At 63.8% G+C, this 56,408-nt stretch carries 51 protein-coding genes and 1 pseudogene; 13 read left to right on the forward strand and 39 right to left on the reverse strand.

Features of this window, described 5'->3' with window-relative positions; translation table 11 throughout:
* Window positions 1–1,316, reverse strand: a 1,316-nt coding sequence (locus NKH41_RS15220) for an MFS transporter (RefSeq protein ID WP_352933030.1), incomplete at its 3' end; no start/stop codon positions are given.
* Window positions 1,317–1,484: 168 nt separating this feature from the next.
* Here NKH41_RS15220 and NKH41_RS15225 point away from each other — a divergent pair.
* On the forward strand, window positions 1,485–2,111 hold the full coding sequence (locus tag NKH41_RS15225) for a TMEM175 family protein (RefSeq protein WP_352769840.1): 627 nt from the start codon (window positions 1,485–1,487) through the stop codon (window positions 2,109–2,111).
* Window positions 2,112–2,132: 21 nt separating this feature from the next.
* On the opposite strand, the gene NKH41_RS15230 is transcribed toward NKH41_RS15225, so the two are convergent.
* From NKH41_RS15230 to NKH41_RS15275, 10 genes are all read right to left on the reverse strand, one after another.
* Window positions 2,133–3,614, reverse strand: coding sequence for a L,D-transpeptidase family protein (locus tag NKH41_RS15230; protein ID WP_352769843.1), 1,482 nt, complete (start codon window positions 3,612–3,614; stop codon window positions 2,133–2,135).
* 238 nt (window positions 3,615–3,852) lie between these two features.
* Window positions 3,853–4,218, reverse strand: coding sequence for an MmcQ/YjbR family DNA-binding protein (locus tag NKH41_RS15235; protein ID WP_352769846.1), 366 nt, complete (start codon window positions 4,216–4,218; stop codon window positions 3,853–3,855).
* Between the two features lie 146 nt (window positions 4,219–4,364).
* Entirely contained in the window at window positions 4,365–6,971 is a 2,607-nt protein-coding gene (gene clpB / locus NKH41_RS15240; RefSeq protein ID WP_352769848.1) for an ATP-dependent chaperone ClpB, read from the reverse strand.
* Window positions 6,972–7,209: 238 nt separating this feature from the next.
* The gene (locus NKH41_RS15245; protein WP_352769851.1) at window positions 7,210–8,199 is read right to left on the reverse strand and encodes a DUF4167 domain-containing protein; all 990 of its coding nucleotides are present in this window, start codon (window positions 8,197–8,199) and stop codon (window positions 7,210–7,212) included.
* A gap of 340 nt (window positions 8,200–8,539) precedes the next feature.
* A complete protein-coding gene (prmC, locus tag NKH41_RS15250) occupies window positions 8,540–9,409 on the reverse strand; it encodes a peptide chain release factor N(5)-glutamine methyltransferase (protein WP_352471313.1) in 870 nt (289 codons plus the stop codon).
* Window positions 9,402–10,481: a peptide chain release factor 1 gene (gene prfA, locus NKH41_RS15255; RefSeq protein ID WP_352491802.1), complete on the reverse strand. Its 1,080-nt coding sequence runs from the start codon at window positions 10,479–10,481 to the stop codon at window positions 9,402–9,404. The genes prmC and prfA overlap by 8 nt, the downstream gene beginning before the upstream one ends.
* Before the next feature lie 8 nt (window positions 10,482–10,489).
* Entirely contained in the window at window positions 10,490–12,760 is a 2,271-nt protein-coding gene (gene ptsP, locus NKH41_RS15260; RefSeq protein ID WP_352471315.1) for a phosphoenolpyruvate--protein phosphotransferase, read from the reverse strand.
* Between the two features lie 182 nt (window positions 12,761–12,942).
* Entirely contained in the window at window positions 12,943–14,196 is a 1,254-nt protein-coding gene (locus NKH41_RS15265; RefSeq protein WP_352471486.1) for an aspartate kinase, read from the reverse strand.
* A 163-nt stretch (window positions 14,197–14,359) separates the two neighbouring features.
* Entirely contained in the window at window positions 14,360–16,591 is a 2,232-nt protein-coding gene (locus NKH41_RS15270) for a sensor domain-containing diguanylate cyclase (RefSeq protein WP_352769854.1), read from the reverse strand.
* 122 nt (window positions 16,592–16,713) lie between these two features.
* Window positions 16,714–17,283, reverse strand: coding sequence for a putative glycolipid-binding domain-containing protein (locus tag NKH41_RS15275; protein ID WP_352542483.1), 570 nt, complete (start codon window positions 17,281–17,283; stop codon window positions 16,714–16,716).
* Between the two features lie 214 nt (window positions 17,284–17,497).
* Here NKH41_RS15275 and ubiG point away from each other — a divergent pair, with 214 nt between their 5' ends.
* Window positions 17,498–18,247 carry a bifunctional 2-polyprenyl-6-hydroxyphenol methylase/3-demethylubiquinol 3-O-methyltransferase UbiG gene (gene ubiG / locus NKH41_RS15280; protein ID WP_254816707.1) on the forward strand — a complete coding sequence of 250 codons (750 nt, stop codon included), beginning with the start codon at window positions 17,498–17,500 and terminating at the stop codon, window positions 18,245–18,247.
* Window positions 18,248–18,266: 19 nt separating this feature from the next.
* Here ubiG and NKH41_RS15285 read toward each other — a convergent pair whose 3' ends face one another.
* Complete coding sequence (locus NKH41_RS15285; RefSeq protein WP_352471318.1) at window positions 18,267–19,157, reverse strand: DMT family transporter; 891 nt, start codon at window positions 19,155–19,157, stop codon at window positions 18,267–18,269.
* Window positions 19,158–19,258: 101 nt separating this feature from the next.
* On the opposite strand from NKH41_RS15285, the gene NKH41_RS15290 reads away from it, so the two are divergent.
* Both NKH41_RS15290 and NKH41_RS15295 read left to right on the forward strand, forming a co-directional pair.
* Window positions 19,259–19,744, forward strand: coding sequence for a MarR family winged helix-turn-helix transcriptional regulator (locus NKH41_RS15290; RefSeq protein ID WP_352471319.1), 486 nt, complete (start codon window positions 19,259–19,261; stop codon window positions 19,742–19,744).
* Between the two features lie 68 nt (window positions 19,745–19,812).
* Window positions 19,813–21,306, forward strand: a complete 1,494-nt coding sequence (locus tag NKH41_RS15295) for an FAD-dependent monooxygenase (RefSeq protein ID WP_352471320.1) — start codon at window positions 19,813–19,815, stop codon at window positions 21,304–21,306.
* Window positions 21,307–21,360: 54 nt separating this feature from the next.
* Here the strand turns inward: NKH41_RS15295 and NKH41_RS15300 are convergent, their stop codons facing one another.
* Together NKH41_RS15300 and NKH41_RS15305 are read right to left on the reverse strand one after the other, a co-directional pair.
* The gene (locus NKH41_RS15300) at window positions 21,361–22,014 is read right to left on the reverse strand and encodes a Vgb family protein (protein ID WP_352471321.1); all 654 of its coding nucleotides are present in this window, start codon (window positions 22,012–22,014) and stop codon (window positions 21,361–21,363) included.
* 9 nt (window positions 22,015–22,023) lie between these two features.
* Entirely contained in the window at window positions 22,024–23,244 is a 1,221-nt protein-coding gene (locus tag NKH41_RS15305; protein ID WP_352769858.1) for a helix-turn-helix domain-containing protein, read from the reverse strand.
* Window positions 23,245–23,396: 152 nt separating this feature from the next.
* Here NKH41_RS15305 and NKH41_RS15310 point away from each other — a divergent pair, with 152 nt between their 5' ends.
* Window positions 23,397–24,197, forward strand: coding sequence for an SDR family NAD(P)-dependent oxidoreductase (locus NKH41_RS15310; protein ID WP_352471323.1), 801 nt, complete (start codon window positions 23,397–23,399; stop codon window positions 24,195–24,197).
* 77 nt (window positions 24,198–24,274) lie between these two features.
* Here the strand turns inward: NKH41_RS15310 and NKH41_RS15315 are convergent, their stop codons facing one another.
* The 5 genes from NKH41_RS15315 to NKH41_RS15335 are packed head-to-tail and all read right to left on the reverse strand — an operon-like array spanning window position 24,275 to window position 27,376.
* Complete coding sequence (locus NKH41_RS15315) at window positions 24,275–24,970, reverse strand: hypothetical protein (RefSeq protein WP_352471324.1); 696 nt, start codon at window positions 24,968–24,970, stop codon at window positions 24,275–24,277.
* 8 nt (window positions 24,971–24,978) lie between these two features.
* Window positions 24,979–25,404, reverse strand: coding sequence for a DUF1178 family protein (locus NKH41_RS15320; RefSeq protein ID WP_352471325.1), 426 nt, complete (start codon window positions 25,402–25,404; stop codon window positions 24,979–24,981).
* Window positions 25,401–26,267 carry a carbon-nitrogen hydrolase family protein gene (locus NKH41_RS15325; RefSeq protein WP_352769863.1) on the reverse strand — a complete coding sequence of 289 codons (867 nt, stop codon included), beginning with the start codon at window positions 26,265–26,267 and terminating at the stop codon, window positions 25,401–25,403. The genes NKH41_RS15320 and NKH41_RS15325 overlap by 4 nt, the downstream gene beginning before the upstream one ends.
* Before the next feature lie 10 nt (window positions 26,268–26,277).
* The gene (grxC, locus tag NKH41_RS15330) at window positions 26,278–26,547 is read right to left on the reverse strand and encodes a glutaredoxin 3 (RefSeq protein ID WP_352743855.1); all 270 of its coding nucleotides are present in this window, start codon (window positions 26,545–26,547) and stop codon (window positions 26,278–26,280) included.
* Between the two features lie 28 nt (window positions 26,548–26,575).
* On the reverse strand, window positions 26,576–27,376 hold the full coding sequence (locus NKH41_RS15335) for a ComF family protein (RefSeq protein WP_352570523.1): 801 nt from the start codon (window positions 27,374–27,376) through the stop codon (window positions 26,576–26,578).
* A 54-nt stretch (window positions 27,377–27,430) separates the two neighbouring features.
* Here NKH41_RS15335 and NKH41_RS15340 point away from each other — a divergent pair, with 54 nt between their 5' ends.
* Window positions 27,431–28,303, forward strand: coding sequence for a methyltransferase domain-containing protein (locus NKH41_RS15340; protein ID WP_352769866.1), 873 nt, complete (start codon window positions 27,431–27,433; stop codon window positions 28,301–28,303).
* A gap of 50 nt (window positions 28,304–28,353) precedes the next feature.
* Here the strand turns inward: NKH41_RS15340 and NKH41_RS15345 are convergent, their stop codons facing one another.
* The 5 genes from NKH41_RS15345 to argJ form a co-directional block, all read right to left on the reverse strand.
* Window positions 28,354–28,533 carry a Flp family type IVb pilin gene (locus NKH41_RS15345; RefSeq protein ID WP_023677981.1) on the reverse strand — a complete coding sequence of 60 codons (180 nt, stop codon included), beginning with the start codon at window positions 28,531–28,533 and terminating at the stop codon, window positions 28,354–28,356.
* Between the two features lie 126 nt (window positions 28,534–28,659).
* A complete protein-coding gene (locus NKH41_RS15350) occupies window positions 28,660–28,965 on the reverse strand; it encodes a hypothetical protein (protein ID WP_023677980.1) in 306 nt (101 codons plus the stop codon).
* A gap of 127 nt (window positions 28,966–29,092) precedes the next feature.
* A complete protein-coding gene (locus tag NKH41_RS15355; protein ID WP_023677979.1) occupies window positions 29,093–29,515 on the reverse strand; it encodes a (deoxy)nucleoside triphosphate pyrophosphohydrolase in 423 nt (140 codons plus the stop codon).
* The gene (locus NKH41_RS15360; RefSeq protein WP_352570524.1) at window positions 29,512–30,291 is read right to left on the reverse strand and encodes a GNAT family N-acetyltransferase; all 780 of its coding nucleotides are present in this window, start codon (window positions 30,289–30,291) and stop codon (window positions 29,512–29,514) included. Before NKH41_RS15360 ends, NKH41_RS15355 begins: the two co-directional genes overlap by 4 nt.
* Window positions 30,291–31,532, reverse strand: a complete 1,242-nt coding sequence (argJ, locus tag NKH41_RS15365; RefSeq protein WP_352471333.1) for a bifunctional glutamate N-acetyltransferase/amino-acid acetyltransferase ArgJ — start codon at window positions 31,530–31,532, stop codon at window positions 30,291–30,293. Before argJ ends, NKH41_RS15360 begins: the two co-directional genes overlap by 1 nt.
* Before the next feature lie 179 nt (window positions 31,533–31,711).
* Here argJ and NKH41_RS15370 point away from each other — a divergent pair, with 179 nt between their 5' ends.
* Window positions 31,712–32,938 carry a caspase family protein gene (locus NKH41_RS15370; protein ID WP_352769870.1) on the forward strand — a complete coding sequence of 409 codons (1,227 nt, stop codon included), beginning with the start codon at window positions 31,712–31,714 and terminating at the stop codon, window positions 32,936–32,938.
* Window positions 32,939–32,941: 3 nt separating this feature from the next.
* On the opposite strand, the gene NKH41_RS15375 is transcribed toward NKH41_RS15370, so the two are convergent.
* A complete protein-coding gene (locus NKH41_RS15375; protein WP_352769874.1) occupies window positions 32,942–33,178 on the reverse strand; it encodes a putative antibiotic biosynthesis monooxygenase in 237 nt (78 codons plus the stop codon).
* 109 nt (window positions 33,179–33,287) lie between these two features.
* Between NKH41_RS15375 and NKH41_RS15380 the strand changes: the two genes are divergently transcribed.
* Window positions 33,288–33,944 carry a TetR/AcrR family transcriptional regulator gene (locus NKH41_RS15380; protein ID WP_352933064.1) on the forward strand — a complete coding sequence of 219 codons (657 nt, stop codon included), beginning with the start codon at window positions 33,288–33,290 and terminating at the stop codon, window positions 33,942–33,944.
* Between the two features lie 43 nt (window positions 33,945–33,987).
* On the opposite strand, the gene NKH41_RS15385 is transcribed toward NKH41_RS15380, so the two are convergent.
* On the reverse strand, window positions 33,988–34,905 hold the full coding sequence (locus tag NKH41_RS15385) for a peptidylprolyl isomerase (protein WP_352456658.1): 918 nt from the start codon (window positions 34,903–34,905) through the stop codon (window positions 33,988–33,990).
* A 252-nt stretch (window positions 34,906–35,157) separates the two neighbouring features.
* On the opposite strand from NKH41_RS15385, the gene secA reads away from it, so the two are divergent.
* Window positions 35,158–37,890: a preprotein translocase subunit SecA gene (secA, locus tag NKH41_RS15390; RefSeq protein ID WP_352617241.1), complete on the forward strand. Its 2,733-nt coding sequence runs from the start codon at window positions 35,158–35,160 to the stop codon at window positions 37,888–37,890.
* Window positions 37,891–38,038: 148 nt separating this feature from the next.
* On the opposite strand, the gene NKH41_RS15395 is transcribed toward secA, so the two are convergent.
* Complete coding sequence (locus NKH41_RS15395; protein WP_352777470.1) at window positions 38,039–40,633, reverse strand: helix-turn-helix transcriptional regulator; 2,595 nt, start codon at window positions 40,631–40,633, stop codon at window positions 38,039–38,041.
* Window positions 40,634–40,886: 253 nt separating this feature from the next.
* Here NKH41_RS15395 and NKH41_RS15400 point away from each other — a divergent pair, with 253 nt between their 5' ends.
* Window positions 40,887–41,060, forward strand: a complete 174-nt coding sequence (locus NKH41_RS15400; protein ID WP_352770046.1) for a DUF4242 domain-containing protein — start codon at window positions 40,887–40,889, stop codon at window positions 41,058–41,060.
* Between the two features lie 55 nt (window positions 41,061–41,115).
* On the opposite strand, the pseudogene NKH41_RS15405 reads toward NKH41_RS15400, so the two are convergent.
* Window positions 41,116–42,543, reverse strand: a pseudogene (locus tag NKH41_RS15405) (N-6 DNA methylase); the annotation flags it as partial.
* Window positions 42,544–42,768: 225 nt separating this feature from the next.
* On the opposite strand from NKH41_RS15405, the gene NKH41_RS15410 reads away from it, so the two are divergent.
* The 3 genes from NKH41_RS15410 to NKH41_RS15420 all read left to right on the forward strand — a co-directional run bounded on the left by NKH41_RS15410 (window position 42,769) and on the right by NKH41_RS15420 (window position 46,269).
* On the forward strand, window positions 42,769–44,169 hold the full coding sequence (locus NKH41_RS15410) for a lipopolysaccharide biosynthesis protein (protein WP_352769882.1): 1,401 nt from the start codon (window positions 42,769–42,771) through the stop codon (window positions 44,167–44,169).
* Window positions 44,169–45,449 (forward strand): GNAT family N-acetyltransferase, encoded by a 1,281-nt coding sequence (locus NKH41_RS15415; protein WP_352769884.1) that lies wholly within the window; start codon window positions 44,169–44,171, stop codon window positions 45,447–45,449. The genes NKH41_RS15410 and NKH41_RS15415 overlap by 1 nt, the downstream gene beginning before the upstream one ends.
* A 211-nt stretch (window positions 45,450–45,660) precedes the next feature.
* Complete coding sequence (locus NKH41_RS15420) at window positions 45,661–46,269, forward strand: hypothetical protein (RefSeq protein ID WP_352769887.1); 609 nt, start codon at window positions 45,661–45,663, stop codon at window positions 46,267–46,269.
* Between the two features lie 267 nt (window positions 46,270–46,536).
* Here the strand turns inward: NKH41_RS15420 and ssuD are convergent, their stop codons facing one another.
* From ssuD to NKH41_RS15475, 11 genes are all read right to left on the reverse strand, one after another.
* Entirely contained in the window at window positions 46,537–47,685 is a 1,149-nt protein-coding gene (ssuD, locus tag NKH41_RS15425; protein WP_352769890.1) for an FMNH2-dependent alkanesulfonate monooxygenase, read from the reverse strand.
* 42 nt (window positions 47,686–47,727) lie between these two features.
* Window positions 47,728–48,576, reverse strand: a complete 849-nt coding sequence (locus NKH41_RS15430; protein ID WP_352777465.1) for an ABC transporter permease subunit — start codon at window positions 48,574–48,576, stop codon at window positions 47,728–47,730.
* Window positions 48,573–49,367, reverse strand: coding sequence for a taurine ABC transporter ATP-binding protein (locus NKH41_RS15435; protein WP_352471351.1), 795 nt, complete (start codon window positions 49,365–49,367; stop codon window positions 48,573–48,575). The genes NKH41_RS15430 and NKH41_RS15435 overlap by 4 nt, the downstream gene beginning before the upstream one ends.
* 69 nt (window positions 49,368–49,436) lie before the next feature.
* Window positions 49,437–50,444, reverse strand: a complete 1,008-nt coding sequence (gene tauA, locus NKH41_RS15440; RefSeq protein ID WP_352769895.1) for a taurine ABC transporter substrate-binding protein — start codon at window positions 50,442–50,444, stop codon at window positions 49,437–49,439.
* Between the two features lie 258 nt (window positions 50,445–50,702).
* Window positions 50,703–50,996 (reverse strand): NAD(P)H-dependent oxidoreductase, encoded by a 294-nt coding sequence (locus NKH41_RS15445; protein WP_352770049.1) that lies wholly within the window; start codon window positions 50,994–50,996, stop codon window positions 50,703–50,705.
* Window positions 50,948–51,292, reverse strand: coding sequence for an NADPH-dependent FMN reductase (locus tag NKH41_RS15450; RefSeq protein WP_352769897.1), 345 nt, complete (start codon window positions 51,290–51,292; stop codon window positions 50,948–50,950). Before NKH41_RS15450 ends, NKH41_RS15445 begins: the two co-directional genes overlap by 49 nt.
* Before the next feature lie 73 nt (window positions 51,293–51,365).
* On the reverse strand, window positions 51,366–52,421 hold the full coding sequence (locus tag NKH41_RS15455; protein WP_352623097.1) for an aldo/keto reductase: 1,056 nt from the start codon (window positions 52,419–52,421) through the stop codon (window positions 51,366–51,368).
* A 19-nt stretch (window positions 52,422–52,440) separates the two neighbouring features.
* Complete coding sequence (locus NKH41_RS15460; protein WP_352502692.1) at window positions 52,441–53,388, reverse strand: ABC transporter ATP-binding protein; 948 nt, start codon at window positions 53,386–53,388, stop codon at window positions 52,441–52,443.
* Window positions 53,366–54,364, reverse strand: coding sequence for an ABC transporter ATP-binding protein (locus NKH41_RS15465; protein WP_352769900.1), 999 nt, complete (start codon window positions 54,362–54,364; stop codon window positions 53,366–53,368). Before NKH41_RS15465 ends, NKH41_RS15460 begins: the two co-directional genes overlap by 23 nt.
* A gap of 2 nt (window positions 54,365–54,366) precedes the next feature.
* Window positions 54,367–55,365, reverse strand: coding sequence for an ABC transporter permease (locus tag NKH41_RS15470; RefSeq protein ID WP_352769903.1), 999 nt, complete (start codon window positions 55,363–55,365; stop codon window positions 54,367–54,369).
* Window positions 55,365–56,351, reverse strand: a complete 987-nt coding sequence (locus tag NKH41_RS15475; RefSeq protein WP_352769907.1) for an ABC transporter permease — start codon at window positions 56,349–56,351, stop codon at window positions 55,365–55,367. The genes NKH41_RS15470 and NKH41_RS15475 overlap by 1 nt, the downstream gene beginning before the upstream one ends.
* Window positions 56,352–56,408: the final 57 nt, after the last annotated feature.

The raw sequence follows: 56,408 nt of genomic DNA on the forward strand, positions 1-56,408 counted from the left end.
CCCCCCCCCCCCCCCCCCGCGCCCGCCGGCCGCCGGTGGGTGGCGCGGGGGCGCGGCCCCCGCGCCCCCCCCCCCAACGGCCTCCCCCCCCCGGCGATCCGCCGGGCCCTCGACAGCGGCGATACCACCAGCGCCATGCCGAGCCCCATCAATGCCATCAGCGGGAATACCCCGATCCAGAAATTGTGGATGCCCCAATAGGCCAGCAAGGCAAGTCCGGCAAAGGCAAGAGCCACAACCAGACTGCCGCTGGCGATCGGAAAGCGAGGCCCGATGCGGTCGGACCACTGGCCGACCGGTCCGGACAACACTGCGATCAATGCCGAAAGCGGCAAGAAGATGAAACCGACCTCGGCCGCGCTCAGCCCCCATCCGGCGATCATGAGCATCGGCAGATAGAACAGATTGGCCGACAGCGCAAAATAAAGGAAGAAGGTCGCCACATTGGCGCCCGCGAACGCGCCGATCCGAAACAACGATAGATCGATCATCGGCTCGCGCCGCCGGCGCTCGAAGACGATGAACACGACGAGCAAAACCGCACCGGCGGCAATACTCGGGCCGGACATCAGCCCCTCCCCGTCGCCACTGATCGAGGTCAGACCGTAAGCGAGAGCTCCGAACGCCAATATGGCGAGTGCAGCGCCGCCGAGATCGAGGCTGCGCTTTTCCACCGGCGCGTCGGCAGGGACCTTGGCCAGCAAAAGATAGACCGAGATAAGGCCGAGCGGCAGATTGATGGCGAAGATCGCCCGCCAGATGCCGTCGCCGAACGCCGACAGCACGAAGCCGCCCAGCACCGGGCCGAGCGCCGTCGTCAGTGCTGATGCTGCGGCCCAGATGCCGATCGCCCGGCCGCGTTCCTTTTTCGGATAGGCTTTGGCGATAATGGCCAGGCTGCCCGGCACCATGATGGCCGCTCCGACACCCTGGATAGCCCGAAACGCAATAAGCACCGCCGGGTTAGGCGCCAGCGCGCAGGCAAGCGAGGCGGCAATGAACAGGACGATGCCGGCGACGAAGGAGTGGCGCAGGCCGAAGCGATCGCCGGCGGCGCCGCCGACGAGAATGAGGGCTGAGAGTGTCAATGCGTAGGCATTGGAAATCCATTGTGCCTCGGCGAGGCTGGCGCCGAGGTCGACGCGGATCGCCGGCGTCGCAATGGCCAGGACCGACCCGTCGATGAAGCCGAGCGCAGAAGCCAGGATCGCGGCGATCAGCACGAACCGCCGCTGCGCCTGCGGACAGAACGTATCGGCGGGAAGTGAGCCGGTCAGGGGAACGGCGCCGGTACCGACTTTGGTTGGCGTGTGCATGCCGCCTTACCTAGATCGCCGGCGCGCCGGCGACAACCGGCCAGCAGACTGTTCTCGTTGAAACCAGGTCCAACCTGGCCACACAGGCAGGATCACGCCGCTCAGGGTGCAAACGGCAAGTGCCGTGCTAAGCTTCTCGCAGCGCTACAGACAAGGGGGAAATACCGTATGAAACGGCCGCTCGAACCCTCGGCGGAAGGACGCGGGCGCGTCGTCGGCATCACCGACGGCGTGTTCGCCATCGCGCTCACCCTGATCGTCCTCGAGATCAGGGTGCCGGCGCATGAAACGGTGCATTCCGAACGCGAGTTGATCACAGCGATCACAGCACTGGCGCCGCGCTTCCTGACCTATGCGCTCAGCTTCCTGACGCTGACCATCTTCTGGTTCGGCCAGCAGGCGCAACACGGGCTGATTGCAAAATCCGACCGGCGGCTTGCCACGCTGAACCTCTGCTTCCTCGGCTTCATCGCCTTGCCGTTCTCGACCGACCTTCTCGCCGACTTCCTCGAATTCAGGACTGCGGTCGTCTACTGGTTCAATCTTTTGATGCTCGGACTGACGCTGCTCGCCAGTTGGCGCTACGCGGACAAAAACGGATTTCTGGCCGAAGGTGTCGACGCGGAGACTACCCGAACGGTCTATCTGCGCATCGTCAAGGCACAGATCCTGTGGGCCGTCGGCGCTGCACTCTGCCTCATCAGCCCGTTGCTCAGCGTCGGCTTCATCCTGGTGGTGCAGCTGATCTATGCCGCAGCGCTGCGCGCGCCACTGCTGCGCAAGGTCATTGGGTGATTCGGGCGCAGGCGTTGCGCTTTAGTCGACGAACTCCACGATAACGCCGGGCGTCACGATCTTGGCAAGCTCGCGCGCGTCCCAATTGGTCAGCCGCACGCAGCCATGGCTTTCGGTCTTGCCGATCTTGGACGGATCCGGCGTGCCGTGGATGCCGTAGGTCGGCTTGTCCAGCGCAATCCAGACCGAGCCGACCGGGCCGTTCGGCCCCGGCGGGATGGTCAGGATCCTGTCGTTTTCGCCCTGCTTGAAATTGATGTTCGGGTTGTAGGTGTAGTTCGGGTCCAATGCGACACGCGACACCGCATGCGTGCCGGACGGCGACGGCGTGTCGGACGAGCCGATAGTCGCCGGATAGGCTGCGACCAGCTTGCCCGCCGCGTCATAGGCGCGGACCTGCTTATTGGACTTGTCGGCGATGATGCGCGCCACCGGCGTCGCCGCCAGCCTGCCGAAATTGGCGACCTTGATGATGGTGCCCGGACGATTGAAATTGGCGTCCGGATTGAGCTTGTTCAGATAGGTTTCATCCATATGGAAGCGCTCGGCCAGCGCTTCGGGTACCGACGTGTAGCCCATCCGATCGAGCTGGGCCTTTTGGCTGTAGTCCTCCGGTATCGAGGCGACATAGGGACCGGCCGCATCCTCGGGCGTGATCGTATATGAGGCGAAGGCATCGCCGCCGGATTGCGCCAGGGCCGCCTGGATGCCGATTGCGTCGGTCGATTTCAGATTGCTGCCGGTGATCTCATTATAGGCGGCGAGCGCCTTGTCGACATTCGAGCCGAAGCGTCCGTCGATGACGCCGGGCGATGCACCGGCACGGTCGAGCAGCACCTGCAGTGCCGCCACGTCCTCGCGGGCGCCGAGCGCAAGCGACGGGTCGACCGCCGTCTTGCCGCCAGTGCTTGGCGGCGGGGCTGTATCTGGCGGTAAGGCCGCCTGCTCGTTCGGCACCGTCGGCTCGACCGGCTCGATCGAGGCCTCGTTGAGCGGCTGGCGCTCGATGGTGCGCGGCCTCACCGGCTGCGCTGCCTCCGGATAATCGTTGCCGTAGCCGTCATCCCGTGGCGCTTCGGGGAAGGCTTCCACCGAATTGTCGCCATTAAGGTCGTAGTCGTCGGCCGGCGGCACGATGATCCTGCCCTCGTCTTCCAATTGCCTGCGGCGATAGCGCGCCATGTCCTGCGGGTCGTCGAGATAATAGCGGTCGTCCTCGACCGGTCCGAGATTGCGCAAGCGCTCGCGGCGCAAGGCGCGGCGGTCGAGCCTGGTCTGCGGCGGCTGGATGGCGATGACCTTGCCGGTCTCCGCATCGACGATGACGCGGTTTCCCCTGGCATCGTAGTAGATATCGAGATTGCCGTTCTGGGCGACAAGAATGCCGCCGCCATTGGCGGCACGAACCACCCGTGGCGCGGTATCCACTATTGGCGAGGCCATCGCATTCGACGCCAGCAGCCCGGCAGCAAGCGCTGAAAGGGTGAAGATGGTGCGCAACATGATGGCCAAATTCTCCGGTCCGTAATTGCCGCCGCCGGCATTGTCTCTTCAAAGCGCCGCGCGTCTTTTTCGACGCGCAAAGGACGCTCTAACGCTTTAAATCTCCGCATCGTGCTTTGCGAAAATCAAAACTCGATTTCGGGCCGATGTGGTAGGCGAACCCCTTCGCCAGCAAATCAGTTGCCAACGATAAGGTTCCAATATGAACCGGGCATGAAGATGGCGGATTTCTGACCGATTAACCGGCAGCGAGTCCCAATTCCTTGCGCGCCTGCTTCGTCAGCTTCAGCACGACAAGACGGTGGCTTTCGCGCAGGTAATCCTTCAGCGCGCCATCATCCATGCTTTCGCCGGTCTGGCGCTGGATCCATTTCATGCCGCGTGAGGCAAGATAGGGCGCCGGCCGAAGGCCCGGCTGCTCCCTCAGCACGTCATAGGCGATGTCGGAGCATTTGAAGGTAACGAACGGCTCCTTGCCCTCACTCCAGCCGCCGATCGCGAAGACCTTGCCGCCGACCTTCCAAACATGGGCGCCGCCCCACTGCACGACATGGGTCGTCGAAGGCAGCGAGGCGCAGAAACTGTTGTAGTCGTCCAACGTCATCTGAGCCCCGCCAAGTGTTAGACAATGAACCGAAGGCCGGCGTAGCAAAAAGCGGATGCCGGTTTTTCGGAAAGGATCATGGTCGAGATTGAAGATAGGAATTCCATCCCGATTCGATCGGGATGGAACAGGCTCTTGGCTTGAGCTCAGGCGGCTGCCTCGGTTGCCACGACCGCGGGCTTCGAGCGGAAGTTCAAGCGGTCGGAGCCGGCGGTGACCTTGACGGTTGAGCCGTCGAGGATCTCGCCAAGCAGGATCTTTTCCGCCAGGGGGTCCTGCAATTCCTTCTGCATCACCCGCTTCAGCGGCCGCGCGCCATAGGCCGGGTCGTAACCCTTGGCCGCCAGCCAGTCGATCGCCTCCTGATCGAGCGAAAGCGATATCTTGCGGTCGACAAGCAGGTTTTCCAGCCGCTTGAGCTGGATTTTGACGATCTGGCCCATATCCTGGCGGCGCAGCCGGTGGAACAGGATCACCTCGTCGATGCGGTTGAGGAATTCCGGCCGGAACGAAGCCCTGACGACATTCATCACCTCGTCGCGCACGACGTCGACATCCTGGTCCTCGCCGAGATTGACCAGATATTCGCCGCCGAGATTGGACGTCATGATAATCAGCGTGTTGCGGAAGTCGACCGTGCGGCCCTGCCCGTCGGTCAGCCGGCCGTCGTCCAGCACCTGCAGCAGCACGTTGAAGACATCAGGATGTGCCTTCTCGATCTCGTCGAACAGCACGACCTGATAGGGCCGGCGCCGTATCGCTTCGGTCAGCGCGCCGCCTTCCTCGTAGCCGACATAGCCGGGAGGCGCGCCGATCAGCCGGGCGACCGAGTGCTTCTCCATGAACTCCGACATGTCGATGCGCACCATCGCGCTCTCGTCGTCGAACAGGAAGCTGGCCAGCGCCTTGGTCAATTCGGTCTTGCCGACGCCCGTCGGTCCGAGGAACATGAACGAGCCGAGCGGCCGGTTCGGGTCCTGCAGGCCGGCGCGCGCACGGCGCACGGCTTTCGACACTGCCTGCACCGCCTCGCCCTGGCCGACGACGCGCTTGCCGACCTCGTCTTCCATGCGCAACAGCTTGTCGCGCTCGCCTTCCAGCATCTTGTCGACCGGGATCCCCGTCCAGCGCGAGACGATATGGGCGACGTGATCGGGGCCGACCACTTCTTCGACCATGCCGGCCTTGCCATCCCTGGCTTCGGCCTGCTTCAGCTGCTTTTCGAGTTCCGGGATCTTGCCGTAAGCAAGTTCGCCGGCGCGCTGGAATTCACCTTGGCGCTGGGCGATGGCAAGTTCGTTGCGCGCCTCGTCGAGCTGTTTCTTGAGGTCGGCGGCAAGCCCGAGCTTCTGCTTCTCGGCCTGCCATTTCGAGGTCAGCTCGGTCGATTCCTCCTCGAGGTTCGAGAGTTCCTTCTCGAGCCGCGCGAGCCGGTCCTTCGAGGCATCGTCCTTCTCGACCTTCAGCGCCTCGCGCTCGATCTTGAGCTGCATGATGCGGCGGTCGATCTCGTCCAGCGCCTCGGGCTTCGAATCGACCTGCATGCGGAGCCGCGACGCGGCCTCGTCGACCAGGTCGATCGCCTTGTCCGGCAGGAAGCGGTCAGCGATGTAGCGGTTGGACAGGGTTGCGGCCGCGACCAGTGCCGAATCCGAGATGCGCACCTTGTGGTGCTGCTCGTATTTCTCTTTCAGGCCGCGCAGGATCGAGACAGTGTCTTCGACCGTCGGCTCATTGACGAAGACCGGCTGGAAGCGGCGGGCAAGGGCCGCATCCTTCTCGACATGCTTGCGGTATTCGTCGAGCGTGGTTGCGCCGACACAATGCAGTTCGCCGCGGGCGAGCGCCGGCTTCAGCAGATTCGACGCGTCCATGGCGCCATCCGCCTTGCCGGCACCGACAAGCGTGTGCATCTCGTCGATGAACAGAATGATGCCGCCGGCGGCAGACGTGACTTCGGAAAGCACCGCCTTCAGCCGCTCCTCGAACTCGCCGCGGTATTTGGCGCCGGCGATCAGCGACCCCATGTCGAGGGCCATCAGCTGCTTGTCCTTGAGCGATTCCGGCACATCGCCATTGACGATGCGCAGCGCCAGCCCTTCGGCGATCGCCGTCTTGCCGACGCCGGGTTCGCCGATCAGCACTGGGTTGTTCTTGGTGCGGCGCGACAGCACCTGGATGGTGCGGCGGATTTCGTCGTCGCGGCCAATGACCGGATCGAGCTTGCCCGCGCGGGCGTCCGCCGTCAGGTCGCGCGCGTATTTCTTCAGCGCGTCGTAGCCCTGCTCGGCGCTCGCCGAATCGGCAGTGCGACCTTTGCGTACGTCGTTGATGACCTGGTTCAGCGCCTGCGGCGTGACACCCGCCTTGGACAGGATGTCGGCGGTCTTGGCCGATTTTTCCATGGCCAGCGCCTGCAATAGCCGTTCGACGGTAACGAAGCTGTCACTGGCCTTCTTGGCCAGTTCCTCGGCGGTCGAAAACACCTTTGCCAGCGGCTGCGCAAGATAGAGCTGGCCATTGCCGCCCTCGACCTTGGGCATTGCCTCCAGTGCCGTTTCGACGCCGAGCTTGACGTCACGGACATTGCCGCCGGCGCGCTCGATCAGCGACGCAGCCAGGCCCTCGTCGTCATCGACAAGGACCTTGAGGATATGCTCGGGGGTGAATTGCTGGTGATTGCGGGAAAGCGCCATGGTTTGCGCGGACTGGATAAAGCCGCGCACGCGCTCGGAATATTTTTCAAGATTCATGCCTGTCTCCTTCCCTCACCGGCCCGCTTCGCGGCACCGGATCAGATTGCGGTGACGGACCCGCCCGTTCGAGCCGGATCCTGTTCACGCAAGATATGGGACGCAAACCACGGACCCTCAAGACGCCTCGACACTGGCGAACGCATAATATTCCGAGCGCGCAAAGCAAAAACGGCGGAGATTTCTCTCCGCCGCCTGGGGTAAAGGATGCGCTAAGATCGCCTGAACGTTTCTTCGATCAATTCTCGACGTCTGCGATCACAGCTTGACCGCCGGGGCCTTCAGCCGGCGCTGCATCGACATTGCCAGCGTCGGTATTGCCAGTCTCGGCATTGCTTGTCTCGGCATTGCTTGTCTCGGCACTGCTTGTCTCGGCACTGCCAGTCTCGGCACTGTCAGGGCCGGCGTTGTCGTTGCCGCCATTTGCCTGTTCGACATCGAGGCGCGGACGGCGCGGACGCCTGGGGCGGCGGGCCGGGCTGTTTTCGGCCGCGGCTTCGTTGAGCTCGGCCTGGGCGGCGAGACCCGCCGGCGAAAGGTTGTCGAATTGCGGTGCGGGCTCGCTCACAAAGACCGGCTCAGCGGCCGGCACGGGCTCCGCCTGCGCCGGCGTCTCGTCGCGCCGTGGCTGTTCGGCGCGCTGGCCACCCTGCTCGCCGCGCGCGCCATACTCGCTGCGCTGGCCGTTCTGGCCGTAACCGCCATTGGGGCGACGGTCGCGGTGGCGTCCGCCATTGTTGTCGCGGCCGTCACGGTTGTCGCGGCCGCCCCGATTGTCGCGGCTGTTTTCCTGGTTCAGAGCCAGCTCGGCCGGCGTGCCATCGATGACCGGCTGCGGGCCGGCACCGTGATTGGCCGCCGAACCCGACGTCTCGTTGGCATTGTTGTTGCCGGCATTGTCGAACTCGTCGCGATCCTCGTCGCCGTCATCGTCGAAATCATCGCGATTCTGCTGCGCGTTCTGGATCGGCATCTGCGCCTGAGCGGCTGCGATGATGCGGTTATAGTGCTCTGCATGCTGGAGATAGTTTTCCGCCATCACCCGGTCGCCGGAGCTTTGCGCGTCACGGGCAAGGGTTGCGTACTTCTCGGCAATCTGCTGAGCCGATCCGCGGATCTTCACGTCCGGGCCGTTGCTCTCGTAGTTGCGCGTCAGGGGATTAGGCCCCTTACGGTTGTTGTTGTTATTGTTGTTGCCGCCGCCGCCATTGTTGTTGCGACCGCGCATGCGCCTGTTTTGCTGTTGTGGCCTCATTAGACTCTCTTCACTTTGAAATTTTCGAAAAACTCTTCACGAACGGAGGCGCTCATGCGGCCAGCCGTTTCGTTCCTTCACCGGCGTTCGCCCGCATCAATTGCGTTGGCGCCACGTGCCATCCTGTTCCGGTTACTTCACTTGCCGGACGATTCCCGCACGAAGCTTGGGCGTCGTTTGCGCAAGAAGGCAGCTATTTCCAAGGAAAACCGAATCGCTAAGAGCACTGCCTGCTTCGTCTCATCCGGTTAAGGCGACCCTAGCCGCATTCCCCGGTATTGCCAAGCGCTTTTTTCGCACTGCATCACGGCCTTCACCGTTCGAACACAAGAACTCTGTCGTTTCCGCCGAGATCACGAAACACCCCGACCGAACGGTACCCGGCCGCGGAGAATATCTCCGTAACCTGTTGGTGCTGCGTATGGCCGATCTCGACCGCAATCCTGCCTTGGACTTCCAAATACGCTGCCGCTCCCGCGGCGATCTTCCTGTAGGGGCTCAGACCGTCCACACCGCCATCGAGGGCCTGGCGTGGATCGAAACCGCGGACCTCGTCCTGCAGATTTCCAATGTCGTCTGAGGGTATATAGGGAGGGTTTGCGACAATTACATGGTACCGGCCAGAAACTTTTTCAAACCAGTCGGATTTGAGCGGCGTGAACCGGCCGGCGAGCCCCAATTCCCCGGCATTACGCATGGCTGTGGCCAGCGCCTCCTGCGAAATGTCAACGCCGGTGGCGGTCGCGGCCGGAACGGCGCTGAGCAGCGCCAGCGCGATGGCACCGGTACCGGTCCCTAGATCGAGGATGCGGCAGCAGCCCTCGCGTGCCGCCACTGCCTTGACGAAGGGCAGTATAGCCTCGACCAGCGTTTCGGTATCCGGCCGCGGCTCCAGCGTTTGCGGCGAAAGCGAAAGGCGCAAGCCGTAGAATTCGCGGTAGCCAAGGATTCGGTGTACCGGCTCGCCGGCGATGCGCCGCCGCAAGGCGGCTTCGATTACCGCCGTCACGTCCGTATCGACAGCGCGCCCGGGATCGGCGATGGCCTGCGTGCGACTGGTGCCGGAAAAATGCTCGACGATCAGCCTGGCATCGAGCGCCGGATCCGCGATCCCGGCTGCGGTGAGCCGGTTTCGCGCTTCCCGCAGCAGCGGCGCCAGCGTGGCGGGCAGGCTGTCAGCCATCGATGCCGATATCGGCGAGCAGCTTCGACTGGTGATCGGCGATCAGCGCGTCGATGATCTCGTCGAGTTCGCCCATCATCACCCGGTCGAGCTTATAGAGCGTCAGGTTGATACGATGATCGGTGACGCGACCCTGCGGAAAATTATAGGTGCGGATGCGTTCCGAGCGGTCGCCCGAGCCGACCTGCGACTTGCGCGATTCGGAACGTTCCTCGTCCGCCTTGCTGCGCTCGAGGTCGTAGAGCCTGGCGCGTAGGATCTGCATGGCCTTCGCCCGGTTCTGGTGCTGCGACTTTTCCGCCTGCACCACCATGATGCCGGTCGGCAGATGGGTGATGCGCACGGCCGAATCGGTGGTGTTGACGTGCTGGCCGCCGGAACCCGAGGCGCGCATCGTGTCGATACGGATGTCTTCGGCCCTGATGTCGATGTCGACCTCTTCGGCTTCCGGCAGCACCGCGACCGTCGCCGCCGAGGTATGAATGCGTCCGCCCGCCTCGGTCGTCGGCACGCGCTGCACCCTGTGCACGCCGGATTCGAACTTCAGATGGGCAAAGACGCCCTTGCCCGAAACGGTGGCGATGATTTCCTTGTAGCCGCCGACCTCACCCTCGCTGGCCGACACCGTCTCGAAACGCCAGCCATGCGCCGCGGCATAGCGCTCGTACATGCGAAACAGGTCGCCGGCGAAAAGCGCCGCCTCGTCGCCGCCGGTGCCGGCGCGGATCTCGAGGATGGCGTTCTTGTCGTCGGCGGCATCCTTGGGCAACAGCAGGATTTGGATGTCCTTCTGCAGCGCCTCGATGTGATGCTTGACCCCTGGCAGGTCGGCCTCGGCCAAGGCCCGCATCTCGGCGTCGGTGCCCTTGTCGGCGAGCATCGCCTCCAGATCGCCCTGTTCGTGCTCGGCGGCGCGCAGCGCCCTGATCTTTGCCACCATCTCCTGGATGTCGGCATATTCGGAGGCCATCCTGACATAGGCGTCCGGCGCTGGCCCGGCCGACATCTGCGCTTCGAGCATGTCGAAACGCTTGACGACTTGATCCATACGGTCGCGGGGCAGGTTGATCATGGCAAAGTCTATAGCGGTATAGAGCGGTCGTCGGCAAAGGCTTGCAGCAGCGCCCGCATCGGCAGGCCATGCGCCGGCGCCATCAGATTATCGTCGAAGAACGCTTCCAGTTCGCTGAGCGGCAGTTCCGTCAGCATCGCCTTGACCGGGCCGATCGATGCCGGCGACATCGAGATCGAGCGATAGCCAAGGCCGATCAGCGCCATCGCCGAGATCGGCTTGCCGGCCAGTTCGCCGCACAAGGTCACCGGCGTCTGGTTGCGCGCCCCGGCGTCGGCAATTTGCTTCAAAACACGCAGGAACGGCGTCGACAGCGGGTCGAAGCGGTCGGACAATTGGGTATTGCCACGGTCCACCGCCATGACGAACTGGAACAGGTCGTTCGAGCCGACCGAGACGAAATCGACCGCCTTCATCAGTTCGTCGAGCTGGAACAGCAGCGACGGCACCTCCAGCATCGCCCCAAGCTTCAGGCTGGTCGGCAAATGATGGGCAAAGCGCGACAAATGCCGCACCTCGCGATCGATGATCTCGCGCGCCTGCGCGATCTCGCCGAGTTCCGTCACCATTGGCAGCATCAGCTTCAGTTCGCGCCCGCCGCACGCCTTGAGCAGCGCGCGGATCTGGGTGCGCAGCAATCCAGGCCGGTCGAGCGTCAGGCGGATAGCGCGCCAGCCGAGCGCCGGATTTTCCTCCTGGATCGAGCCCTTGAAATAGGGCAGCACCTTGTCGCCGCCGATATCGATGGTGCGGAACGTCACCGGCTTGTCGCGCGCCGCCTCGAGCACGTCACGATAGAGCCGCTCCTGGGCTTCGGCGCGCGGAAAGGTCGATGCGACCATGAATTGCAGCTCGGTGCGGAACAGGCCGATGCCGGCCGCACCCGCTTCGGCCAGTTGCGGCAGATCGACCGCCAGCCCGGCATTCATCAGAAGATCGACCTGGACCCCGTCCTTGGTCACCGACGGCTTCTTGCGCAGTTCGCGGTAGACCTCCTGCCGCCGCGCCCTGAAGCGCACTTTCTCGGCATAGGCCGCCTCGAGGTCGGGCTGCGGGCGCAGATGGATAGCGCCTTCCTCGCCGTCAACGATGATGGCATCGCCGTTTTCCGCCATGGAAACGGCGCCCTTCATCTGGCCGGCGACCGGTATGCCCATGGCCCGCGCCACAATGACGACATGGCTGGTCGCGGCGCCGTCCTCCAGCACCAGCCCGCGCAGCTTGTCCCTGGGATAATCGAGCAGCTCCGCAGCACCCATCGAGCGGGCGACGATGATGGCGTCCTTGGGCAGCGAGGCCGCGACGTCCTCCGGTCCGCGCCCCATCAGCTGCCGCAGCAGCCGATTGGCGAGATCGTCGAAATCGCTCATCCGTTCGCGCAGATACGGATCGGTCATGTGCAGCATGCGGGCACGCATGTCGCTCTGCACCTTTTCGACCGCCGCTTCGGCCGTCAGGCCGTTGCGGATCGCCTCCTCGAGCCGGCGCACCCAGCCGCGATCGTTGGCGAACATGCGATAGGCTTCGAGCACCTGGCGATGCTCGCCCTCGAAGGCGACGTCGCGGCGCTCCAGCATGTCGTCGATGGAGAGCCTGAGCGAGCCGAGCGACGCGTCGAGCCGCCTGACCTCTTCCTCGCTGTCCTCGTTGAAAAGATTGGTGACGACGATGCGCGGCTCGTGCAGCACCACATGGCCGAGACCGACGCCTTCGTTGAAGGACAGGCCGGTAAAGCTTACCGGGCGGCGCAGATCGAGCTCGAGGCCGGGCCTTGTCAGCCGCTCCAGATCGCCGGTGGCGATCATCTCGGCGATCACCATCGCCGTTGTTTCCAGCGCCTCGACCTCGTCGTCGCGATAATGGCGCATGGTCTTGTTCTGCACGACCAGGACGCCGAGTGTCCGCCCTGCCCGCAGCACCGGCACGCCGAGGAAGGAATTGTATATCTCTTCCCCTGTCTCCGGCAGGTAGGCGAAGGCAGGATGCTCCTGCGCATTGGAGAGGTTGAGCGGCCGCGCCGAGGCCGCGATCGTGCCGACCAGACCTTGGCCCAGCCTGAGCTGCGCCAGGTGGACGGCGTTCGGGTTCAGGCCTTCGGTGGCGTAGAGTTCGAGCACCGAATCGGCGCGCAGCACATAGAGCGAGCAGACCTCGGCAACCATGTTGGAGGCGATGTCGCGCACGATTCGGTCAAGCCGCTCCTGCGGCTCCAGCGGCTCTTGCATGAGCTCGCGGAGCCGTTTCAGCAAAACGCGCGGGCCACTGGCCGAATCACGCATCGCGGCTTCTTCCTCCAATAGCATTTCAACCGGTGCAGGTTGCCCTGCACAGCGGCACAAACGCAACAACTCAATTAGAGCGCCATCGTCCAATTGGACGCATAAAGACCGCTCCAAGATTTTCGATCCGCTGCATCCTGCCTTCCGAAAATCGATTCCGATTTTCGGGCCGTTGCAGTCCGCTACTGCTTATCCAGACCGTACACGGAATGCAAAGTGCGAACTGCTAGTTCCGTATAGGGACCGTCGATCAGGATCGAAATCTTGATTTCGGACGTCGTGATGGCGCGGATGTTAATCGCGCGGTCGGCAAGCGCCTTGAAGGCGGTAGCGGCGACGCCGGCATGGCTGCGCATGCCGATGCCGATGACCGAGACCTTCGACATGCCGGCTTCCGACTGCACCACGTCGTAGCCGATCGTCGCCTTCAGCCGCTCGAGCACGGCGAGCGCCTTGTCGACGTCGCCGGATGGCACGGTGAAGGTCATGTCAGTGAACTTGCCGTCCTCAGAGATATTCTGGACGATCATGTCGACATTGATGTTGGCCTCGGCCAGCGGCCCGAAAATGCCGGCGGCGACGCCCGGCCGATCGCCGACGCGGCGCAACGAAATCTGCGCCTCGTCCTTGGCGTAGGCAATTCCGGTGACGACCTGCTGTTCCACGATCTCTTCCTCGTCGCAAATAAGCGTTCCCGGCGGATTAAGCAAATCCCCCATTCCTGGTGCGTCGGGATCGTCGAAGGACGACCGCACGAAAGTACGCACCCTGTGCACCATGGCAAGCTCGACCGAGCGCACCTGCAGGACCTTGGCGCCGAGCGAGGCCATTTCGAGCATTTCCTCGAACGAAATCTTGGCCAGCCGCCGCGCCTTCGGCTCGATGCGCGGATCGGTCGTGTAGACCCCGTCGACATCGGTGTAGATATCGCAGCGGTCGGCCTTGACCGCTGCCGCGATGGCGACAGCGCTGGTATCGGAACCGCCGCGGCCGAGCGTTGCGATCCGGTTGTCCGGCCCGATGCCTTGGAAACCGGCGACCACCGCCACCTGGCCTTCGCCGAAGCGCTTGATCAGGAATCCGCCGTCGATATCGAGAATGCGCGCCGCGCCATGCGCGTTGTCGGTCTTGATCGGGATCTGCCAGCCTTGCCAGGAGCGGGCATGCACGCCGATATTCTGCAGCGCGATCGCCAGCAAGCCGGCAGTGACCTGCTCGCCGGACGCGACCACGGCGTCATATTCACGCGCATCGTGCATCGGCGAGGCCTCGCGCGTCCATTGCACGAGCTCGTTGGTCTTGCCGGACATCGCCGAGACCACGACGGCGACCTCATGGCCGGCGTCGACCTCGCGTTTGACATGACGCGCCACATTGCGGATGCGGGCGATGTCGGCGACGGAGGTTCCGCCGAATTTCATCACGATGCGCGCCATAGAAGCGAAATGCCTTTGACTGGATGCCGGACCGGAGGCCGAAAAGCGGAAAAATGCGCCAAGCTGTGGCCGGGCGCTCAATGCGCGGCCTCCTTAGCCAAATGATAGCGGTTTCGCAAGGCGGTGAGGATTCCGTCGCCTTGCCCCGTCCATCAACCAGATTTCAAGCCACGCTCTTGGTGAGTTTTGGCTTTTGCTGCTCGACACGGGCGAGACCCGCTCCGGCGATGACGCGGTCACGGCCCTCAGCCTTTGCCTGATACAAAGCGCGATCCGCGGCATTGACGATCTCCGCCCATGAGGCGCCGAGCTCCGGGAAGGCGGCGACCCCGAACGACGCGGTGATGGTGCCGAGCGTGCGGCCGCGATGCGTGACATGCAGCTGCTTGATCGCCTTTCGCAGAGCTTCGGCGCGATCGGCGCCATCGGCCAGTGACGTTCCGGGCATCATCAAGGCAAATTCCTCGCCGCCGTAGCGCGAAACCACGTCGCTTTCCCTGACATGGTCGACCAGCGTGGCGGCCACCTGCTTGAGGACGAGATCCCCAGCTTCATGGCCGAACGTATCGTTGAACTGCTTGAAATGATCGACGTCGAGCATGATCAACGTCAGCGGCTGCTCGGCACGTTCCAGGCGCCTGAGCTCGCGGCTGCTGGTCTCCTCAAGGTAGCGGCGATTGTAGAGCCCGGTGTTGGGATCCCGGATCGACTGCTGCCGCAACGTCTCGCGCAGGCGCAGATTGGCAAGCGCCAACGCCAGCGTATCGACGACGCCACGCAGTATCTGCTGCCGTTCGGCAAGCCACTCCGGCTTGTCAACGGCATTCGGCTCGCACAGATGCAGGATGCCAAGTGTCTCTCCCTGCGCTGCTAGAGGCATACAGACATAACCGCGGCCGCCATTTTCGGTGATGTGGTTGCAGCGCGGCGTCAGCATGCCTGGACCGGCGACGTGCTCCTGGCCGCGCCGCAGCGCCCAACAATCTTCCGGTCCGAACTGGCCGACGCTCGACCGGATGGTGCCCCAATGCGCCATCTCCTCCACCAGGTTGCGCGACGCACTGGTCAGATGAACGGTTCCGCTCAATCCGCCGAAGAAATCAGGCATGGCGGAGCCGACGACGGAAAATGCCTCGTGAAAAGTGACGCAGGCCTGAAGCAGTTCGCCGAGCTTGACCAGGCGGGTCGTGGCCTCCGATGTCTCTTTCAGTTCACGATTGAGCCTCGCCAGTTCTTCGGCACGATCGTGCACCGCCCGCTCGGCACTGCGCAGGTCGCTGATGTCGCTGAGCGTCAGCACGATGCCGCCATCGGCGCGGTTGAGCGGATTGCAGCTGACGACCACGGGCAAGGAGGTCCCATCCGGCTTTGCCAGCCTCACCTCATTCTGGTGGCGGCGGCCGGTGGTCATGGCCAGTTCGACCGGAGATGTTCCCGACGCGGGCTTGTCTCCCGACGGCCCCCTGATATCCAGGGCCGACTGCCAGTCCTGCCCCACGACCTTGTCGCTGCGCCGCCCGATGATCTCGGCTGCCGCCGGATTGACGGACACGACCTGACCCTTGCCGTCGATGACGGCGATGCCTTCGGCAACGGTCTGGACGATGTCTTCGATGTAGGCCTTCTGATCGACAAGTTGAGCGCGCGAGGCTTCGATTTCGGAGGCCATAGTGTCGAACCCTTGCGCCAACTGTCCGAACTCGTCATCGGAGGTGCGGCCGATACGGGCCCCGGCGTCGCCGCGCGCCAGCGATTCGATGCCGCGGTTGAGACCAGCAAGGCCTTTACTGAAGCCTCGCAACAACAGGAAGGCGGAGGCCGCCGCGATCAGCACGGCTGCCGCGGTACACAGGCCCACAAGCCACAGCATATCGTTCGTGCGCTGCTGCGCGGCACGCAGCAGCGGCGTATACTCGAACAGGACGGCGCCGACGATCTTGCCGGGTGCATACTCGATCGGCACCGCAACCAGGTCAATCGGATCGGCCACGTCGGCACTGGCCTCGACGAAGTTGCGCGGCACGCCGTCGTCAATCGTCCGGGCGATTTCATTGCCGGGATCGTAGTCGAACGTCGTGCCGATATTTTGCTCTTCTCCCGGAACGTCGGCGAAAATAACCTTGTTTTTGTCTACGATGACGAGATCGCGTTTCGAGCGGCCGTGCTGCAAAGTCACGAATTCGCGGAGCCCATCGGGTCTCTCGAATAATGAACGCGGCGCGTCCGACGCCCTGAAGGCAATAGTTTCGGCCAGCTGCCGTGCGACGCTTGTCGCCTCGGCCAGCGCCACGGATTTGGTCAGCGATATCTGCGAGACGATCGCAACGCCGCCGACCAGGCCGATCAAGGCCACGGCGCTGAACAATGTCGCGACTATCTGGGTTCTTATGCGCACCGGGCTGCCCCTACTCGGACAGCAATCTAAATGCCAAACACTGACCCAACGTTAAGAAACCGCCAATATCGTAAATTTGCCGTTAAGCCACACCGGCCAGCTGCACTCCCAACGCGGGCGGTTCAGCCCGTCCGCACGATGGCCTGCCACAGGCGCGGATAGTCGAGGACGAAACCGAGCGGCGAGACCTCCAGTGTCTCGTGGTAGCCGAACATCGGGGCGGCATAGGCGTAATGTGCAGCATCGACGCGCTGATAGGTTTGCTCGAGGCGAACGAGCCTGAGTTCGGGAAATGTCAGATAGGCTGCCGGCGCGGGCGTCGCCATACCGACATCGAGGGCAAAGCGGCGAAGCGCCAAAAGGTTTGTGGCGGGCGTGAAGCCGAGATCGACATCGATGAGACCGTCGACTTCCGCTTGATGCTCGCCGTTCAGCGTCCATTGGCGCTCGGTCAGCCGGTCGATCCTGTAATGCAGCTGTTGCGTGCCGAAAAAGCCGTCGGCGCGCGCCGATCGTGTATGCCAATCGGCGTCGCAGTCCGCCTCGTAGGCGATGCTGCACGGCTCGCCGTCCTGGACGAAAAGCGCGTGTCCCCTGAGGTTCCACCCGGAACTCGCTTCCGACAGAAGGCAAGCGTCGTGGCCTTCCTGGTCAAGCCGGCGCCAAAGAATGGAAGCAACCGCTCGCATCATTGCGCACTCCTCCGAACCCGATGTCTCTGCTTCGTCCGCCAAAGCCTAGGCGTTTCCTTCCGGCACACCATCAACTGACACGTGCTGACACAAATGCAGCCGGCAAAAGGCGGCGCCGGAAGGCATCGCGCGCATCGCACCGCCGGCGGTGAATTTCGCGCCTTGACATTCGCAGCCTCGCGCCCGACTTCCTAGCGTCCGAGGAGACCACGCCATGCCTGAGCCCCGACGATCGACGATCGATGCCGGAGAGGTGGAACGCTTTTCCGCCCTTGCCGCCGAATGGTGGAACCCGAACGGCAAGTTCCGCCCGTTGCACAAGTTCAACCCGATCCGGCTTGCCTATATCCGCGACCAGGTGGCGGCCCGCTTCGGCCGCGATCCGCGTGCGGCACGGCCGTTCGAAGGCCTGCGCTTCCTTGACATCGGCTGCGGCGGCGGGCTCTTGTGCGAGCCGATGGCGCGGCTTGGCGCCGAAGTGGTCGGCGCCGATGCCTCCGCCACCAACATCGAAGTGGCCAAGCTGCATGCGGCGGAAGTCGGCGTGAGCGTGGATTATCGCGCCACGACCGCGGAAGACCTTGCCGATGCCGGCGAAAAATTCGACGTCATCCTCAACATGGAAGTGGTCGAGCATGTCGCCGATGTCGATCTGTTCCTGGCCAAATGCGGCGAGATGGTAAAGCCCGGCGGCATCATGTTCGTCGCCACCATCAACCGCACGCTGAAGGCCCTGGGGCTGGCCATCATCGGCGCCGAATATGTGCTGCGTTGGCTGCCACGCGGCACCCACCAGTTCGGCAAGCTGGTGCGCCCCGAGGAACTGGAAAAGGCGCTTGCCGGCGCCGGCCTGACCGTCATCGACCGCACCGGCGTCACCTACAACCCGCTCGCCGACCGCTGGCAGCGCTCGAAGGACATGGACGTCAACTACATGGTGCTGGCGGAGAAGGCATCCGTCTGAAGCTTACGCCTTCTGGCCTCTATGGCCTCTGGCTTTGCGCCTTGGTGGTGATGAACACGCCGGCGGTGATGATGACGGCACCGGCCCAGGTCAGCAGTTGATAGCGCTCGCCGAGGAAGAGGGTCCCGGCAAACAGCCCGACCGCCGCCGCGACATAGCCGATCTGGCTGAGATAGACCGGGCCGCCGACCGCTTGCAGGCGGAAGAAGAAGGCAAACATCGCCGAGGCTGATGCCACCTGTGCCGCAGCGACCAGCGGCACGCCGCCGAGCGAGCCGAATGCATTGCCGCCAAGCAGGACCAGAATGCCGGCAACCAGCATCAAGGCTGCTGCCAGATGGCTGCCGACGGCGAGCTCGATCGGGCCGGTGCCTTCGGGCCAGTCGACGGTGCGGTAAATGTTGCCGGCGGCGAGGCTGACCGGGATGAGCAGGCCCATCGCAACCCAGAAAAATTCGGCCGGCTGGCCCGCTTCGCCGCGCGTCACCGCCACCATGACTGCGCCGACGAAACCGACGACTATGCCGACGATGCCCAGCATGGTCGGGCGCCTGACGCCGAGCAGCATCGAGAACACCAGCGTGACGACCGGCGACAGCGTGAACATGATGCCGCTGTAGCCGGCGCCCAGATGCGGAATGGCTGAAAACATCAGCAGATTGGGGATTGCATATGAGACGGCCGCGGTGACGAAGAAATAGCGCAGCCTGTGCGGCGTAAGCCGCATGCGCTTCCCGTTGAGCAGCAATGCGCACAAAAGCACGCCGCCGGCACCAAGCGAGATGACGAAGGCCCAGACCATGGCGGCCACGCCGGCCGCCGTCGCGATCTTGCCGAACGGCAGCGTCAGGCCGAGCAGTCCACCGGTGACGACCAGAAGGCCAAGCGCCGAGTCCCAGAGAAATTTCATCGCACCGTCCCGTCGCCCGTTCGCGGCACTTGGCCAATATCGCAAGCTGAGGTAAGATAAGGTAAAGATTCTTCACGTCAAGATACATAACGGTGAGAGACATGGATCGCGCAGCAAAAGCGATCGGGCAATGGAAAAAGGAACGGCCGGATCTCGATGTCTCGCCGATGGCCGTGCTCGGACGGTTGAACGAGGCCGCCTCGCTGATCGCACGAGAGCGGCTGGCGCCGCTGTTTGCAAGTTACGGGCTGCAATCCGGAGAATTCGATGTGCTGGCGACGCTGCGTCGTTCCGGGCCGCCATACGCGCTGACGCCGACGGCTCTCTACGAGGCGACGATGGTAACGTCGGGCGCGATGACCAATCGCCTCGATCGGCTCGAGAAATCCGGTCTGATCAAGCGCGGGCCGCACCCCGACGATCGCCGCGGCATTGTCGTGCAACTGACTAAAAAGGGTCTGGCGTTGATTGACGAGGCGGTTACCGCTCACGTCGCCAACGAGCACCAGATACTTTCTGGGTTAGCACGCCCGGAGCAGATCATGCTCGCACGCCTGCTCGAAAAATTGATAGCGAGCCTGAACTAACCCAAACGGCAACCACTGGGACTCTGCGATCATTGATTGGGAGTCGTAACTGCCAGGGGAGTTTGCCGATGACAGAACATGCAGTCGTGATTGCCGGAGGAGGTCCGACGGGCCTGACCCTGGCAGGCGAGTTGGCGTTGGCAGGCATCGACGTAGCCATTGTCGAACGCCGCCCGAACCAGGAGCTTGCCGGTTCGCGTGCTGGAGGTCTGAGTTCACGCACTCTCGAAGTTTTCGATCAGCGCGGCATCGCGGACCGGTTCCTCGCCGAAGGACAAATAGCCCAAGTCACGGGATTCGCGGCGATGCGTTTAGACATCAGCGATTTTCCGACCCGCCACAACTACGGGCTGGCGCTGAGACAGAAACACATTGAGCGCATTCTCGCTGGATGGGTCAGCGAGCTGGCAGTGCCGATCTATCGCGCCCGTGAATTGATGTGTTTCGTGCAGGACGACGCCGGCGTCACCATCGAACTGTCCGATGGTGCGTCGCTGCGGGCAAGCTATCTCGTCGGGTGTGATGGAGGCCGCAGTCTGGTCCGCAAAGCTGCTGGCATTGAGTTTCGAGGATGGGATGCGACGACCAGCAGCATCCTCGCCGAGGCCGAGATGGCGGAGGAGCCGCCACTGGGCATTCATCGCACCGCACTTGGCATCCATGCCTTCGGCAGGGAAGAGTACGAAATTCGTGACGGCAAGGTCGTCTTTGCCGGTAAAGGTCCCATAGGCGTCATGGTCACTGAAAAGAATGTCGGCGCCACGACCGAACCCACGCTGCGCGATCTCCGCGAAGCGCTCGTCGCCGCATGCGGAACAGATTACGGAATCCATAGCCCAACCTGGATTTCCAGGTTCACGGACATGTCGCGGCAGGCGGCGGCTTACCGCAAGGGCCGGGTTCTCCTAGCGGGCGATGCCGCCCATGTGCATTCCCCGGTGGGCGGACAAGGCCTCAATATCGGTGTGCAGGATGCGGTGAACCTCGGTTGGAAGTTGGCCCAAGTGGTGAAAGGAACATCGCCTGAACGCTTGCTCGACACTTATCACATCGAGCGGCATCCGGTTGCGGCCCGCGTGTTGCGTACGACAATGGCACAGGTCGCATTGCAACGTACTGATGATCGCACTGAAGCCTTGCGTGAAATCGTATCAGAGCTCCTTAGGATGGAGGAGCCTCGCAAACGGATCGCTGCCGAGATGTCCGGACTTGGTATCCATTACGACCTCGGCCAGGCGCATCCGCTGGTCGGCCGCCGCATGCCCGACCTCGACCTGGCCACGCCTGATGGTCCCATGCGCGTATTTGCGCTCCTCCAAAATGCGCGGCCAGTGCTCTTGAATCTCGACGCGCCGGGCAGCCTCGACATCAAGCCGTGGTCAGACCGCATTAAGTTGGTTTACGCCAAATGCGACGATCCATGGGAGTTGCCTGCGCTAGGTTTGGTCTCCGCTCCAACCGCAGTTTTAATCCGACCCGACGGATATGTTGCTTGGGTAGGCGACAGGACGCAGGATGGTCTTCAAGACGCGATGAACACCTGGTTCGGACCACCGGGCTAAAAACCGCAAAAACCAGTTAGCTCGAATGGTCAAACGGCTACGGACGGCAAAAACTCAGATCCTGGTCGCCGAGCCTCGTTTGGGCCGGCGAACAGCTCTGATCTTGCCGCTGTTTCCGCCGCCACAGAAAAACTGGTCGCCGCCATCGGATTCGAGCCCCGACACGCCTGTTCCCGGCGGCATATCGAGCTTCTCAAGGACCTTTCCCGTTTCAGGATCGATCCGTCTGACATCGCTCTCCTCACCCTCCCAGGTGCCATGCCACAGCTCGCCGTCGACCCAGCTGACGCCGGTGACGACGCGGTTGGAAACGATAGTGCGAAGGATTGCCCCTGTCTCGGGATCGACCTGATGAATCTTTCGGCCCCGATGCTGCCCGACCCAGAGTGTTCCTTCGGCCCAGGCGAGCCCGGAATCACCGCCATTGCCGGGCGCCGGGATCGTCGCCAGCACCTGGCCATTCTTCGGATCGATCTTCTGGATGCGATCCTCGGCGATCTGATAGAGGTGCTGGCCGTCGAAGGCCGTTCCGGCGTGTGCCGCGACGTCGATCGAGCGCACCACTTTGCCGCTCGCCGGATCGAAGGCGTTCAATCTGTCGCCTGAGGCAAACCAGACATGCTCACCGTCGAAGGTAACGCCGTCCACGTGGTCGACACCCGGAAAGGGTCCATATTCTCGAAGGATTTCGGCTGCGGATCGTTCCATAATTCCATCCTAGTAGCCCGGCAGTGGGCCGGGGAGTAACAAGATTGTCGGGAAACCCGTCAGCGGCGGGGTCATCCAGCGACGCGCCCGTCCGCGGCCGAACGACTGCACCTTGCCGGCCTGGGCGAGCTGCTCGAGCGCTCGCTGCACGGTACGCGAACTGGCTCCAAGCGCAATCGCCAGGGCCGAACTCGACCAAGACTCGCCGTCCGCGAGGAAGGCGAGCACGGCGGCATGCTCTTCTTCGACGGGTGGCGCCAGCACGACGACCTCACCTGCGCGGCGCGGGGCCAGCGCAAAGCCCCGCTTCGTCGCGCTCACATCCGCCAAGCTCCGAAGCTCCGCGCGAAGCCGCCCGACTTCGACGCGCAATCGTGCGCGATGTGATTCGTCCGCGTCCTTTCCGCGGAAAGCGCGCGCAATGAGCGTCGCTCTTGCCACGTCCCCCGGCCAGGCTTCGGCCAGCGCGCGGGCCAGCGCGAACAGCACCGGGCGGGTCGCCAGCGAGACGACGGTGTCTGCGACACGCACGACATTGCGGCATGCATCCACCACGAGCGCCCCCGACGCCAGGAGCGCTTCGACTTCATCGAGCAGGAGGGGCCGTTCCCCGCCACGCGCGACAAGGCGCGCGGCCGGCGTGTCCAGCACCAGCGATGCGCTCTCCACCTCCGCGATCAGCGCGGGGATGCCCGCCGCGCGCGCCGCCCGCGCCGCCAGCCCGAGCGCGGCGCGCGCAGGACCGGTCCGCAAGCGGCGGATGGCGATGCCGGCGACAGCCAGCTCGTGGGCGGCCCGCGATGCCGGCGGCAGCGGCGACGGATCGAAGCCGTCCAGCCTGCGCTCGGCTTCGTCGAGATGGCCGATCAGCAGCAGGCGCCGAACGTCGAGGTTGCGCGCATGCGCGGCGTTGACGCGGTCGCCATGCTTTTCGAGCGTCGTCCGTGCGGCGTCGAGTGCCTTGGCCGGCCAGGTAAGGTCGCGCGAGACGAGCGCGATCTCGGCCTCGGCGACGATACACCGCGCGCGGGCCACGGCCTCCCTCGGGCTGAATGCGCGCGCCGCCCTCTTGAGAAGAACCTTCGCCCGAACCAGGTCGCCAAGCTGCGCCATCGCGATACCGCGCAACGCCAGCGCCGGCGCATCGTCGCGCAGCGCAACCCGCTTCAAGGCGCCGAGCGGATCGCCCGTCGCAAGCGCATGCGCCGCGGCCGTGATCAGCGAGTCCATCGGAATCCCGTCACACTTGTCACTCCCATGGCTTCGATGCCCGGCGCTAAGTCCATCTCACCAACCAGTCGTATCGACAACGGCGACTGTAGCCAACCTGAGTTGCGGCGCGCCAACGCTCGAACAAAACGATAAGCATTAGGAGAGACGCAATGAAGATCGAAGGTACAACCATCCTGGTGACTGGAGCGAATCGGGGCATCGGTCGGGCACTGGTCGAGGAAGCCCTGAGCCGAGGCGTAAAGCGCGTCTATGCCGCAACCCGCCAACCGATGGCTCATCCGGACCGGCGTGTGACGTCCCTGACCATGGATGTGACCAACGCTGCGCAGATCCGGGAGGCCGTCGAGAAGATCGATGCTCTCGATATCCTCATCAACAACGCCGGCGTATCGCCCATCGATGACCTCAGCGACCGTCGTGTGCTCGAACAACAGCTCGCCGTAAACCTCTTCGGCTCGTACGACGTTACCCAGGCTCTGCTGCCGTTGCTCGCCCGGTCGCGGGGAGCCATCGTCAACATTCTGTCGCTGGCCTCGATTGCCGCCGTGCCGTTCAGTCCGGCCTACTCGGTCTCGAAGGCGGCCTCGTTCTCGCTGTCGCAGTCGTTGCGCACCCTTTTGGCCGGACGGGGTGTCAGCGTCCACAGGGTCCTTCCCGGCCCGGTGGACACGGACATGACACGGGGCCTGGACATCGCGAAAGCCTCTCCGGAGTCTGTCGCGCGGGCGATCCTGGACGGCGTGGAGAACGGCGAAGAGGAAATCTTCCCCGATCCCATGTCGGAATCCCTGGCGGAGGGCTGGCGCAGCAGTGCAGTCAAGGCGCTTGAACGCCAGTTTGCAGCCTATGCGGAAGCAACTCCGTCAAGTGAAGCAAGCCCGTCAGGCAGTGGGCATGAAAGAAGCAGCGAAACGATTGCCCGCGAGCCCCATCCTTGCTGCTCGGCCTGAAACTGCGGACGCTTGTGCGAGGGGCGGCGGCATCGCCGCTCTGGGCGGAAGCGAATCCCCACAAGCGAAACGGAGCATCATTTTCGCTTGTCGAAATGCGCTTCAGCTTCTTGTCGCCTGATACGCCTCTGATATCGCCGCCGGGCGAAAAAGACGATCAAGTCTGCCAGCCAACCTGGAGCATTGAGATGGAGCAAGGCATCACGCGCGCTATCAATTTGCCGACCATTCATCGCTACATTGGAAAAATCCGAGGGTTCCGTTTGTCGAGCTTCGACCCATTGACGAATACTCGCCCCGTCCGGCAGTTTCGCCGCAAAAGCCAGTTCACGTCTCATGCAAACCCACTCCACCCGGTGGCGCAATTCCTCCTCATAGCCAATGCCTCGCTGATGGAGACGCGCATGCGTCGCCTCATGCACTATCGCGCTGGCGATCTGGTCGGTCAGCGTGTGCTCGCCTAGAACAAATCGCCGATCAAGCTCGCAAGTCGAAGTCGATTTCACAAATTGCGCAGCGGCACCTAGATTGATTGTAATCCAGATCCGTTTGAGATCGCGGACCAGACGGCTGTATCGAATAGGGTCAAATTCTTGAATCAACCGCAGCGCGGCGGCAACCTTATCTGCATCTTTCCCACCGCTCTCGCCATTATAGAAAACTGGCAACCCATCGATCGTCCTCTTATCGATCGACTTTATAGCCAACCAGCTGAAAACACGGATCACTACCTCTGAACCACGCCGCTTTTCAGTCTTCTCCGGATGGGGCAAGACTTTCCTCAGTTGCGGTCGTCGGGGAAGCTTGGAATAGGCATGAACTCGACACCGTCTTCGGCGAGGCTCTTGGCCTCGTCCAGCGTCGCCTCGCCATAGATACCGCGCGGATCGCTTTCGCCGAAATGGATCTTGCGCGCTTCCTCGGCGAATTTGTCGCCGACATAGTCGGCATTCTCGCGCACCTTGTCGGCCAGCGCCTTGAGCTGCGCCAGCGCCTGCTTCTGCGCCTCGCCCATGGCCAGCGCGATGCTTTCGCGCTTGCGCCCGGTGGAGACGGCAGGCGCCATCAGCGCCTTGTCGACCTTGTGCGAGCCGCAGGCCGGGCAATCGACGAAACCGCGCCTCTTCTGGGTGTCGAAATCGTCGTTGCTGCGGAACCAGGCCTCGAACTCGTGCTCGTGCTCGCAGATCAGGGAAAAGCGGATCAAGAGGCGGCACCCCTCAGCGGCATTGCCTCCGCCGAACCGGCGTTTACGGCAAAATCGCGTGCGTTTTTGAGATTCGGTATCTTTTTGCGCGCGGCGACTGACTGCGCCGGGTCGATCTCGGCGACGATCACCGCCGGCTCGTCATGCGCAGCTTCGGCGACGATGCGGCCCCAGGGATCGACGATCAGCGAATGGCCATAGGTTTCGCGGCCGTCCTCGTGCACGCCGCCTTGCGCGGCGGCAACCACATAGGCGCCGTTCTCGATGGCGCGCGCCCTGAGCAGCACGTGCCAATGCGCTTCGCCGGTCTGGCGGGTGAAGGCGGCGGGCACCGAAAGCAGATCGGCGCCGGCCAGCGCCTCGGCACGGAACAGCTGCGGAAAGCGCAGATCGTAGCAGACGGCAAAGCCGAGCTTCGCGCCATTGATTTCGGCGACGACGGCCTCGGTGCCAGGCTCATAGGCGGCGGATTCGCGCCAGCTCTCGCCATTGTCGAGATCGACGTCGAACATGTGGATCTTGTCGTAGGTGGCAATCCTGGCGCCGTCCGGCCCGAACAGAAGGGCGCGGTTGGCAAGCTTGCCGTCGGCGCGCAGAATGGCGGTCGAGCCGATATGCAGGAAAATGCCGAGCTCGCTGGCCAGCCGCCGCGACGTCGAGACGACGATGTCCTTGTCTTCGGAGGTGAAGGAAGCGGCCCGCGCCTGGCTGTCGCGGATCAGCGCGCCGGTCATTTCCGGCGTCTGGATATAGGTCGCGCCAAGGCCTGCTGCCTCGCGCACCAGCCGTTCCAGATCGACCGCATTGCGCTCCGGGCTGGTTCCCGAACGCATCTGGATCGCCGCCGCCTTGAAACCACCCATCGTCATGTCCTTATCTGGCCGAGCCGTTGGCGAGCAATTTGTCCAGCCGTCCTTCCGCCTCCAATTCGTGGAGATCGTCGGAGCCGCCGACATGCGTGTCGCCGATGAATATCTGCGGAAAGGTGGAACGGCCGTGAGCGCGGGAGATCATCTCCTGGCGCAACTCCGGCGAAAAGGAGGCGTCGTGCTCGGTGTAGGCGACACCCTTCCTGTCGAGCAGCCGCTTGGCCGCGGTGCAATAGCCGCACATCATCCGCGTGTAGATCGTCACATCGACCATCGGTCAGCAATCCTGCCTCGTTCCTAGGCTATATAGGCGCCGATTCGTCGGCCCGAAAGTCCCCCGGCAGCACACGCGCAAAGGTCAGTACGTCGACCGCGCCGGCACCGCCCTTCTTCAACGCCTTGGCGACCGCGCGGACGGTGGCGCCGGTGGTGTAGACATCGTCGATCAGCAGCACCCGGCGGCCGGCGATTTCGATCTCCGCCTCATCAGGCACTTTGAATGCGGCGCGAACATTTTCCTCGCGTTCCCGCCGCTCAAGCCCGACCTGCTGGCGCGTGAGTTTGACGCGCCTGATGGCTGATGGCGCGAAAGGCCGCTCCCCGAGCTGCGCCACCGCCCGCGCCAGTTCCGCCGACTGGTTGAACTGCCGCCTGAAGAAACGCCGCCAGTGCAGCGGCACCGGCACGACCACGTCGGCCTCGGCGATGAGCTCGGCACCGGCGCGAAGCATCCAGCGCGCCATCCACGGCGCCAGATCGGTGCGGTCCTGGTATTTCAGCCCTTGCACCATCTGGCGGGCAACGCCGGAATAGGCGACCGCCGCCCGCGCGCGCTCGAACGGCGGCGGGTCGGCTATCGCCTCCGCCGACAGGAAACCCTCACCCATATTGTGGGTGAACGGCGTGCCCATCACCGGGCACCACGGCCGTTCCAGCAGCCTGAGTTTCGGCCAGCAGGCGCCGCACAACACGCCGGGCTGCGAGACATGGCGGCGGCAGCCGGCACAGACCGGCGGGAACAAGAGGCGCGCTGGCCAGCCCAATGCCTTGCGGGCAATGCTCTTGATCGCACTACGCTTGATCTCTGGCATGGGATCGGCCACGTGGTTGGTCCTCCGCATCACTATATCAGAGAGCGAAGCACAAGGACCTGCCCATTGCAGCCTGTAATTGACACCTCGCTCTGGCTGGCGCGCAAGCGCCGGGCACTGGCCCGCCCCATCGCCGGCGCGGATTTCCTCATGCGGCGGGCGGCCGAGGATCTTGCCGACCGGCTCGGCGCCGTCGAACGCGGGTTCGGCAAGGCGGCCTCGTTGTTTTGCCAGACGCCGGCTGCAGCAGAGGTGCTCGCCGAAAGCGGCAAGGTGACGGAAAACGTGCGCGTCGAGGCCGACGCCGCTTTCCTGGGTGGCCAGCCAGGACTGTTGGCGCCGTTGGAAACCGTGCCATTCGAGCCGGAAAGCCTCGACCTCGCAGTGTCGCTGCTGTCGCTGCAGGCGATGAACGACATTCCCGGCATGCTGGTGCAGGTCCGCCGGGCGCTGAAGCCGGACGGGCTTTTCCTTGGCGCCTTCGCCGGCACAGGCACGCTCTCCGAACTGCGCGAAAGCCTGCTTGCCGCCGAGACCGAACTCTATGGCGGCGCCAGCCCGCGTGTGATCCCGTTCACCGACGTCCGCGACGCCGGCGCGCTGCTGCAGCGCGCCGGCCTGGCACTGCCAGTTGCCGACGTCGAGACGATCACGGTGCGCTACGATTCGCTATTTGGCCTGGTCGCCGATCTGCGCGCCATGGGCGAGACCAGCGCGCTTGTCGACCGCAGCAGGCGGCCGGGCACGCGAGCGCTGTTCGCGCGCGCCGCCGAAATCTATGCGGAGCGGTTTTCGGATGCCGATGGCCGCGTCAGGGCGAGTTTCTCGGTGGTCTGGATGTCAGGCTGGGCGCCCGATGCCTCTCAGCAAAAGCCGCTGAAGCCGGGCTCCGCAAAAATATCGCTGAAGACAATCCTGGAAAACCCCGGCGGCCCCTGAGCGCATCCTTGCGCAAAAGCTAAGCGTATCCCACGCAAAAGCTAAGCAGGTCACTGTGCAAAAGCGTTGGCAAGCTTGCTGCTGTTGTCGCTGAACAACCACTGGATGGCGCCGGCAGCCTGGCCAATACCAGCGACAATGGCAAGCGACAGAACGGCGACGATCAAACCATATTCGATAGCCGTCGCACCCCTCTCGTCTTCTAAAAATCGTTGCAGCAACATTTTCATGGGCGCCTATCCCTCTTGCCCGAACCTAGCGCCGACCCGTTAAGAAAGGTTAATGCGACAGGCTTAACGCGCGGTGAACCAGCTGCATTCTAGGAACCAGCCGAATCCTAGAGATCTGTTGAGGAGTCAGCAGTCGCCGCTGCTTCTGCCATCGGCCCGTATAACGCAGACCGAACTGGGCAGCGGCTGCAGCACGCTCTTGCGTAGCGTATAGCTATCGCGCTGGCCGATCGAGCCGGTGCTCATCGTATCAAGCCCGTCGCGGGCAAACTGCGAGCGGGTCCGGCTGTCGAGGTAGGGCGTCGCGATCAAGGCCAGAGCCACCGCGGCCGAGCCGAACAAGAGGGCGATGCGCAATATTCCCATGCCGGCATTGGCGGCGCCAGGAAGGCGGTCGGGCCAAGGCGAGTCCCAGTCCTTTTCAAGGCTCATGCAAATCGCTCCCCAGCGGTGGAATCGGCGTAACCGCCTGGCGTCAATTTTTCACGGTCAGATAAATCTTTCATTAACGCTGCTGCCAGCGCGTTGCGGCGCTGCCCGATTTACGGCAGGTCGGCCATTACAGCAGATCGATGAGGAACTGGATCAGCGGGGCATCGGCCGGCGGCATTGGAAAATCGCGCATCTGGCGCGGCCGCACCCATTTCAGCACCTGGCCTTCCTTCGGCTGGGCAATGCCGCGGAATCGACGGCAGACGAACAGCGGCATCAGCAGGTGAAAATCATCGTAGGAATGGCTGGCGAAGGTGAGTGGCGCCAGGCAAGGGATGTCGGTTTCGATGCCGATCTCCTCGTACAATTCGCGGATCAGGCATTGTTCCGGCGTCTCACCGGGCTCGACCTTGCCGCCCGGAAACTCCCACAGGCCGGCGAGTTGCTTGCCTTCGGGCCGCTGCGCCAAAAGCACGCGCCCGTCGGCATCGACCAGCGCGCAGGCCGCGACCAGGAGCAGGCGTTTGCCGATCGTATCCAAGCCGCTCATGCGCCGGGTGGCCGGCGATAGCGATAGCGATAGACTTCGTCGAATCCGAGCGAACGGTAGAGCGCCAGCGCCGGCGCGTTGTCCGCCTCGACCTGCAGCCAGGCTTCCCGCGCCCCGCGCAGCCGCGCCCATTTCAGCGCCGACCGGATGAGATGGCGGCCATGGCCCTGGTTGCGCACCGACCTGTCGGTGGCGATCTCGAACAGGCCGGCAAGGTCGCCGTCATGCACGCAGATCAACGTTGCCAGCGGTTCGCTGCCGGCCTCCAGCGCAAACAGCCCGGCCTCCGGCTGGATGGCGCCGATGATCTCCGACAGGCCCGGCCGCAGCGACACATCCGAGCCGCTCACCTTGAGCGCCGCGCCGATGAAACGGCTGATGTCCTTCAACGGAATCTGGTCCATGGCGTCGTCGAGCGTGGCGTCCGCCAGCGGCAGCCGCATGACCAGCGACTCCGCGAATATGCTCCAGCCCTCGCCGTCGAGGTACTTCGAAAGATCCGGCCCCGACAGCGGCGAGATGCGAAAGGTCAGCGGCCTGCCATAGGCGTCGAAGCGGCGGCTGGCGCGACCGATGCGCTCGGCAATGTGCTGGATGTCGCCCGGATCGAGCGGATTGACCGAGTTCAGCCGCTTGGCCGGGTGGCCGGCCGTCAGCCGAACCACCCAGGTGCCGTCATAATGGACGGCGGCCGCCGGCCAGGCGCGAAAGCCGGCCGCCTCATAGCGGCGCACGATCGCCAACACGCTTGCCGGATGTCTGGAAGCCAACGCCATCAGCTCCGATAATCGCCGTTTATGGCGACATATTCCTTGGTGAGATCGCAGGTCCACACCGTCGCCTTGCCGCGGCCGATGCCGATGTCGGCGCGGATGCGGATCTCGTCGCGCTTCATATACGCCGAAGTCGCCTCCTCGGAATAAGCGGCGTCGCGCTCGCCCTGATAGGCCAGGCGGTTATCGCCGAACCAGATCGACAGAAGGTCGCGGTCGGCCGGTTCGCCGGCCTTGCCGACGGCCATGACGACGCGGCCCCAATTGGCGTCCTCGCCGGCGACTGCCGTCTTGACCAGCGGCGAATTGGCGATCGACAGCGCGATGCGCTTGGCCGAGCGGGCCGATTTGGCCCCGGTGACGGTGACCTCGACCTGCTTGCGGGCGCCCTCGCCGTCGCGCACCACCTGCAGTGCCAGCGATTTCAGCACCTTGCCGAGGGCACGGCGGAAGGCGCCGAGGCGCGCATCCTTGGGGTCGGAAATTGCCGGCGCGCCGCGCCTGGCGGCAGCACCCGTGGCGAACATCAGCAGCGTGTCGCTGGTCGAGGTGTCGCTGTCGACGGTAACCGCGTTGAAGGTCTTGGCCGTGCCGCGCGACAGGAGGTCCTGCAGCACCGGTGCTGCGATCGGCGCATCGGTGGCGATGAAGGAAAGCATCGTCGCCATGTCGGGCGCGATCATCCCGGCGCCCTTGGCGATACCGTTGATGGTGACGTCGGCATCGCCGAGCTTGACCGTCGCGGTCGCCAGTTTGGGATAGGTGTCGGTAGTCATGATCGCCTTGGCGGCTTCGGTCCACAATTCCGGCTTGCCGTCCTTGACCAGCCCGGCCAGCAGATGGCTGAACTTGCCGGCGTCGAGCGGTTCGCCGATCACGCCGGTCGAGGCCAGGAATACCTCGCCCGCTGTGCAATCGGCCGCTTTCGCCGCCACCTCGCCCGTGAGTGCCGTCGAGGCGCGGCCCTTCTGGCCGGTAAAGGCATTGGCATTGCCGGAATTGACCACCAGCACGCGTGCCTTGCCAGCCACGAGATTCTGCCGGCAGAAATCGACCGGCGCCGAAGGGCATTTCGACCTGGTGAACACGCCGGCGACGGTGGTGCCGGCGTCGAACACCATGGCCAGCAAGTCGGTGCGGTTCTTGTATTTTATGCCGGCCTCGGCGGTGGCGATGCGCACGCCCTCGATCACCGGCATCTTGGGATATTTCTTCGGCGCGAGCGGCGAAACCTGTGTGGACATGGAAGACCCCGGGCGGGAAAAATCGCGAAAGGAACGCCGGTTTGCCCGATAGCACGCGCTGGCGCAAGGCGTTTCACAGCCGTTACGGGTGCCGGAAGCCTGACACCGCCTCATGCAGCAAGCAGGCTGTTGCAAATTTGTTGGCGTCGCTGCGACCGATAGCGCTATGATCCTTCCCCATGGGCAGGCTTGTGGTCTTGGCACTGGCGTTTCTGGGCTTTCTGCTGCTGCGCGCCGATGCGCAGACGGCGCGGCGCGTGGCGCTTGTGGTCGGCAACGGCAGCTACGCCGAAGCCGGCACGCTGGCCAATCCCGTCAACGATGCGCTCGACATCGCCGACAAGCTGCGCGCCATCGGTTTCGAGGTGATCGAAGGCAACGATCTCGGCAAGCGCGAGCTCGAACGCAAGATCGGCGAATTCTCCGATGCGCTGCAGGGTGCCGGTGCCGGGCTGTTCTACTATGCCGGCCACGGCCTGCAGGTCGACGGGCGCAACTTCATCGTGCCGGTCGACGCCCGGCTGGACATGCCGGTCAAGCTGCAGCTCGAGGCGGTGCCGATCGACGAGGTTCTCGACATCATGGAGCAGCAGACCAAGGTCAGCCTGGTCTTCCTCGATGCCTGCCGCAACAACCCGTTTGCCCGAAGTCTCAGCCGCAGCGCCACGACGCGCTCGGCGACGGCTCTCGCCGGTCTTGCCCAGTTCGAGTCGACACGCGGCTCATTCATCGCCTTCTCGACTGCGCCCGGCGCCGTCGCAATGGACGGGACGGGACGCAACTCGCCGTTTGCCGCGGCACTTTTGCGGCATATGGCGGAACCCGGACAGAGCATCAACGACATGATGATCGCGGTGCGCCGCGACGTCGTTTCGGCAACGCGCGAGGCGCAGCGTCCCTGGGAGCAGGGGTCGCTGCTCGAGCGTTTCGAATTCGTTCCGGGCGGAGACACTGCCCAGCAACCGAAACCGGCCGTCAGCCCGGCTCCCGCGTCGCAGGTGGCTGCGCTCGAACGCTCCGTCGGCGACGAGGGTGCCATCGAAAAATTCTTGCGCGAAAACTATCTGGCGCCTGATGCCAGGAGAATGCGCGAAACCGTCAAGCGGCTCTACGGTTCGTCGGCCATCATCTACGGCACGCGCTACGACAGCGAGGCGATCGTCAAGGTCAAGACCGACTGGTTCGCGCAATGGGCATCGTGGTCGTTCGGTCTCGAGCCCGGCAGCCTTGAGGTGACGCCGCACGGCCAGGACCGTGCCGACGTGGTTTTCGCCATGCGCTACGACTATGTGCCGAAGGACAAATCGGCGCAGCGCCTGACCGGCAAGGCGCGGGTGACGCTGGAACTCGTGCTGGCCGATGGCGCGTGGCGCGTTGCGTCGGAAACGTCGCAAGCGCTGGAATGAACATCAGCGGACCGCCGGGTTGATGAACCCGCGAAACGCCTGCTGCACGCCCGGAATCAGTCCCCAGATCATGATCGAGACCATCAGCGGCGCGATGACCAGCGTGCGCTGCCAGATTTGCCATTCCTGCGTCAGCGGAAAAACCACGTACAAAATGGCAGTGATCAGCGGATACACGCCGAGCAGCACCAGCAGGGCGAAGCGCAGGCGCGAAAAGCGGGTCACGGCGGTCGAGTTCATCAAACTCTCCTTATCGTTACGGAACGTTCCGTTACATATAAAACGGATCGTTCCGTTTCGTCAAGAGTTGTATATGATGGCTGGCGAAATCGCGGGTAAGGAAGAAGAGATGGGCGAAACCACCGATCCCGGGCGCAAGTCGGCTGGCGCACGGCGCAGCCCGGAAAGCGCCGATGCGATTCTCGATGCCGCCGAGGCGGTACTGGTCGAAGCTGGCTATTCCGGCTTCTCGATCGAGGCGGTGGCGCGCCGCGCACGCGCCGGAAAACCGACGATCTATCGCTGGTGGCCAAGCAAGGCCGCCTTGCTGCTCGACGTTTACCAGCGGCAAAAGCGCGTCGACAATCCCGACACCGAGAACCTTGCGGAGGATCTCGTCGGCTTCCTGAAGAGCTTGTTCGCGCATTGGCGCGACACGTCGTCGGGTAGCGTGTTCAGATCGCTGATTGCCGAGGCGCAGTCGGACGAAAAAGCCGCCGCCGCCCTCGCCGAATACGCAAGAGGGCGTCGCATCCACACCGGCCAGATGGTCGAACGCGCCAAGGCAAGGGGAGAGATAACTGCCGACGTCGATGCCACTGTCGTCGCCGACCTGATTGCCTCGTTCGCCTGGACGCATCTTCTGACGAACCGCCTGGACGAGGACGAAGCGACGCTGCGCAGGGCGGTCGGCTATGTCTTGAAAGGCATAGTCGCTGACGATGCCGACCACGCCACGGCGGTCCGGCGGCGGCGTCGACGCATCATCGCTCGCCCTACCAAATAGAAGCGACAGGGCGGCAGCGCGCCCTGTCGTAGCCCAATCTGGCCTATTTGGCGCTTTCCAGCGCGTCGACCGTCTTCTTCAGGTTCGCATCGGGGATGTCGACCTTGGCGTTGGCGCGCAGCGACTTGACCAGCGCGAAATACTTGTCGCGGATGACCGCCTGGCGCGCCTGGTCCTTGACCTGGTCGAACGCCGGCGGCTGCTTGGTGCGCTTGTCCTCGACCTTGATGACGTGCCAGCCGAACTGCGACTGCACCGGCTGGTCGGTATATTTGCCGACCGCCAGCGCAAACACCGCCTTGTCGAATTCCGGCACCATCTGGCCAGGTCCGAACCAGCCGAGATCGCCGCCGCTGGTTTTGCCGCTCGGATCGCTGGTGTGCTCGTTGGCAAGCTTCTGGAAGTCGGCGCCGCCGTCGAGCTGCTTGATGATGGCGTCTGCCTCTTCCTTCGTCTTCACGAGGATGTGACGGGCGTGCACCTCATTGGTGGGCGGCGTGTTGGCGATTTCCTGGTCGTAGCGGGCGCGGACCTCGGCATCGGTAACCTTGTCGACGACGCCCTTCTCGACCATTTCGCCATGCAGCGCGCGCTGCTGCAGGAATGCCATGCGGCGCTGGAAGTCGGGGTCCTTGTCGAGGCCGGTGGTCACCGCCTGAGCCGCCATCACGCGGATTTCGATCGCCGCCGAAAGTGCCGCGGCGCGGCGCTGCTCGGGCGGAAGCTGCGCGAACTGCTGCGACAGCTCGCCCTCGGCAAGCCCAAGGTCTGCCTCGGTCAGCGTCTGGCCGTTGATGGTGGCGACCACGGCGTTCGGATCGACCGGCTTGGCCGCCGGAGCGGGTGCTGCCGGCTGGGCAGGGGCGGCCTCCTGTGCCATCAGCGGCGACAGCGAGAGGGCCGATAGCCCGAATGCCAGACCAAGGCTGGCGAGCGACGCGCGGCGGAACAATACTGACATTACGATTATCTCCAAAGCGGGGTAGCTAGAGCGGAATGGCTTCCAGACCAGCAAGATTGTGGCGGAATTTGGCGCGGTCGACAGGGCGAGCGCGGCGTTGACATCGAATGAGCCCCCTCTTATCTGTCCAACGACTTTGCGTCCAGAACCGTTTTCCGGGCGCTTTTTGCGTTTGTCCGCGTTCACGTGGAGTTGATGGGGCCAGCCGGCGCCTGTCGCAACGACTTGGAATGCTATCGAAAGGGCCATTGGATGGTCAGTCTCGGCGGTCTCGCCCGTAAGGTTTTCGGCTCCTCCAACGATCGTCGGGTCAAATCGACCCGGCCGCGCGTCGAGGCGATCAATGCCATGGAAAACGAGATGCGGGCGCTTTCCGACGCCGAGCTTCAGGCCCGCACGGACAAATTCCGCCAGGACATCGCCAACGGCGCCAGTCTCGACGACCTCCTGGTGCCGGCCTTCGCCACCGTGCGTGAGGCCGCCCGCCGCGTGCTCGGCATGCGGCCGTTCGACGTGCAGCTGATCGGCGGCATGGTGCTGCACAATGGCGGCATCGCCGAGATGCGCACCGGCGAAGGCAAGACGCTGGTGGCGACGCTGCCGGTCTACCTCAACGCGCTCGCCGGCAATGGCGTCCATGTCGTCACCGTCAACGACTATCTGGCCACGCGCGACTCCGAATGGATGGGCCGCGTCTACAAATTCCTCGGCCTTAAGGTCGGCGTCATCGTCCACGGCCTGTCCGACGAGGAGCGCCGCGTCGCCTACGCCGCCGATGTCACCTACGCCACCAACAACGAGCTCGGCTTCGACTATCTGCGCGACAACATGAAATACGAGCGCGCCCAGATGGTGCAGCGCGGTCACAGCTACGCCATCGTCGACGAGGTCGATTCCATCCTGGTCGACGAAGCGCGCACGCCGCTGATCATTTCCGGTCCGCTCGAGGACCGTTCGGAAATGTACAACACCATCGACACCTTCATCATCCAGCTGCAGCCGCAGGACTACGAGATCGACGAGAAGCAGAAGACCTCGATCTTCACCGAGGAAGGCACCGAGAAGCTGGAGAACATGCTGCGCGATGCGGGTCTGCTCAAGGGCGAGTCGCTCTACGACGTCGAGAACGTCGCCATCGTCCACCACGTCAACAACGCGCTGAAGGCGCACCGGCTGTTCCAGCGGGACAAGGACTACATCGTACGCAACGGCGAGATCGTCATCATCGACGAGTTCACCGGCCGCATGATGCCCGGCCGCCGCTATTCGGAAGGCCTCCACCAGGCGCTCGAAGCCAAGGAGCATGTGGCGATCCAGCCGGAGAACCAGACGCTCGCCTCGGTCACCTTCCAGAACTATTTCCGCCTCTACAAGAAGCTCGCCGGCATGACCGGCACGGCGCTGACCGAGGCCGAGGAATTCGCCAACATCTACAATCTCGACGTCACCGAGATCCCGACCAACCTGCCGGTCATCCGCATTGACGAAGACGACGAGGTCTACCGGACGGTCGAGGAGAAATACAAGGCGATCGTCAAGGAAATCAAGGAAGCCCGCGCCAAGGGCCAGCCGACGCTGGTCGGCACGACTTCCATCGAGAAGTCCGAGCAGCTGGCCGAACGCCTGCGCAAGGAAGGTTTTAAGGATTTCGAGGTGCTGAACGCCCGCCACCACGAGCGCGAGGCGGCGATCGTGGCCCAGGCCGGCAAGCCCGGCGCCATCACCATTGCCACCAACATGGCCGGCCGCGGCACCGACATCCAGCTCGGCGGCAATGCCGACATGCGCATCGCCGAGGAGCTTGGCGACATGCCAGCCGGCCCCGAGCGCGAGGCCAGGGAAAAGGAAATCCGCGACGACATCGCCCGGCTGAAGGAAAAGGCCCTCGCCGCCGGCGGCCTCTACGTGCTGGCCACCGAACGCCATGAATCGCGCCGCATCGACAACCAGTTGCGCGGCCGCTCGGGCCGCCAGGGCGATCCCGGCCGGTCGAAATTCTTCCTGTCGCTGCAGGACGACCTGATGCGCATCTTCGGTTCCGAGCGCATGGACGGCATGCTGCAGAAGCTCGGCCTCAAGGAAGACGAGGCGATCATCCATCCGTGGATCAACAAGGCGCTGGAAAAGGCGCAGAAGAAGGTCGAGGCGCGCAACTTCGACATCCGCAAGAACCTCTTGAAATACGATGACGTCTCGAACGACCAGCGCAAGGTGGTGTTCGAGCAGCGCATCGAGCTGATGGACGGCGAGGGCCTGTCCGAGACCATCACCGAGATGCGCGAAGGCGTCATCGAGGAGATCGTCGCCAAGAACATTCCCGAAAATGCCTATGCCGAGCAGTGGAACGTCGCCGGCCTCAAGGCCGAGATCGCCGAATTCCTCAACCTCGATTTGCCGGTCGAGGACTGGGTCAAGGAAGAGGGCATCGCCGAGGACGACATCCGCGAGCGCGTCAGCCAGGCCGCCGAGGCCGCCGCCAAGGAGCGCGCCGAGCGTTTCGGCCCCGACGTGATGACCTATGTCGAGCGCTCGGTGGTGCTGCAGACGCTCGACCATCTGTGGCGCGAGCACATCGTCAATCTCGACCATCTGCGCTCGGTCGTCGGCTTCCGCGGCTATGCGCAGCGCGATCCGCTGCAGGAGTACAAGGGCGAAGCGTTCGAGCTGTTCCAGGCGATGCTGGGCAATCTGCGCCAGGCCGTCACCGCGCAATTGATGCGCGTCGAACTGGTCCGCCAGGCGGCGGAAGCGCCGCCGCCCGAGGCCCCCGACATGTTCGGCAGCCACATCGACGGCTTCACCGGCGAGGACGATTTCGAAGGCGGCGAGACGGCCGTGCTGGTCCGCCAGGAGACCAACGCCATCGTCGCCCCCGAAGACCGTGACCCGAAGAACCCGGCGACCTGGGGCAAGGTCGGCCGCAACGAGGCTTGCCCGTGCGGGTCAGGGAAAAAATACAAGCATTGTCATGGGGCGTTTGCGTAAGGCACTGCTTTCCTTCGCCCCGTTCACGGGGAGTAGGTGCCCGAAGGGCGGAGCCAGCGTTTGCGATTAGCCAATCTCCCCACCTGAGGGGGAGATGGCCGGCAGGCCAGAGGGGGGCGCGAAGGATCGCGACCCGAAGAAGACAGGCTCAAATCAACCCCGAATCGCGCGCCGCGGCCGTCGCCTCACCCCGCGAAACCGCGTCCAGCTTGCCCAGAACCGCCGAGACGTGGTGATCGACCGTCTTCGGCGAGATGGTCAGCTGCTCGGCGATCCGCTTGTTGGAGAAGCCGCGCTCGATCAGTTGCAGCACCTCCATCTGGCGCTGGGTCAGGCCGGCGCGATTGGCGCGCGTAGTTCGGCGCGGCCCCCTTGCGATGCCGTTGACGCCGTTGCGGCGCATGATATCGCGCAGGTGAAGGGCGACGGGCCGGGCGCCGAGGCTTTCGAAAATCTCCAGCGCCAGACGCTGCGCGGTCTCGTTACCCTGCGCCAGCGCAAGCCCGCGTTCGTAGGGCGCGTTTATCTCGGCCCATAGTTCTGCCGCCGCCCGCCAGTCGCCGGCGAGCAGCAGCCGGTAGGGCGCAGCCATGCCGATGGTGTCGCCTGGATCCATGTCCGGCGCCAGCTTCTGCCGCCACGTCGCCAGCTCGCCGAAACCCGCCCGCGTCGTCGACAAGCTCTCAGCCAGTGCGATCAGGCCGAGCGCCTCATCCTTGTCAGCCTGGCCGAGCCACGCCCGTTCGGCCATCAGCGCCGCATAGGGCGCCAGCCGCTGCAATTCCAATCCCTTGTCCAGGAACTGCGTCATTTCGGCAAAAAGCGGCTCGGCGGACGGGTCGCCGCGCCGTATCCGCAACTTTGCCAGGGCCACCACGGCGGGATAGCGGACCAGCATCGTCGCCTGATCGTTGGCGATCACCTCGAGCGCCTCGCCGGCAGCCTCTTCCCATTGCCCCTGGCGCAGCAGCAACTGGGCCAGCACGCCGCGCATATAGTCGCGCCAGGTGACGAGATCGTTTTCGACGCAATAGTTGATGCCGCGATCGAGGAACGACCGCGCCTCAGCGAAGCCGAGCTGGTTCATCTCGCTGCAGGCGCTGTTGGTGAAGGCGCGCGCCGCATGTTCCTGAAAATTCTGCTCCAGCGCGATCTCCAGGCTGCGAGCAAGGTGCAGCCGTCCGTTTGCCAGATCCAGCCACTGCTCGGCGCTGCCGACATTGTTGAGCGCGTGGCAGACGATGTCGGGCCGGTTCAGTTGTTCGGCGAGCGCAATCGCCTTGTTGCCGAGCCGCAGCGTGTCGTCGAGCCTTTCGGCCAGCATCGCCAGTTGCGAGAGGTTGGAATAGGCCATGGCCAGCTCCGGCCCGGCCGGCGCGGTCTCCAGCAGCTGAACCGCCTGCTCGCCAAGGGCATCGGCAGCCATGCGGTCGCCAAGCAGGTAAGCAAAGCGCGACAGCCATCTGAGGCAATCCCCTTCCTTCGCCGTATTCCCCTGGGCCTGATGCAGCCGGCGCGCCTGGTCCTGCGCGGCGATGGCCTCGTCGATCTTGCCGATGAGGTGGCACTCGAAGGCATATTTCTCATGGAGCGCCGTGCGCTCCTCCACCGGCAGGCCGTCGGCCTGCCGCAACACGGCTTCATAGAAGCCGGCCGCATCGCGATGGGCGCCGACGCGGGAGGCCTCGCGCGCCGCAACCGGGGCCAGCTCGCGCACCGCCTGCAGATTGTGCGCCTCCACCGCGTGATGCACCAGGCGGCCGGTGGAGACCTCACTGTTTTCGAGCAGGGCGGCCAGGGCGCGCTGGTTGAACTGCCGCCGGTGGCTCGTCGTCAGCATCGCCTCGATGGCGCGGCGGGCGATCTCGTGCCGGAACGCATAGCCGTCGCCCTGATCCTCCAACAAGCCGTTGGCGACGCATTCGGCAAGCTGGCCGGCGCTGGCGACGCCGCACAGGCCCTGCAACGCCCAGGCATCGGCCCGCCGTGGAAACACCGACACCGCGTCGAGCATCGCGCGGGCGCCGGCCGACAGGCGCTCGGCCCGCGCCAGAACCGCGTCGCGCACGCTTGCCGGCAGCGCCGTTTTTTCCTCGCATCCGCTGCACAACAGTTCGGTGACGAAAAAGGCGTTGCCCGCCGTCGCCCGGTAGATAGCCTCGCCATCGCGCCCCGCCGCCTCGGCCAGCGACAGCACCGCCGACTCGCTGAGCAGCGGCACGTCGATGCGCGCGACGCTGCCTGCCGGTATCTCGCCGAGCGCGCGGCGCACCCGCATCTGTCCCTCGCTGCGATCGGTGCGCGCCGTCAGCAGCAGCAAGAGATGCCTGTTGGCGATGCGCCGGCCGAGAAAGCGGACGAAATCGAGCGTCGCATCATCGGCCCAGTGCAAGTCCTCGATCACCAGCAGGGTCGGCTGCGCCTTTGTCTCGAAGATTTCGAGTGCATCCGAAAACAGCGCCAGCCTCTGTCCCTGCCGATGATCGATCGCCTGCGGCAGCGCCCATTGCGCGTCCCGCGCCAAATCGTAAAGCGGCCCGAGCGGATCGGGTATCGACAGATCCTCGCAGGCGCTGCGGAATATGCGCGTGGCTTGCGCAGTCCGGTCGATGAAGGCCTCGACAAGCGCGGTCTTGCCGGCCCCGGCCTCGCCAGCAAGCACCGCGACGCAGCCACGGCCGCGCCCGGCATCGGCCAGCAGCCCGTCGAGTCGCTCCAGCTGTGTCTGCCGTTCCAGAAGCATCATTCGCTCACGGAGATCGAGTTCGCCAAAAAGGCGGACCCGCGATGGACCCGCCAACATATCCCCCGTCCATAACGCTGCCAACATAGGGAATCGTCCCGCCAAAAATGGGGAAAGGTTCCGATGTGCGCTCTGGCCGGGCGTGATCAATGTCGAGCCGCGCTCAAACCGGGCGTGACCCACTGGAGAAAGGAAGGCTTCGATGCCTCGCTATCTGATTGAACGCACATTCCCGGACGGCCTCAACGTGCCGATGAACGAAGCCGGCGCCGACGCGCTGGGCGGTGTCGTCATGCGCAATGCCGAAAAGGGCGTTACCTGGCTGCAGTCCTACGTGTCGCCGGACAAGAAGCGCAGCTTCTGCATCTACGACGCGCCCTCGCCCGAGGCGATCCGCAGCACCGCCCAGAAGAATTCGAAAGCCTGATGTAACTCGACTTGATGAGCTGGTCGATCCGGGGATAGTCACGGTTCTTGTTGTTGTCGTTCTCATTGGCTTGGTTGGCATTGTACGGCGGATTGCCGATGATAACGGAAATCTTGCGCTTGTTCTGCCGCCTGACGCGCGCGACGTTTTCATCCGAAAGGCCGGCAAACATGTCGTGCTGATAGCCGGCCTTGATGCCGAGCCCACCCACATTGTCCAGTGTGTCAACGAAGCAGAGGTTTGGAAACTCGGCGAACTGTCCCGAGATCGCGGCATAGGTCGCCTCGATGTTCAAATTCGCCACGTAGTAAGGCAGGATCGCCACCTCGTTGGCGTGCAATTCGTTCTTGTACTTGTGCGCCAGCTTTCGCGGCTGGCCACGAAAATGCTCCAGGAGCTCACAGATGAAGGTGCCAGTGCCTGTCGCCGGGTCGAGAATCTCGACATGCTCATCAATGAGTTGCCTGCCGAAATGTTTCTGCGTCAGCCAGTCAGCGCCCTCGATCATGAATTTCACGATCTCGTTCGGCGTGTAGACGACACCCAGCCGGTCCGCCTTCTTCTTGTCGTAGACCTTGTAGAAATTCTCATAGATCAGCTTCAGGAACTGCTGCTTTTCCTGGTGGCTGGAGATCAGCGCCGCATTGGCGCGGATCGTCGCATAATAGGTCTCCAGACCCTTCAACGTCTCGCGCTTGATCTGGCCGGTGAAGAATTTCGCCTCCAGCGCATAAAGCTCTTTCGCGATGTTATTCTCGCGATGGAAGTCGCTGTTGTCGAAGACGTGGGCGAAGATCTCCTCGGTCAGGATATGCTGGATCAGCATTTCCCGTATGTCCGCCTCTCCGACAGACGGGTTGATCGTGTCCTTGGCGTGCTGCAGGAATTTGTCGGCAGCCGCGCGAAAATCCGGATTTTTCTCGTAGGCGGTGTCGATGCGTTCACGAAGTGCGGTCAACACCGCCGGAATGTCGTGCTTGAACTGTTCGACCGCCTTGCGGAAATCGCGGATTTCCTCGCGCTCATATTTGAAGAAAAGCGAGACGAGCTTGAGCAGGTTTTCGGTGTCCGTCATCGAGCAGCGAAAAACTTCCTGCCGATTCTGGATCAGGACCGCCGTGCCTGAATTCTCGAAAATGATGTTGTCCTGCGGATAGCCCTTGGCCAGTTTCTTGCGGATTTCCTCGTCGAGGTCGTCTGCCGTGTCCTTGGCTTCCCAATAGCCGAGCGGTACGCGCAAATCGTGTAAGATCGTTCCATCGGGACGGATGCGGTTCTTCTGCGGGGATAGAAATTCGTATTGGCTAATGAAATGCAGATTGCTCTGCCGCGACCACGCCTTGAGCAAATCCTTGAAAGCTTCCGAGATCACCCCCTCGGTGATCGACCCGGAAAACTTCCGCAACCTGTCAATTTCGTTGAGATATTGCTGAACTAAAAGTTGGCTCATGTCCCCTCCGCCCACGGCATTAGAGCCAAACATTTTCGATTGTCAAAGGTCGATCGCACCGCGCAATATCGCCATCCGCTCCAAGTCGCCAGAGCCTTCTCCAGCGCTAACCTTCGTAAGCCAGCGCCGCCCCTCATCCGCCTGCCGGCACCTTCTCCCCGTATAGAGACGGGGCGAAGGAAAGCTCACCCAACCGTTTCTTAATGTGTCTCCGCTACACCCAACCCCTGTAAATTGGCGGAAAACGGAGAGTATTGGGTGCGCTTTTCCGCGGCGACGACAGCCGGGCGGTTCCTGCCGCAGCGCCTTGCGCTGCGCATCAGGCCGCTGCTTGGCCTGATCGATGCCGTGCTGTTCAGCGCCGGCGCGCGCGGCGAGGCCGGCCGCATGTCGCTGATCGCCTTTTCGGTCCGCATCGTCAGCGCCGTCATCGCCTTCGTCAGCCAGGTTTTGATGGCGCGCTGGATGGGGTCGTTCGAATACGGCATTTTCGTGCTCGTGTGGGTGACGATGGTCATCGTCGGCAATCTCGCCTGCCTCGGCTTCCACACCTCGATCATCCGCTTCATTCCCGAATATCGCGAGCGCGGCATGCTGGCCGAACTGCGCGGCATCGTGCGGGCCAGCCGGCTGTTCGTGCTGGTTGCCTCGACGCTGATCGCCGGCCTCGGCGCGCTCGGCGTCTGGCTGCTGTCGGCCTTTATCGAAGACTACTATGTCGTGCCGTTCATCCTCGGCATCATCTGCCTGCCGATGATTGCCATGTCCGACCTGCTGCAAGGGCTGGCGCGGGCCAATTCCTGGGCGCTGTTTGCGCTGTCGCCGACCTTTCTGGTGCGGCCGCTGCTGATCCTGGCGTTCATGGCGCTGATGCTGCTGGCGGGCTACGCGCCAGACGCCAGAACGGCGATCTTCGCCGCGATCGCCGCCACCTACGCCACCACGCTCGGTCAGCTCGTCGGCGTCACCTCGCGCATCGACAAAAGGATCCCGGCCGGGCCGATGAAGCTGCATTTCGGCCAATGGTTCATCGTCTCGCTGCCGATCTTCCTGGTCGAGAGCTTCTTCTTCCTGCTCACCAATGCCGACGTGCTGATGGTCGGCGCCTATCTCCATCCCAACGACGTCGCCGTCTATTTCGCCACCGTCAAGACGCTTGCGCTGGTGCATTTCGTCTATTTCGCGGTCAAGGCCGGCGTCGCCCAGCGCTATGCGCAATTCACCCATGGCGAACCGCAAAAGCTCGCCGCCTTTGCCCGCGAAACCGTGTCGTGGACCTTCTGGCCGTCGCTGGCGATGGCGCTGCTCGTGCTGGCCCTGGGCGAGCCGATGCTGACCCTGTTCGGCCCGGAATTTTCCGCCGGCTATCCGCTGCTGTTCCTGCTGGTGCTCGGCGTCGTCGCGCGGGCCGCCGTCGGCCCTTGCGAAAGCCTGCTCACCATGAGCGGCAACCAGAATATCTGCGCCGCCGTCTACGCCATGACGCTGGCCTTCAACATCGCGCTTAGCGTCGTGCTGATCCCGCTCTTCGGCCTGTGGGGCGCGGCGATGGCCACCGTCTTCGCCATGATCTTCGAGGCCGGCGCGCTGTCCTTTACGGTCTGGCGCAAGCTCGGCATCGTCATGGCCATTTTCGTGCCCGCCAAAGGAGCCGCCTGATGGCTGCCGTCCCCTTGCTCGAGGAAACCAGCGGCGGCCCGGCGGGCGCCATGGTGTCCGGCCTTGCCGGGCTTGCCCGCGAAGCCGACCCCGCCCATGTCGAGATCCTCGCCAACAACCGGCCCGAGCGCAAACTTGCCATCTATCCGGCCTCCGCCGGCTTCGACCTGGTCGAGGAGCTCGACTATCTCTGTACCCGCACGATCGAGCCCAACGTCTTCTTCAATCCGCGCTTCCTGGCGCCGGCCATGCCCAGGCTCGAGGACCGCGAGGTGCGGCTGGCCGTCATCCGCGACGGTGACCAGTATCGCAACCGGCTGCGCCTGCTGGTGCCGTTCTCGGTCGAGCGACCGGTGGTGCCGCTCGGGGTTCCCGTCATGCGCACCTGGTCGAGCCCGTTCGGCCCGATCGGCACGCCCCTGGTCGACCGCGACGATCCGATCGGCGTCATCGAGGATTTCTTCGCGATGCTGTCGAGGCCGCATCTCAAGCTGCCGAAAGTCTTCGTGCTGCCCGACATAAGGCTGGACGGCCCGGTGGCGAGCCTGCTCGCCAGCGTCGCCGAAACGCGCGGCCTGACGCTGGTCACCACCGGCAAGGCCGAGCGCCCGGTGCTCGAAAGCGAGCTCGACGGCGAGGAATATCTGAAGGGTTCGCTGCGCGCCCACCATTATCGCGAGTTCCGCCGCCTGAAGCGCCGCCTTGCCGACCTCGGCCGGCTGGAGCATGTCGTGGCGCGCGGGCCGGACGAGATCCGCCATGCCATCGAGAATTTCCTGACGCTGGAGGCTGCCGGCTGGAAAGGCCGCGAGCGCACCGCCATGGCCATCGACCGCTACCGCGCCGCCTTCGCCCGCGAAGCGGTGCACCGGCTGGCCGAGCAGGACCTCTGCCGCATCAATTCGCTGACGCTCGACGGCCGCACCATCGCCTGCCTGGTCGTCTTCGTCGAGGCCGGCGTCGCCTACACCTGGAAGACCGCCTATGACGAGACGCTCGCTGCCTATTCGCCGGGCACGCTGCTGATGATCGAGGTGACCAGGCAGCATCTCGACGACCCCAACATCATGATGACCGATTCCTGCGCGGTGCCCGACCATCCGGTGATGAGCCGGCTGTGGAGCGAACGCAAGCCCATGGGCACGCTGGTGATCGGGCTGACGCCGGACGCCGACCGCCCCGCCCGCCAGGCGGCGTCGCAGCTTCACCTCTACCGCGAAACCCGCAACATGGCGCGCCTGCTGCGCAACCGGATGAGGAGCCTGCTGCGCCGGCGCTAGTGCATCGGTCCAAAGTGGGACCCGGCCCGTCCGTCTCTGCACCGTCGGCCCGCTCGGGCCTAGGTCGTCAGGGTTAATTCTCCCGATCAGCGGAAAGGATTAGCATCGACGCAGTCCCAACCGGGATGAGGCGATCAATTACGGCCGCGCGTCCAGCATCACTGCCGCCTCGGTCCTGCACGGCCAGAAGAAAAAAATCCGGGAGGAATGCATGATGAAAACAACTCACCTCAGGCGTGTCGGTATCCTCGCCTTGGCAGGTCTCGTTGGCGCGTGTCTGAACGCCGCCACTCCTCGGGCGGCCGAACCCGACAAAGCCGAGATCGATGCCCTGCGTAAATCGCTGTCCAGGTATAAAGACTACAAGGTTGCCATTCGCGAGCTTTATCTATCGACGGTAGGATGCGTCTCCTACAGCGGCGAAAAGGTAGAGGGGGCGATGGACTACCCGAAGGGCGCGATGGGCATCCATTTCGTCAATGTCACGACTGTCGGCCCGACCGCGGATCCGACGCGCCCCAATGTGCTGATCTATGAGCCGGTCGGCGGCGAATTGCGCCTGGTCGGCGTGGAATGGCTCGTGCCCTTGACGCCCGACACCAAGGAGCCGCCGAAGCTTTTCGGCCAGACATTCATGGGGCCCATGGAGGGGCATTATCCGCTCATCCCGAAGGAGTTCCACCACTACGACCTTCACGCCTGGCTGTTCAAGGACAACCCGCTCGGAATGTTCAGCCCGACGAACCCGGACGTGAAATGCGACAATTATGCGTTCCCGATGCCGGAGCAGCCGACCAAGATGGTGCCGGGGCCGATGTGAGCGACCTCGTTACCGCCTGAGGCTGTCGGAGGGACCGGCCGCGGCCTCAATAGCAGTTATCCCAGGAGGGCTCCTGGGATAACGCCAGCCGAGCTCGCTTGAGCGGCCGGATATGGCCTATCCTAACTTTATCCGGCGGTTAGCCAGGACGCTCGTTGCTCTCGGTCGGTTCCCGAAAGCCGTGTCATTGGACTTGGCCGCAGCCTCGCTCCGATCGCCGCCGCGAAGCCACATGACATCGCCCTGGCCGACGCTGTCGGCAGGTCGTCACGAAGCGGACGCGGTGACTTTGGGGCGTCCGAACTCGACGTCCCAGCTGCGCTCCTGGGGTGCGGCTTCGCCATTCAGGCCGAGTTTGGGGAAAAGCAATTCAGCGACGTTGAACGCCTCTTCCAGATGCGGATAGCCGGACGCGATGATGGTTTCGATGCCGATCTCCTGATACTCGCGAATGCGCGCGGCAACATTGTCGGGATTGCCGACCAGGGCCGTCCCCGCACCGCCGCGCACCAGCCCCGGTCCCGCCCATAGATTCGGGCCGACGACCAGCCGGTCGCGCCGGCCTTGATGGAGCGCCGACATGCGCTTTTGGCCGACGGATTCCGAAATGTGGACAAATCCCTTCTGGGCTTCGGCGATCAGGTCGTCGGTGACGTGGCTGATCAGCCGGTCGGCCGCCGCCCACGCCTCATCCTCCGTTTCGCGTACGATCAGGTGAACGCGAAGCCCGAAGCGCATCGTGCGGCCTTTCGCTGCCGCTGCCACCCTGACGCGGGCGATCTTTTCGGCAAGCTGGTCCATCGGTTCACCCCAACTCAGATAGGTGTCCACGTGCTTGGCGGCGATCGCGATGCCGGCATCCGAAGAGCCTCCGAACCAGAGTGGCGGATGCGGCCGCTGAACCGGCGGGAAGGAAATGTCGGTGCCATGGGCGGAAAGATATTTGCCGTCGAAATCCGCCGGCTCGCCCGAAAGGATTCGCCGCCAGATCGTCAGGAACTCGTCGGTCTGTGCATAGCGCTCGTCATGACTGAGCTTGTTGCCGTCGCCGGCGAGATCGGCCGGGTCGGCTCCAGTGACGACATTGAGCAGGACACGACCACCGGAAATGCGGTCCAGAGTGGCTGCATGACGCGCAAACAGCGCCGGTGTACCGCTGCCCGGCCGAAGTGCCACGAGGAACTTCAGCCGTTCGGTGAGCGGGATCAGCCCGGCCGCCACGATCCAGGCGTCCTCACAACGCGTTCCTGTCGGCAGGAGCACACCCTTGAAGCCAAGCCGGTCCGCAGCCTGGGCGATCTCCCTGAGATAGCCGAAGGTTGCCGGGCGGTGCCGCTCGTCCGTGCCGAGATACGGTCCATCGCCATGGGTCGGCAGATACCAGTAGAGGTCGAGCGGACGGGTGTTGCTGGACATCGGATTGTTTCCTTCAGCGATTGCGGAATGTCTAGGCAAGCGTCAGATCTTGCCCTTCCAGGGGATGAGGCGCTGCTCCAGCCAGCGCATGCCGCTGGTAAAGGCGAAGGCAAGGATGGCGATGACGATGAGGCCGACGAAGACGACGTCGGTGGCGAGGAAATTGGCCGCCGACATGATCATGTAGCCGAGGCCCGACTGGGCCGCGATCAGCTCGGCCGCTACCAGCGTGGACAATCCGGCGCCGATGGCAATCTTCAGGCCGGTCATGATTTCCGGCAACGCGGACGGCAGGATGATGCTGGTGAAAAGTTGCAGCCGGCTCGCACCGAGCGACAGCGCGGCATTGATGCGTTCGGCCGGCACCGACCGGACGCCGGCCTGTGCGGCAAAACAGATCGGGGCGAAGGTCGACAGCGACAGGAGCACGATCTTGGACGTTTCGCCGATGCCCAGCCAGATGATCAGCAGCGGCAGGTAGGCCAGAGGCGGCAGACCCCAGTAGAGATCGATCGGAACGCTGAAGATGCCCTTGACCCAGCGATTGAGTCCCATCAGCAGGCCGAGCGGAATGCCCAGGAAAATGCCGACACCGAGCGCCGCGGCGATGCGGCCGAGGCTGGCGAGTGTGTGCTCGAGGAGCGTACCGTTGGCATAGCCATCGGCCCAGACGGCGCTGAATTGGGTCAGTACCTCGGCGGGCGACGGCAGGAACAGCGGCGACGCCCAGCCGAAGCGCGTGGCCAAAAACCACAAGGCGATGAGCGACGCCAGGGTGACCAGGCTGATGCCGAGCGTGCTTGTCGAAGCGGACCGGCGCGTCTTGGGAGACGGCGCGCGCTGAGCTATCGAAGACGAAAAAGAAGTTCCGGAATTGGCGGCAAGCGTCATTGCAAGGTTCCTGTGCGGGCGCCTTCCGGCTGGTGGATGAGCGAGCGGATTTCCTGCCGCAGTTCGATGAAACGCGGGTGGGACTGGATCGGCCCGATGTCGCCGCTCTCAGCGAAGTCGCGAACGAAGTCGGCGTCGAACCGGGCAACGATGCGGCCTGGTCGAGGCGACATCACAACGATGGTGGTGCCGAGCGTGAGGGCTTCCTCGATCGAATGGGTAATGAACAGGATCTGCTTGCCGGTCTTGGCCCAGACCGAGGCCAGAAGCTGCTGCATCGTCTCGCGCGTCAGGCTGTCGAGGGCGCCGAACGGCTCGTCCATCAGCAGGATCTTCGGATCGGTGGCCAGCGCCCGCGCGATGCCGACGCGCTGGCGCATGCCGCCGGACAGTTCATAGGGCGGCTTTTCGGCGAAATCGGCGAGCCCGACCAGTTCCAGCAGACGCCTCGATCGCTCATGGCGTTCACCGCGCCGCACGCCCCGGTATTTCAGGCCGAGAGCGACATTGTCCAGCACATTGGCCCAGGGCAGCAAGGTATCTTTCTGGAAGACGACGCCACGATCGCCGCCGGGCGCGACAATTTCTTTTCCGTCCAGTGTGATCGTGCCTTCGGTGAGCGGCAGGAAGCCGGCGATCGCGTTGAGCAATGTCGACTTGCCGCATCCGGAAGCACCAACCGCGACAACGATGGAATCTGGAGCGATATCGAGCGAGACGTGATCAAGCGCGTGTACGTCCTGGCCATCCGAGGCCGGAAAAGTCACGCTGGCATCGCGGATTCGAAGCATGGTGGGCCTCCAAGCAGTCTGGCTGGCGAGAATTCCGCCAGCCAGAACCTGAATGTCGTCAGGTGATTTCTAGTTCGAGGCCTTGGCAGCGTCTGCGTATTCCGGATCGGCGAACGCGGCGTAGCTGTCCTTGATGGCGGTGATCTTGTGCTGATCCTTCAGGAAGCCCGCAGTGTCCTTGAGGATTTTCGCAACGGCGCTCTTCTCACCACCGCCCAGCCATTTGTCGGACACCTGCTCGTCGAGCGGCGGAACCACTGTTGTCTTCAACTGCTCCGAATTCTCGGCCGCCGTGCCGCCCTGCAATTTGGCGATCAGCTTGGCGCTCTCGGAGTCCGGTCCCCATGCGGCCGGGTTGCTCAGGTAGGCGGTGTTGTAGCCGTCGATCAGCCGGACATACTGGCCGAGGAAGTCGGGATTGGCCTTGGCGAAATCGCCGGTCACGACCAGCGCGCTGAAGGTCGGCGCTCCACGGTCGGCGACCTGGCCGGCTGTGAGCAGAACCTTGCCGTCCTTTTTGAGTTCAGAGAGTGCCGGATCCCAGACGAAGGCCCCGTCAATGTCGCCGCGCTTCCAGGCAGCGACGATTTCGGGCTGCGGAATGGCGATGACCTGGGTTTCTTTCTCCGAAATGCCTTCCTGCTTGAGGACGGCGAGAAGCTGGTAATGGTCCGTCGATACCGGCGCGGCCGCGAGCTTCTTGCCCCGCAGGTCGGCCGGCGACTTGATATCGGGCCGCACCACCAGGGCTTCTCCGTCACGGGAGACCGAGGAGATGTAGAAGGCCTTCACGTCGATGCCCCTGCTGACGGCTGCGGCGAACGGGCTTGATCCGACATCGCCGATCTGGACGTCGCCGGATGCGATGGCAGCAAAGATGTCAGCACCGGAATTGAAGCGGCGGTATTCGATGTTCCAGCCGGTTTTCTTGGCAAGATCGCCATTGGCAATGCCGAGATTGTAGGGATTGGCACCGGTCTGGTAGGCGATGACGACTTTCTTGTCGTCGGCATGCGCTGCAGCGGATGCGGCCGCTATGGCAAGCCCGACAAGGGCGGCGGAAATAAGTTTTCGCATGGAGCCTTAATCCTTTTGAACAGAGGGCAAACCCCTCGACTGCCCGCCCTATTCAAAGAGCGTTGGATTAAAGTCCACTGATATTATAGACTTAGATAGCAATGGAATTCTTAAAATCAGCTCGCGCTTAAAAAAGAATTCGGATTTAGACGGCACGCTGTCGCCCGCGGGATTATTCAGGCGCAAAATGCGGAGTGCTTACGGGCCGCGCCTTGGCAATATATCGCCCATCAGGCACTTGCCTTGGCACTTTATCCGTCAGGCCGAAGCCGCCCGGACCGGTTGGCTCTTCGGCTGGCGCGGTGAAAGCAGGGCAACGAATTGATCCACGGCCTGCCCGGCCCGCGCCAGAACCAGCGAATCTACGAGCTTGCCGTCGGCAAAGTCGCTGTCACTGCCATAGACGGCGCTCGGCACCGTCAGGGCGGAGTAAAAGCCAAACAGTGGGCGAAGCTGATGTTCGACTACCAGCGCGTGGCGCTGGCCACCACCCGTCGCGCCGATCAGGACCGGCCGGTCGACGAGCGCCAGTGGATCGATGAGGTCGAACAGATGTTGAACAGGCCAGCATAGGAGCCGTTGTAGACCGGCGTCGTGACGATCAGCGCGTCGGCCTGTTCGACCGCGTTTACCACATTCAACGCCTCCGGCGTCAATTCCCTTCGCGTAAACGCAGCACCCAGACCACGGCCGGCATCGACAAGATCGAGGAAATTTACTGTGACAGACAATCTTTCGCGCAGCGCCTCGCCGAGATGATGCGCCAGCGTCCGCGACTTCGACGGCCTGTGGGTGTTGCCCGAAAGCACGACGATGTTCTGGCGCAGCCGTTCGACGTGGAAATTCATGGGCTCTCTCATCTGTCCAAAGCAATTGGAAACGCGGGCGGGGCCGCCGGCCCCGCCATTTCGTCGGCGACCGTCAGGCGGCGCGCAGAGGCCGTGTCAGCGGGATCGGCGCGGCCGGCTCCGAACGCGGCACGCGGCCTTCGACCGGATGGCTCGGATCATTGAACCCATGCGTTGAGGCATGACCGGCAGTGACGAGGCGGTCGACAAAGGCCTCGTCCTCGGCGCTCAGCCTGAAGTCCAATGCCTTCGCATAGCTGTCCCACTGTTCCTCGGTACGCGGGCCGGCGATCGCCGCCGTGATCAGCCGGTTGTTCAACACCCAGGCCAGCGCGAAATCGGCGGCCGAGACGCCGCGCGACTTTGCGTGCGCCGCGATCTGCCTGGCGATCTCGATCGATTCCGGGCGCCACTCGGTCTCGGCGATGCGCTTGTCGCCACGGCCGGCCCGCGTGTCGGCGGCAGGCGCCTGGTTCGGCTCGTATTTGCCGGTCAGCACGCCGCGCGCCAGCGGGCTGTAGGAGACGACGCCAAGACCGTAATAGGCGGCCGCCGGCAGCTGTTCGGCCTCGGCGGTGCGGTTGACGATGTTATAGAGCGGCTGGCTGGCTACCGGCCGGTCGATGCCGAGTTCATCGGCCAGATGCGCGACTTCGGCGATGCGCCAGCCACGAAAGTTGGAGACGCCGAAATAGCGCAGCTTGCCCTGGCGGATCAGGTCGGCGATCGCCCGCACCGGCTCTTCCAGCGGCGCATCGAAGACGGCGCGGTGGAAGTAGAACAGGTCGATATAGTCTGTTCCCAGGCGCCGCAGGCTGTTCTCGACCGTCTGGATCACCCATTTGCGCGAATGGCCGCCGAGATTAGGCCCCTTGTCATGCGAGTTGACGAACTTGGTCGCCACGACCCAATGATCGCGCGTCGCCTTGATGCCGCGACCGACGACTTCCTCGGACTTGCCGTTGTGGTAGACGTCGGCGGTGTCGATGAAGTTGATGCCTTGCTCGCGCGCCTTGTCGATGATGCGATGCGCGACCGTCTCCTCGGTCGGCCCGCCGAACATCATCGTGCCCAGGCTGAGCGGCGAAACCTTCAGGGCGCTGCGGCCAAGATAGCGGTAGTCGGACATTTTTCTGCTCCGTTGAATTTCAGTTGATGGTTGGTTCGGCGTAGTGGCAGGCGACATGGTGTCCCGGCGAGATCGCCCGGAACGCCGGTTCCTGCGAACGGCACAGATCGGTCGCCAGCGGGCAGCGGGTATGGAAACGGCAGCCGCTGGGGATGTTCTGCGGGCTTGGCAGATCGCCATGGATCGGCGCGGCCTGACGTCGGCGCGCCGGGTCCGGCACGGCATCCATCAGCGCGCGCGTGTAGGGATGCTTTGGCGAGGTCCACAGCGCCGCATTGTCGGCGCTTTCGACAATGCGTCCGAGATACATCACCAGCACCCGGTCGGCGAAATAGCGAACGACTGATAGATCGTGCGAAATGAAGAGATAGGACAGGCCGAGCTGACGTTTCATGTCGACCAGCAGGTTCAGAATCTGCGCCTGGATCGAAAGGTCGAGCGCCGACACCGGCTCGTCGCACACAACCAGTTCCGGATTGAGGATCAGCGCCCGGGCGATGCCGATGCGCTGGCGTTGCCCGCCGGAAAATTCATGCGGGTAGCGGCCAAGCGAATCCCTCGGCAGACCGACACGCTCGATGATGTCCTCGACGATGGTGCGCCGCTCGGCCGTGTTGCCGATGCCATGGACCTTCAGTGGTGCTGTCAGGATGTCGCCGATCGTGTGGCGCGGATTGAGCGATGCGAACGGATCCTGGAAGATCATCTGGATATTACGGCGCGCCGCCTTCAGCCGGCGCGTGTCGAGAACGGTGATGTCGGTGCCGTTGAACTCGATCCTGCCGCTAGTCGGGTCGACCAGCCGCATGATGGTCTTGCCTAGCGTCGATTTTCCGCAACCGCTTTCGCCGACGAGACCAACCGTCTCGCCGCGTCCGACTTCGAGGGATACGCCATCGACGGCGCGCAGCGTGCCGCCCTGGGCGTGGAAATGGGTGGAAAGGTCAGAGACCGAGAGCAGCGCCATGCGCAACCTCCGGAATGAAGCTGTAGGGGCAGGCGACTAGACGATCCTCGCTCACCTCGACGAGGTCGGGTACGAAATGGGCGCAGCTGTCGCGCGCCACCGCGCAGCGCGGGCGGAACGGGCAGCCCTTTTCGCCGGCGGCCGAGACGATACTGCCGGGAATCTCCGTCAGCCTGGCGTCGCGGTAGTGGAGATTGGTCTTCAGCCGCGGCGACGCCGCCAGCAGGCCGCGCGTATAGGGGTGAAGGGGTGTTCTGAACAGTGCGCCCGGCAGCGCCTGTTCAACCTTGCGGCCGGCATACATGACGACGACCTTGTCGGCCCATTGTGCGACGACGCCAAGATCGTGGGTGATGAGCATGACAGCCATCGACAGTTCGCGGCGCAGCGTATCGAGCAGGTCGAGCACCTGCGCCTGGATGGTCACGTCGAGCGCCGTCGTCGGTTCGTCGGCAATCAGCAGGCGCGGCCGGCAGGCGACGGCGATGGCAATCATGATGCGCTGGCGCATGCCGCCGGAAAGCTGGTGCGGATAGTCATCGATGCGCCGCTGCGGATCGGGAATGCGAACCAGATTGAGAAGCTCGATGGCACGGTTCCGCGCTGCCTTGCCGCGTATGCCTTCGTGCAGCGTCAGCACCTCGGTGATCTGCCGGCCGATGGTCAGCACCGGATTGAGCGACGTCATCGGCTCCTGGAAGATCATGGCGATCTCGCGTCCGCGCAGGCTCCGCATAGCCTTCTGGTCGAGACCAAGCAGATCCTTGCCGGCGAATTCGATCCTGCCATTGGGTATTTTCGCCGAGCGCGGCAGAAGCTGCATCAGGGCGAGCGCGGTCAGCGACTTGCCGGATCCTGATTCACCAACGATCGCCAGCGTCTCGCCCTCACCGACCTCGAAACTCAGCCGGCTGACCGGCTCGGCGGTCGGGAAGCGAACCGTCAGACTGTCGATCCTGAGCAAAGGAGCGGCCATCTCTATCGCTCCTGTGAGAAGCGCGGGTTGAGCGCGTCGTTGAGGCCGTCACCGATCAGGTTCAGCGCCAGCACGGTAAAGACGATCGCAAGTCCCGGCAGCGCTGTCAGATACCAAGCGGTGCGGATCAATTCCCTGCCCGCTCCGATCATCGAGCCCCAGCTGACGACGTTGGGATCGCCGAGGCCCATGAAGGACAGCGCCGATTCCATCAGGATCGCGGTCGCCACCATCACCGACGAGGTCACGATCAACGGCGGCAGCGCATTGGGCAGTATCTCGCGGAAGATAATGCGGACATGGCCGTAACCGAGGCTGCGGGCGGCCATGACGAAATCCTTCTCGCGGATGGCCCGGAATTCGGCGCGGGTCAACCGCGCCACCGTCGGCCAGGTGATGACGGCGATCGCCACTGTCACGACAGGCGCGGTCGGCTGCGCGATCGCCACCATGACGACCAGCAGCACGAAGCTCGGTATGGTCTGAAAGATCTCGATCAGGCGCACCAGCAGGTCGTCGATCCAGCCGCCGAAGTAGCCGGCGGCGGCGCCGACCAGGATGCCGAAGCTGAGGCCGAGCGCGGTCGCCACCAGGCCGACGAACAGCGAAATCCGCGCGCCATGCAGAATGCCCGAAAGCACATCGCGGCCCATGGAGTCCGTGCCCAGTGGGAAGGCTGGGTTCTGGCCCGGCCACAGGAAGGGCCGCGCCACCATCGATAGCGGATCGGCCGGATAGAGGACTGGTGCCAGCAGTGCGGCCAGCACGACCAGTGACAGGAACACAACGCCGAACATGGCGTTGGGATTGCGCAGGAAAACCTTCAGCGCACGCCCGCCAGCGGCTATCGGCACCGACGCTGCCGAAGCGGAGCGTGCGTCGGGCGCGTGGAGATTGCTCCAACTCTTTGCCTCGGGTTCAGGCAGTGCCGCGGGCCCGCGGGCATCGGCATGGAGACGGCGGGAACGGGCATCGCCCGCGGCGAAATCGGTGGAAGCCATCAGCGTACTCCGATGCGGGGATCGAGCCAGGCGTGCAGAAGATCGACGGTCGCGTTGGCGATGATCACCAGCAGCGACGACAACAGAAGGATGCCGAGCAGCACGGTGAAATCGCGGCCCATGACCGCTTCGAAGGCGAGACGCCCGAGGCCGGGCCAGGAATAGACAGTCTCGACAACCACGGCGCCGCCGAGCATGCCGCCGACATGCATGCCGGCCATGGTGGTAATGGGGATCAGCGCGTTGCGAAGGACATGGCGAATGGTGATGAAGGCCGGCGGCAGGCCCTTGGCTGCGGCGGTGCGTACGTAGTCCTGCGACTGGACCTCCAGCATCGCCGCTCGTGTCAGCCGCGCATAGATCGCCACGTAGAACAGCGCCAGCGACAGTGCCGGCAGGATCATGTAGCGCGCCCTGTCCCAGAGCCCGGCAAGGCCGGTCAGGTTGCTGCCGATGGTTCCCGAGCCGCCGCTCGGCAGCCAGCCGAGCTTGACCGAAAACAGCACGATCAGCATCAAGCCGATCCAGAAACCCGGGATTGAATAGAACAGCAGCGAAATAACGGAGAGCACACGATCCGGCAGGCGCCCGGCAAACACCGCCATCACCGATCCAAGGGCGAGGCCGAGCACAATGGCGACGGCCAGAGCCACCGCCATCAGCACCAGCGTGCCGGGCAGCCGCTGGCCGATCAGGTCGGCGACCGGCATGCCGTAGCGCGGCGAAAAGCCGAGGCTGAAATGCGCCAGATTGTAGAGATAGTTGAACAGCTGGACGAGAAGCGGATTGTCGAGCCCGAAGCGCTGGCGAAGCGCCGCCATCGTTTCGACAGTGGCCGAGCCAGCCTCGCCGGCCATGACATCGGCGGCATCGCCGGGCGCGAGCTGCAGCAGGAAGAAGTTCAGGATGACGATGCCCAGAACGGTCGGCACCGCCTGCATGGCGGTGCGCCGGAAGGTTCTGCCAATGCGCGTCAGGGTCGACATCGTTTTCGCTATCCCGGCTGTGGCTGACGATGCGGGTTTGCTGTTTCCCGGAAAGTT

Origin of the sequence: Mesorhizobium sp. M1169 (genome assembly GCF_040318345.1) — a bacterium.
Lineage (GTDB): Bacteria > Pseudomonadota > Alphaproteobacteria > Rhizobiales > Rhizobiaceae > Mesorhizobium.

What these genes read in the sequence shown, in the direction of transcription:
- NKH41_RS15225 (WP_352769840.1), top strand. Translation starts at nt 1,485, where the DNA reads ATGAAACGGCCGCTCGAACCCTCGGCGGAAGGACGCGGGCGCGTCGTC.
- NKH41_RS15230 (WP_352769843.1), bottom strand. Translation starts at nt 3,614, where the DNA reads ATGTTGCGCACCATCTTCACCCTTTCAGCGCTTGCTGCCGGGCTGCTG.
- NKH41_RS15235 (WP_352769846.1), bottom strand. Translation starts at nt 4,218, where the DNA reads ATGACGTTGGACGACTACAACAGTTTCTGCGCCTCGCTGCCTTCGACG.
- clpB (WP_352769848.1), bottom strand. Translation starts at nt 6,971, where the DNA reads ATGAATCTTGAAAAATATTCCGAGCGCGTGCGCGGCTTTATCCAGTCC.
- NKH41_RS15245 (WP_352769851.1), bottom strand. Translation starts at nt 8,199, where the DNA reads ATGCGCGGTCGCAACAACAATGGCGGCGGCGGCAACAACAATAACAAC.
- prmC (WP_352471313.1), bottom strand. Translation starts at nt 9,409, where the DNA reads ATGGCTGACAGCCTGCCCGCCACGCTGGCGCCGCTGCTGCGGGAAGCG.
- prfA (WP_352491802.1), bottom strand. Translation starts at nt 10,481, where the DNA reads ATGATCAACCTGCCCCGCGACCGTATGGATCAAGTCGTCAAGCGTTTC.
- ptsP (WP_352471315.1), bottom strand. Translation starts at nt 12,760, where the DNA reads ATGCGTGATTCGGCCAGTGGCCCGCGCGTTTTGCTGAAACGGCTCCGC.
- NKH41_RS15265 (WP_352471486.1), bottom strand. Translation starts at nt 14,196, where the DNA reads ATGGCGCGCATCGTGATGAAATTCGGCGGAACCTCCGTCGCCGACATC.
- NKH41_RS15275 (WP_352542483.1), bottom strand. Translation starts at nt 17,283, where the DNA reads ATGATGCGAGCGGTTGCTTCCATTCTTTGGCGCCGGCTTGACCAGGAA.
- ubiG (WP_254816707.1), top strand. Translation starts at nt 17,498, where the DNA reads ATGCCTGAGCCCCGACGATCGACGATCGATGCCGGAGAGGTGGAACGC.
- NKH41_RS15285 (WP_352471318.1), bottom strand. Translation starts at nt 19,157, where the DNA reads ATGAAATTTCTCTGGGACTCGGCGCTTGGCCTTCTGGTCGTCACCGGT.
- NKH41_RS15290 (WP_352471319.1), top strand. Translation starts at nt 19,259, where the DNA reads ATGGATCGCGCAGCAAAAGCGATCGGGCAATGGAAAAAGGAACGGCCG.
- NKH41_RS15295 (WP_352471320.1), top strand. Translation starts at nt 19,813, where the DNA reads ATGACAGAACATGCAGTCGTGATTGCCGGAGGAGGTCCGACGGGCCTG.
- NKH41_RS15300 (WP_352471321.1), bottom strand. Translation starts at nt 22,014, where the DNA reads ATGGAACGATCCGCAGCCGAAATCCTTCGAGAATATGGACCCTTTCCG.
- NKH41_RS15305 (WP_352769858.1), bottom strand. Translation starts at nt 23,244, where the DNA reads ATGGACTCGCTGATCACGGCCGCGGCGCATGCGCTTGCGACGGGCGAT.
- NKH41_RS15310 (WP_352471323.1), top strand. Translation starts at nt 23,397, where the DNA reads ATGAAGATCGAAGGTACAACCATCCTGGTGACTGGAGCGAATCGGGGC.
- NKH41_RS15325 (WP_352769863.1), bottom strand. Translation starts at nt 26,267, where the DNA reads ATGGGTGGTTTCAAGGCGGCGGCGATCCAGATGCGTTCGGGAACCAGC.
- grxC (WP_352743855.1), bottom strand. Translation starts at nt 26,547, where the DNA reads ATGGTCGATGTGACGATCTACACGCGGATGATGTGCGGCTATTGCACC.
- NKH41_RS15345 (WP_023677981.1), bottom strand. Translation starts at nt 28,533, where the DNA reads ATGAAAATGTTGCTGCAACGATTTTTAGAAGACGAGAGGGGTGCGACG.
- NKH41_RS15350 (WP_023677980.1), bottom strand. Translation starts at nt 28,965, where the DNA reads ATGAGCCTTGAAAAGGACTGGGACTCGCCTTGGCCCGACCGCCTTCCT.
- NKH41_RS15355 (WP_023677979.1), bottom strand. Translation starts at nt 29,515, where the DNA reads ATGAGCGGCTTGGATACGATCGGCAAACGCCTGCTCCTGGTCGCGGCC.
- NKH41_RS15360 (WP_352570524.1), bottom strand. Translation starts at nt 30,291, where the DNA reads ATGGCGTTGGCTTCCAGACATCCGGCAAGCGTGTTGGCGATCGTGCGC.
- argJ (WP_352471333.1), bottom strand. Translation starts at nt 31,532, where the DNA reads ATGTCCACACAGGTTTCGCCGCTCGCGCCGAAGAAATATCCCAAGATG.
- NKH41_RS15370 (WP_352769870.1), top strand. Translation starts at nt 31,712, where the DNA reads ATGGGCAGGCTTGTGGTCTTGGCACTGGCGTTTCTGGGCTTTCTGCTG.
- NKH41_RS15375 (WP_352769874.1), bottom strand. Translation starts at nt 33,178, where the DNA reads ATGAACTCGACCGCCGTGACCCGCTTTTCGCGCCTGCGCTTCGCCCTG.
- NKH41_RS15380 (WP_352933064.1), top strand. Translation starts at nt 33,288, where the DNA reads ATGGGCGAAACCACCGATCCCGGGCGCAAGTCGGCTGGCGCACGGCGC.
- NKH41_RS15385 (WP_352456658.1), bottom strand. Translation starts at nt 34,905, where the DNA reads ATGTCAGTATTGTTCCGCCGCGCGTCGCTCGCCAGCCTTGGTCTGGCA.
- secA (WP_352617241.1), top strand. Translation starts at nt 35,158, where the DNA reads ATGGTCAGTCTCGGCGGTCTCGCCCGTAAGGTTTTCGGCTCCTCCAAC.
- NKH41_RS15395 (WP_352777470.1), bottom strand. Translation starts at nt 40,633, where the DNA reads ATGCTTCTGGAACGGCAGACACAGCTGGAGCGACTCGACGGGCTGCTG.
- NKH41_RS15400 (WP_352770046.1), top strand. Translation starts at nt 40,887, where the DNA reads ATGAACGAAGCCGGCGCCGACGCGCTGGGCGGTGTCGTCATGCGCAAT.
- NKH41_RS15415 (WP_352769884.1), top strand. Translation starts at nt 44,169, where the DNA reads ATGGCTGCCGTCCCCTTGCTCGAGGAAACCAGCGGCGGCCCGGCGGGC.
- NKH41_RS15420 (WP_352769887.1), top strand. Translation starts at nt 45,661, where the DNA reads ATGATGAAAACAACTCACCTCAGGCGTGTCGGTATCCTCGCCTTGGCA.
- ssuD (WP_352769890.1), bottom strand. Translation starts at nt 47,685, where the DNA reads ATGTCCAGCAACACCCGTCCGCTCGACCTCTACTGGTATCTGCCGACC.
- NKH41_RS15430 (WP_352777465.1), bottom strand. Translation starts at nt 48,576, where the DNA reads ATGACGCTTGCCGCCAATTCCGGAACTTCTTTTTCGTCTTCGATAGCT.
- NKH41_RS15435 (WP_352471351.1), bottom strand. Translation starts at nt 49,367, where the DNA reads ATGCTTCGAATCCGCGATGCCAGCGTGACTTTTCCGGCCTCGGATGGC.
- tauA (WP_352769895.1), bottom strand. Translation starts at nt 50,444, where the DNA reads ATGCGAAAACTTATTTCCGCCGCCCTTGTCGGGCTTGCCATAGCGGCC.
- NKH41_RS15450 (WP_352769897.1), bottom strand. Translation starts at nt 51,292, where the DNA reads ATGAATTTCCACGTCGAACGGCTGCGCCAGAACATCGTCGTGCTTTCG.
- NKH41_RS15455 (WP_352623097.1), bottom strand. Translation starts at nt 52,421, where the DNA reads ATGTCCGACTACCGCTATCTTGGCCGCAGCGCCCTGAAGGTTTCGCCG.
- NKH41_RS15460 (WP_352502692.1), bottom strand. Translation starts at nt 53,388, where the DNA reads ATGGCGCTGCTCTCGGTCTCTGACCTTTCCACCCATTTCCACGCCCAG.
- NKH41_RS15465 (WP_352769900.1), bottom strand. Translation starts at nt 54,364, where the DNA reads ATGGCCGCTCCTTTGCTCAGGATCGACAGTCTGACGGTTCGCTTCCCG.
- NKH41_RS15470 (WP_352769903.1), bottom strand. Translation starts at nt 55,365, where the DNA reads ATGGCTTCCACCGATTTCGCCGCGGGCGATGCCCGTTCCCGCCGTCTC.
- NKH41_RS15475 (WP_352769907.1), bottom strand. Translation starts at nt 56,351, where the DNA reads ATGTCGACCCTGACGCGCATTGGCAGAACCTTCCGGCGCACCGCCATG.